Genomic DNA, 56,525 nt, shown 5'->3' with positions numbered 1-56,525 from the left:
TCTGCGTTCCGGCGCGCGCCAGCTTTGCCACCGGGCGCTATGTACACCAGACCCGGCTGTGGGATAACGCGATGCCCTATGACGGCGCGATCCCCGGCTGGGGCCACGCGCTGCAGGCACGCGACGTGCCGGTGGAAAGCATCGGCAAGCTGCACTACCGCGCCGAGGAGGACCCGGCCGGATTCGATACCGAGCATCTTCCGATGATGGTGGCCGGGGGCGTCGGCATGGTCTGGGCCTCGATCCGCAAGGAGGACGAGCGCGTCAGCGGAACCGGGCGCATGCTGGGCGACTACATCGGCCCCGGGACCAGCAAGTATACCGAGTACGACGCCGCAGTGACCGCCCGCACCCGCGACTGGCTGGCGGCGCGCGCCGCCTCGGACGACGACCGGCCCTGGTGCCTTTACGTCGGGCTGGTGGCGCCGCATTTCCCGCTGGTGGTGCCACAGCGGTATTACGACCTCTACCCGCTCGACGCGCTGCCCGAGCCCAAGCTGCACCCGCGCGACGGCCACCGCCGCCACCCCTGGGTGGAAAGGCAGAACGCCTTCATGGACAGCGAGGGCAAGTTCCACGACGACCATGAACGCCGGGTCGCGCAGGCCAGCTACCTCGGCCTGTGCTCCTGGCTCGACCACAACATCGGCCAGATCCTGGTCGCCCTGTCCGAGAGTGATCAGGCCGAGAACACCACGGTGGTCTATACCTCGGACCACGGCGACAACCTTGGCGCGCGCGGGCTTTGGGGCAAATCCACCCTCTATGAGGAAAGCACGGCGGTGCCTCTGGTCATGGCGGGGCCGGGCATCCCGCAAGGCGCCTGCGACACGCCGGTCAGCCTGCTGGATCTTTCCGCGACCATCGCGGAGCATTTCGGCGCCCGGATCGACGGCGCCCCGGGGATCCGCAACCTGTACGACATCGCCGCTGCGCCCGTCGATCCGGAGCGGGTGGTGTTCTCCGAATACCACGCCGCCGGGGCCGTCTCGGGCGCCTTCATGCTGCGCAAGGGGCGCTGGAAGTACCACCACTACATCGGCTTCCCGCCCGAGTTGTTCGACCTCGAAGACGACCCGGAGGAGACCACCGATCTCGCCGCCGACCCGGCCCATACCGCGACCCTGGCGATGATGGAGGCGGAGCTGCGCAAGATCTGCGACCCCGAGGCAACCGATGCCATGGCCTTTGCCGATCAGGCCGATCTGATCGCGCGCCACGGCGGCCGCGACGCCGCCCTTAAGCTCGGCGCGCCCGGCGCCACCCCGCCCCCCGACGTAAAGGACACCTGATGAAACTCACCCTTCTCGGCACCGGCTCGCCCGAGGCCTATGTGCGCCGCGCCTCCTCCGGCTACCTGCTGGAGGTCGGCGACGACAAGATCCTGTTCGACTGCGGCGGCGGGGTGTTCGACAACCTGCTGCGCGCCGGATACCGGCCCGGCGACATCACCCACCTGTTCTTTTCCCACCTGCATTCCGATCACATGATGGACTATGCCCGGCTGGCCCATGCCGCCTGGGACGAGGGTGCGCCGCCGCTAAAGGTCTGGGGGCCTGCCCCCATCGCCCGCATCACCGAGGGCTATTTCGGCAGGGGCGGCGTGCTCTCGGCCGATCTTTACGCCCGCACCGAACTGCCCCCCAGCCAGCAGGTCTGGGTCGCACGCGGCGGCACCCTGCCGCGCCCCTGGCCCGCGCCCGAGGTGACCGAGATCACCCCCGGATTCGCCTGTCAGGGCGACGGCTGGACGCTGCAAAGCTGCGAGGTGCCGCATGCCCAGCCCGCCTTCGACTGCATGGGATTCTCGGTCACGGCCGGTGGGCGCAAGTTCGTCTATTCCGGCGACGCGGGGATCTGCGACGCTCTGACCGACCTCAGCCGCGATGCCGACCTGCTGCTGCACTGGTGCTACCGCCTCTCGGGCGAGGAGATCCACCCGGCCATCGCCGCGTTTTCCCCCACCCCCGCCGACATCGCCAGGATGGCGCAATCGGCCGGCGTCAAACGGCTGCTGATCAGCCATTTCCGCATCCACATGGACAGCGAAGAAGGCCACGCAGGGGCCCGGGCCGACCTGGCCGCGCATTTCGACGGGCCGGCAGAAATCGCAGAGGATCTCCAGGTCCACGAGATCTGAGCGCCTAGCCGCGCAGCACAGCACCGGGGTTCATGATGCCCGCCGGGTCGAGTGCCGCCTTGATCGCGCGCATGGCGTCTAGTTTCACCGGGTCGCAATAGCGGGTCAGATCGTCGACCTTGAGCCGTCCGATGCCGTGTTCGGCGCTGACCGACCCCTCCATCGCATGCACCAGGTCGTGCACCGCGCGCTTGATCGCGTCGCGCTGGTTGGCGTGCGCCTCCTTGCTGCGGCCGGGGGCGGGAAAGACGTTGAAATGCAGGTTGCCGTCGCCCAGGTGGCCAAAGCAGTTGAGGCGAAACTCGCCCAGCGCGGCGATCACCTCTCCGCCCTTGTCGATGAACTCCGGGATCCGTCCGATCGGCACCGAGATGTCGTGGCTGGAGACCGCGCCGACGCGGCGGTTGGCGACGGGGATATGTTCGCGCACCGACCAGAACGCGGCCCGCTGCGCCTCCGATTGGGCGATCAGACCGTCAGAGGTGAACCCGCGCTCCAGCGCCGCCTCGAACAGTTCGGCCAGCGCCGCCTCGGGGTCGAGCCCACGGGCGAGGCCAACCTCGATCAGCACGCACCATTCGGGCGGGGTGGCGAAGGGCTGGCGGATGTCGGGCAGTTCCTCGGCGAGGAAATGCAGCCCCTGTCCCGAGATCAGCTCGAAGGCGCTGACCCCCTCGCCCATCTGGTCGCGCGCCAGTGCCAGCAGGTCGATCGCCGCCTGCGGGTCGGGCACCACGAAGAGCGCGGTGCCCTCGCCCGCCGGGCGCGGGTAGAGTTTGAGCGTGGCGGCGGTGATGATGCCCAGCGTGCCCTCAGCGCCGATCAGCAGGTTGCGCAGATCGTATCCGGTGTTGTCCTTGCGCAGCCGCGACAGCCCGTGCCAGATCCGCCCATCGGGCAGCACCGCCTCGAGCCCGAGACAAAGGTCGCGCGCATTTCCGTAGCGCAGAACCCCGGTGCCGCCGGCGTTGGTGGCAAGGTTGCCGCCGATCCGCGCGGTGCCCTCGGCGGCCAGCGACAGCGGAAACAGGCGGTCGGCCTGTTGTGCCGCCGCCTGCACATCGGCCAGCACCGCGCCGGCCTCCGCGATCAGCAGGTTTTCCTGCGGATAGACGCCCCGGATCGCCGCCATCCGTTCCAGCGAGACGATCAGCGGCGCCGGTCCCTCGGGCATGATCTGGCCGCCGACCAGACCGGTGCCACCACCATAGGGCACCACCGGCACGCGGGCTTCGGCGGCGGCTGTGACCAGCGTCGAGACTTCCTCGACCGTGCGCGGCAAGGCGAGCAGCCCGCATTGGCCGGACCAGCGGCCGCGCGGCTCCTCGAGGTAACGCGGCTCGGGGGGGCGGAACACCGCCTCAGGCAGGGTCCGGCGCAGGCGGGCGGCGAAATTCTCATCGGCGGGGGTCAGGGTCATGGCATAGTCCTGCCCAATGGCGCGGCGGGGTGCAAGCGCGTTCAGTCGGTCAGAAAGCGCGGCTCCAGCACCACGACGGTGGGGCGCGAGGGAAGATCGCGCAGCGACACGGTGATCGAGGAGGTGCCCGGACGCTCCACCGCGAAGCTGCCCGAGATATCCTCGAGAAAGCGGTTCAGGCTGTAGCCGCTGAACCAGTGCATCGGGATCACCACCGAGGAGCGCAGCCGTTCGATCACCTGCACCATCTCGGGCAGTGGCAGGGTGAGGCCGCCATCGACCGGCGCCATCACCACGTCGAGCCGGCCAAGCGCGGCAAATTGCGCGGCGTTGGGCACGTGGTGCAGGTGGCCCAGGTGGCCGATGCAGAGCCCCGCCACCTCGAACACGAAGATGGAATTGCCGCGCGCCTCGGCCCCGGTGAAGGCCGAGCGGATATCGGTCGAGACGTTGCGCACCAGCATTTCGCCGAGGTCGAGGTGATGCTCGATCCCCTCGCCATAATTGCCCCAGCCCTTGAGCACATGGGGGATCTCCGGATCGGGGGTGGCGGTCCAATGGGTGTCATGGGCGTGGTTCATCGTCACCACGTCGGGCACCAGCGCGGTGGTGCCGAGAAAGCCGGTGTAATCGGTGACCGCGCTCAGCCCGCCGGCGGTCTGGAGCAGGAAGCTGGCATGGGCGATGTAGTGCAGGCGTACCGAATGTTCCGGCAGCGGGTCGCGCCAGGACGCCCGGTGCAGGTATTCCAGCCCCGGCGCGGCATCGGCGATGGCGATGCAATGGCTCGGCCGGCGGTCCTGCGCGGAAGCGGCGCCGGCCAGGCAGGCAAGGAACAGTGTCAAGATGAGGCGTGCCACGGGCCCCTCCCTGTCGGTTTGTCCTGTTGGTCCGGATCAGGTTAGCACGTGACGGGAGCAAAACCAGAGCGGCGGCCCGGTTCTGTCCCGGTTCTGTCATCCCCCGACGCCGGTCTGTCATTCCGGGCTTGGCCCGGGATCTCGTCGCACTGGCGGTATCGGACCCCGGTCAGGTCTGCGGTGACAGGGGTGGGGTGGGGGATGACGCCTTGCCCCGGGGCTACGCCCGTTCGCGGCTGAAACGCTCCACTGGAGCGTTTCCGGGACGCCGCTCACCCCACGTCGGTCTTGCCGCGGCGGTCGCTGCGCAGGGCGGCGTAAAGCACATGGGTCCGCCAGCGGCCATTGATCTGGAGATAGCTTTGCGCCACGCCCTCGTATTTGAACCCGGCGCTTTCCAACAGCCCGCGCGAGGCGGCGTTTTCCGGCAGGCAGGCGGCCTCGATCCGGCTGAGGTCCAGCCGGGTGAAGGAGTGGTGGACAATGGCGTCGATCGCCTCGCGCATGAAGCCCTGGCGGGCATAGGCCTCGCCGGTCCAGTAGCCCAGCACGCCCGATTGCGCCGGGCCGCGCCGGATGTTGTCGAGGGTGATCGCGCCGAGCAGCGTCTCGTCGGAGCGGCGGAACAGGAACAAGGGCAGCGCCGAACCGCCCGAGACCGAGCGCTGCGCCCAGTAGACACGGTTGGTGAAGGCCTTGCGCGACAGGTGGTCGGGCGCCCAGGACGGCTCCCACGGGGTCAGGAAATCGCGGCTTTGCGCGCGCAGCGCGCACCATGGGCGGAAATCGGAATGCACCGGCGGACGCAGCGTGAGGCGCTCGGTCTCGATCCTCAGCTTGCGTTTGGCCAGAAGCATCGTCGCGGTCCCGGGCGCCTCAGGCGGCGCGCCGCTCCTGCAGTTGTTCCAGCGTCGGCGCCGCTTTGACCGGCCCGTAAAGCGCCATCGCCGCCGGCGCGGTGCTGGCGATGCGTTCGGCGAACCCGCGCACATCTGCGGTGGTCACCGCGTCGATCTTTGCCACCGTTTCCTCCAGCGTCGGCACCGTGTCCCAGATCTGCACCAGCCGGGCCAGACGTTCGGCCCGGTTCGAGGGGCTTTCCAGCCCCATCAGCATACCGGCCTTCATCTGGGCGCGGGCGCGGGCGATCTCGTCGTCGTTCATGTCCTCGGCGGCGCGCTTCATCTCGTCGATGGTGATACCGGCCAGTTCGGCCACCTGACCGGCGGAGGTGCCGGCGTAGATCGTGGTACAGCCGGTATCGGCATAGGCGCCGGCCTGGGCGAAGATGGTGTAGCACAGCCCGCGTTTCTCGCGGATTTCCTGGAACAGGCGCGAGGACATGCCGCCACCCAGCGCGCCGGCATAGATCTGCGCGGTATAGATCGCGTCGTCGCGGTAGCAGGGGCTTTCCAGCGCCAGGGCGAAATGGGCCTGCTCAAGTTTCTTGGTCTTGCGGAATTCGCCGCCGGTGAAGCAGGCCGGTTCGGCGGTGTTCGCCGGGCCGGGTTCCAGGTGGCCAAAAAGCGCCTCGACCATGCGCATCAACTCGTCATGATCGACCGCGCCGGCGGCCGACAGGATCATCTGACCGGGCCGGTAGTGTTCGGAGACGAACCCAGACAGATCGCCGCGCGAGAAGGTGCTGACCCGCTCGCTGGGCCCAAGGATGGTGCGGCCCAGCGGCTGATCGCGGTAGCTGGCCTCTTGCAGCCAGTCAAAGATCACGTCGTCGGGGGTATCGTTGGCCTGTCCGATCTCTTGCAGGATGACGCCGCGCTCGACCTCGATCTCGCGCGGGTCGAACACCGGGTTGAGCACGATGTCGGCGATCACGTCCATCGCCAGCGGCACGTCGGCCTTGAGCACACGGGCGTAATAGGCGGTGACCTCGCGGCTGGTATAGGCGTTGATGAAACCGCCCACGTCCTCGATCGCCTCGGCGATCTCCAGCGCGCTGCGGGTGGCGGTGCCCTTGAACGCCATGTGTTCGAGGAAATGCGCGATGCCGTTCTGCTCGATCCGTTCGTGGCGGCCGCCGGCGCTGACCCAGATTCCGATCGCGGCCGATTGCAGCCCCGGCATGTGTTCGGTCACGACACGGAATCCGTTCGACAGTTGAGCTTGTTGAAGAGTCACGCGGGTATATGCCCCTTGATGTGGGTTTCGATGGCGGCGAGATCGTTGTCGATCCGGCTCACCCGTTCCGACCTGTCATACAGGTCTGCCATGCGCGGGGGAAGGGGGGGGCGAATACCGCTGGCCCGCTCGACCGCATCGGGGAACTTGGCCGGATGCGCGGTGGCGAGCGTGATCATCGGGGTTTGCGGATCGCGCTGTTCCTCGGCCACCTTCACGCCGACGGCGGAATGCGGGCAGAGCAGCTCGGTGCTGGAGTTCAGCGTCGCGGCGATGGTGGCGAGCGTTTCCTCCTCGGAGGCGCGGCCGGAGGAGAAGCTTTCGCGCAGCGCCTCCATCGCACCCTGGCTGACGTTGAAGCCGCCGGACGACAGTTCGTCCATCAGCTGCGCCACCGCCTTGCCGTCCTGGCCGTAGGCATAGAACAGCGCGCGTTCGAAGTTGGAACTGACCTGGATGTCCATCGACGGGCTGATCGAGGGGATCGTCTCGCCCTTGAAATAGCCCTGCCCGGTCAGGCAGCGGTTCAGGATGTCGTTCTGGTTGGTCGCCACCACCAGCCGGTCGATCGGCAGCCCCATCTGCTTGGCGATGTAGCCGGCGAAGATGTCGCCGAAATTGCCGGTGGGGACGGTGAAGCTGACCTTGCGCCCTGGCGCGCCGAGGCTGACGGCGGAAGAGAAGTAATAGACCACCTGCGCCAGAACGCGCGCGAAGTTGATCGAGTTCACCCCGGCGAGGCGCACCCCGTCGCGGAAGGCAAAATCGTTGAACATGTCCTTGAGTCGCGCCTGGCAATCGTCGAAATCACCGTCGAGCGCCAGCGCGTGCACGTTGGCGTCGTCCGGCGTGGTCATCTGGCGGCGCTGGACCTCGCTGACCCTTCCATGCGGGAACAGGATGAAGACATCGACAGCATCAAGCCCGCGAAACGCCTCGATCGCCGCCGACCCGGTATCGCCAGAGGTGGCACCGACGATGGTCACCCGTTCGCCGCGCCGTTTCAGCGCCGCCTCGAACAGCTGGCCGATGAGCTGCATGGCGAAATCCTTGAACGCCAGCGTCGGGCCGTGGAACAGCTCCAGCAGGAAGTGATTGGGGGCAAGCTGGACCAGCGGCGCGCGGGCGGCATGGCCAAAGCCCGCGTAGGCGCGGGAAATGATATCGCGGAACTCCCCGTCGGTGAAGCTGTCGCCGATGAAGGGACGCATCACGCGATAGGCGGTTTCCTCGTAGCTGAGACCGGCCAGTGCTGCGATCTCATCGGCGGACATCTGCGGGATGGTCTCGGGCACGTAGAGCCCGCCGTCGCGCGCCAGCCCGGTCAGCATCGCCTCTTCAAAGGTGAGCGCGGGCGCCTGGCCACGGGTGGAGATGTATTTCATCGCTGTCAGCTCCGGGATCGGGCGCGGGTGCGCCACAGGAAATAGAGGGTCATCATCGCCCAGACCAGCCCCAGGCCGAACCAGGTTACCGCGTATTGCAGGTGATCGTTGGGAATGCCTACGGTTGTCACCGGCAGCGGCGTCACGCCAGGGTCGGTTTGCGACCGGGCGATCAGCAGCACTGGCTCGGTATCGAGGGTGGCGGCAAGAATGGGCACCTCGCGCGCGAACCAGATATTCTTGTCCGGCTCCGGGTCGGGGGTGAAACCGTCGATCTCCTGCGGCCAGTGCAGGTTGCCGGTGATCTCCATCGCGCCGGTTGAACGCTGTTCGTTTTTCGCCTCGGTGGGAATGTACCCCCGGTCGACCAGGATGCGGCGGCCGGCGACGGTGGTGAAGGGGGCGATGATGCGGTAGCCGGCGCCGAGGTCGCGGGTGGACACCAACACGTGCAGTTCCGCGTCGCCCAGCGTCCCGGCGACCCGCACGGAAAGGTAACGGTCCGCCTCCGGGTCAGGCGCGGCGGGCAGGGCCACGGGATCGGCGGCGATGCGCGCCTCGATCTCGGCCAGAACGCCCTGTTTCCACTCCAGCCGGCGCATCTGCCAGGTGCCGAGCGAAACGAGGACGCCCCCCCCGACAATGCCAAAGACCAGCAGGAACAGAAAACGGCGCATGCAACGCTCCGATGACCAATGAAAAAGCGCGCGGGAGACCCGCGCGCCTTGCTTTACTGGGGATGCGGTCGGGATTTCAACCGCAATCCACGCCGGTCAGAGGCCGGAGGTGCCCCAGATGTAGACCGCGAAGAACAGGAACAGCCAGACCACATCGACGAAGTGCCAGTACCAGGCCGCCGCCTCGAAGCCGATGTGCTTTTCCGGAGTGAAATCGCCCCGCATCGCGCGGATCAGGCAGACGGTCAGGAAGATCGTCCCGATGATCACGTGGAAGCCGTGGAAGCCGGTCGCCATGAAGAAGTTCGAGTAGAACTCATCGCCGCCGAACTGCCAGCCCTCGTGCAGCAGGTGGCCGTATTCATAGGCCTGCAGCGCGGTAAAGGCGACGCCGAGCACGATGGAGATCGCCAGCCCCTGCACCAGCGCCTTGCGGTCGTTGTTGTGCACCAGCGCGTGGTGCGCCCAGGTCACCGCGCAGCCCGACAGCAGCAGCACCAGCGTGTTGATCAACGGCAGGTGGAACGCATCGACCGGAAAGATCTCGGGCCTCGCGTACTCGGAACCGAAGTAGGTCTCCATCGGGTACATGGCGTGTTTGAAGAACGACCAGAACCAGGCGAAGAAGAACATCACCTCGGACATGATGAACAGGATGAAGCCATAACGCAGGCCGATCCGAACGACGGGCGTGTGATCGCCGATCCGGCTTTCCGCGACAACGTCCGACCACCAGGCGAACATGGTGTAGAGCACCATGGCCAGACCGATGAAGAACACGAAGGGGGTGACGGCGTGCATCCAGAGCACGGCGCCGAACAGCATGACAAAGCCCCCGAGCGCGCCCATCAGCGGCCAGATGGAGGGGTTGAGAATATGATAGTCGTGATTTTTTGCGTGTGCCATTAAGTGTCCCTCACCTCTCGGCCTAGTTCAGTTTGGTGTCTGCCTGTTGATCGAGGGCGGCATATCCCTCGGGCAGATCGATTTGATAGAATGTGTAAGACAGTGTGATCGTGTGCACGAATTTCGCCTCCGGGTCGTCGACGATCTCGGGATCGACGAAGAAGGTCACCGGCATCTCGACCCGCTCGCCCGGTTGCAGGATCTGCTCGGTAAAGCAGAAACAGGCGATCTTGGTGAAATAGGCGCCGGCGGAATAGGGCGCGACGTTGTAGCTGGCCTGCCCGGCGATCGGCCGGTCGGTCGGGTTGTAGGCCTCGTAAAAGGCCATCCCGGTTTCACCGATGCGCAGCTCGACCTCCTGCTGGAGCGGTTTGAACTCCCAGGGCATGTCGCGATCTTTCGAGCCGTCGAAGCGGATCTTGACCGTTTGATCCAGGATCACGTCCGAGCCGGCCTCGGCCACGTTGGTTTCACCGCCAAAACCGGTGACCTTGCAGAACCAGCTGTAGAACGGCACCGAGGCCCAGGCCAGACCGCCCATCAGCACCACCACGCCGACTAGTTGCAGCAGGGTTTTTTGGGGATTGGAGCGCGACATCAGTTCTGCCCCGCGCTGCTTGTGGCCGGTTTCATCTGGAAATCGCCGCTGGTGACCTTGGCGATGGTCAGGCCGAACACGATGGCGACAAATCCGGCAAGCAGCAGCCCGACGCCAAGGTTGCGGCCAAAGCGGCGTTTGTGCAGGTCATGTGTTACCTTGATTGCCATCTTACCAGCCTCCCAGTCCAAAGGGTTTCAGCACGGCTTCGGCCAGGATCGCGCCGAAGTGCAAAAACAGGTAGAGCAGGGAGAGCTTGAAGAAAGACCGCTCCGCCCGGAAGTTGTCGGCCTCGGAGGCGGTCTCGTCGCGGCGGCTGATGCGCCAGGCGCCGCGCAGGAACAGCGCGTTCATCACCAGAGCCACGGCCAGGTAAACCGGCCCGCCAAGGCCCGAGAACGCGGCGCCAACCGCCAGCAGGGCCAGAAGGGCGGTATAGACCAGGATATGGGTCCGGGTGGCCGGGCGTCCGTGGGTCACGGTCAGCATCGGCACGCCGGCATCGTCGTAGTCCGAGCGCATGAACAGCGCCAGCGCCCAGAAATGCGGCGGCGTCCACATGAAGGTCAGCGCGAACATCAGCCAGGGTTCGATCGCCATGTCGCCGGTCGCCGCGATCCAGCCGATCACTGGCGGAAAGGCCCCGGCGGCGCCACCGATCACAATGTTCTGCGGCGTCGCGCGCTTCAGCCACATGGTGTAGATCACTACGTAAAAGAAGATGGTGAAGGCCAGGAAGGCGCCGGCAAGGATGTTGGTGGCCAGCGCCAGCATGATCACCGCGAATCCCGACAGCGCAAGCCCCAGAACCATCGCCTCGCCCGCCTCGACCTTGCCAGCGGGGATCGGCCGGCCACGGGTGCGTTTCATCACCCGGTCGATGTCGGCGTCCCACCACATGTTCAGCGCGCCCGAGGCACCGCCACCGATGGCGATGAACAGGATGGCGCAGAACCCGACCATGGGGTGAACCGGAGTCGGTGCGGCCAGCAGGCCGACCAGCGCGGTGAACACCACCAGCGACATCACCCGCGGTTTCAGCAGGGCGAAGTAGTCGCCGAATCCCGCCTCGTCCTCGCGCAGGGTGCTGGCATTGATGCTTGCATCGCTCATTCGGGTTCTCCGGTGCGGGCGGGTACGCGGCCCGCCCTAGACCTTGTCACTTGGACGCGATCTGAAAGCTTTTCGGCGCGCCGGCGTCGGCGTATTCCTCGATCGCGCCTTCGAGCCATTTGTCATAGGCCTCCTGGCTGACCACCTTGACGGTGATCGGCATGAAGGCGTGGTCCTTGCCGCAGAGTTCCGAACACTGGCCGAAGTAGATGCCTTCGCGTTCGGGCTTGAACCAGAGCTGGGCCAGGCGGCCGGGCACGGCGTCCTGCTTGACGCCAAAGGCGGGCACGGTCCAGGAGTGGATCACGTCTGCGCCGGTGACATTCATCACGACGGTCTTGCCGATCGGGACCACCACGGCGGTATCGGTGGCGAGCAGGAATTCGTCGCGGCTGTAGCCGGCCTCGACCAGTTTTTCCTCGACCTCGGGGGTCAGCACGTAGTTGCCGCCGGTCGCCGGCTGGCCGATCATGTAGCTGTCGAAGGCGAAGCCGTGATCGACATATTCATAGCCCCAGAACCACTGGTATCCGGTGACCTTGATGGTGATGTCGGCCTCGGGGATTTCCTGCTGCTTGAACAGCACCGGCAGCGAGAAGGCACCGATGAACACCAGGATGATGATCGGCACCACGGTCCAGGCGATCTCGATCGGGGTATTGTGGGTAAAGCTGGACGGCGTCGGGTTGCTGCGACGGTTGAAGCGCACGACCACCCAGAGAATCAGGCCGATCACCAACAGGCAGATTGCCGTGATGATGATAAGAACCAGATAGTCCAGCGACTGAAGGTCGCGCGCCAGCTCGGTGGCAGCGGGCTGGAATCCCAGACCGCCTTGTGTCGGCCTCCCAACGATTTCAAGCGCGTCCTGCGCCTTGGCCGGAAGGCTGGTGAGGGCCGCAAAAAGCCCAGAAAGCATCAAAGCGTTCTTCATGTCTCGTCCCGATCGGTTGATCTCGTGTTTCTCCCCGGACACGGGGGGCGCCTGTATGCATCGGCGTACACCCGTTGTCTTTGAGGTCGTTAAAAACCATATTCCGCAGAGCAGTTAAAGCGAAATGCTTGCGTCAAAGGGACGCTTTTTTGATCTAAATCAAATAATGAGGCCGGTCCATGCCATCAGAAACCTACCACCCGTTCGACACGGCTCTGCCGGGGGACGAGGCGCTTTCGATCCTGAAAAGCGCCACGAACGGGGCGGATGACGGAGAAATCTACATCGAGCGGCGCAAGTCCGAGGCGCTGGTGTTCGACGACGGGCGGTTGCACACCGCCAGCTATGACGCCTCCGAGGGATTCGGGCTGCGCGCGGTGCGCGGCGAGGTGGCCGGTTACGCCCATTCCACCGAAGTCTCGATCCCCGCGCTGCGCCGCGCCGCCGAGACCGCGCGGCTGGCGGTCGGCGACGGCGGCGGCACGCTGGCCGATCCGCCGCAGCCCACCAACCGGCATCTGTATACGGATGCGGACCCGATCGGCGGCGTCGATTTCCCGGTCAAGATCGAGACCCTGCGCGAGATTGATGCCTTTTCGCGCGACCTGGACCCGCGCGTGGTGCAGGTCTCGGCCACGCTGGCGGCCTCGCTGCAGGAGGTTGCCATCCTGCGTCCCGACGGGGTGCAGGTGCGCGACACCCGGCCGATGACCCGGCTCAACGTCTCGGTCATCGTCGAACAGAACGGCCGACGCGAGACCGGCACCGCCGGTGGCGGCGGGCGCGTCGGCCTCGACGGGCTGATCGACCCGGCGGACTGGCAGGCCAAGGCGCGCGAGGCGCTTCGGATCGCGCTGGTGAACCTCGACGCGGTGCCGGCCCCGGCCGGTATCATGGAGGTGGCGCTGGGCCCGGGCTGGCCCGGCATCCTGCTGCACGAGGCGATCGGCCACGGGCTGGAGGGCGATTTCAACCGCAAGGGCAGCTCGGCCTTTGCCGGGTTGATGGGCCAGCGGGTGGCCGCCCCCGGCGTGACCGTGCTGGATGACGGCACCTTGCCCGACCGGCGCGGCTCGATCACCGTGGACGACGAGGGCACGCCCTCGCGGCGCAACGTGCTGATCGAGGACGGCATCCTGGTGGGCTACATGCAGGACCGGCAGAACGCCCGGCTAATGGGAGTGGAGCCCACCGGCAACGGGCGACGGCAAAGCTATGCCCACGCGCCGATGCCGCGGATGACCAACACCTACATGCTGGGCGGCGACGCCGATCCGGGCGCGTTGGTGGCCGACATCAAGAACGGCATCTGGGCGGTCGGCTTTGGCGGCGGCCAGGTGGACATCACCAACGGCAAGTTCGTGTTTTCCTGCACCGAGGCCTACCGGGTGCAGAACGGCAAGGTCGGCGCGCCGGTGAAGGGGGCGACATTGATCGGCGACGGGCCGACCTCGCTGCAGCACATCCGGGCGCTGGGCAACGACATGGCGCTGGACCCCGGCATGGGCAATTGCGGCAAGGCCGGGCAATGGGTGCCGGTGGGCGTGGGCCAGCCGACGGTGCTGATGGACCGGCTGACCGTGGGCGGATCGGCCGCCTGATCCGGGAAATCGTGCAGAATCGTGGCGGATTTGCCTTAATTCCGCCACGATTCACCGCCTGTTAACGTCCGGCGTTCTACAGCTGTTCCGCACGCAGGCGGAGCCACGGATGACCGAGACGCAGCAATCTTCCCCCCACCCACTCACTCCTCCCACCTCGGAAGATGACCGGTTTGCCTGGCTTCGCCTGCTGCGTTCCTACCGGGTAGGCAATTCCACCTTTTTCCGGCTGATGGCCGAACACGGCAGCGCCCAGCGCGCGCTGGCGGCGCTGCCTTCGGTGGCGCGCAACGCCGGGCTGGAGCGCTATGCCCCCTGCCCCGAGGGGCAGATCGAGGCCGAACTGGCGGCCGCGCGCGCTGCGGGTGCCGCGCTGATCTGCATCGGTGAGCCCCGCTATCCCGCCGATCTGGCGCGCATCTCCGACGCGCCGCCGATGCTCTGGGCGGTGGGCGACGCGGCGCTGCTCGCGCGGCGCGCGGTGGCGCTGGTGGGGGCGCGCAACGCCTCGTCGCTGGGCACCCGGATGGCACGGGCCCTGGCGCGCGAACTGGGCGCGGAGGGCATCGTGGTGACCTCGGGCCTGGCGCGCGGCGTGGATGCGGCGGCGCATCTGGCGGCGCTGGAGACCGGAACCGTCGCGGTTCTGGCGGGCGGCGTCGACGTGATCTACCCGCCGGAGAACGCGGGGCTGGCCGCCGACATCGCAAAGCGCGGGTTGCTGATTTCAGAGCAACCGATGGGCACGGCGCCGCAGGCGCGGCATTTCCCGCGCCGCAACCGCATCATCTCCGGGCTGGCGCAGGCGGTCGTGGTGGTCGAGGCCGCGGCGCGGTCGGGCAGCCTGATCACCGCGCGCGACGCGCTGGATCAGGGGCGCGAGGTGCTGGCGGTGCCGGGCCACCCGTTCGACGCCCGCGCGGCGGGCTGCAACATGCTGATCCGCGACGGCGCCACGCTGGTGCGCGGCGGCAGGGACGTGATCGCGGCGCTGCCGCAGCAGGAGACGACGGCGGAGCAACCCGAACTGCCGGCCGCCCCCCCGGCCCCGCCTGCCCCGCCGCCGGACAAGCGCAGCCTGCGCGAGACGGCGAGGCTGCACCAGCAGATCCTGTCGCGGCTGGGCCCCTCGCCGCTGGGCGAGGACCAGCTGATTCGCGACCTTTCGATACCGCCGGGACAGGTCGGCCCGGCGCTGGTGGATCTGGAACTGGAGGGCAAGATCACCCGCCAGGCCGGTGGGCTGCTGTCGCTGCCGCAATAGGCGTTTGTAACCAGTGCGATCTGGCTCGCCCGGTCACCCGGGGCGGATAAGGGATCGAATGGTAAACGGGTGAGACGCGGGGGACGGTGCCGCCCGGGCAACCGGCACGCCGGCCCCCGCGGAGCGGCGGCGCGCGCGGCGCTACATCCCCTGGCAGGCCTCGGGGATCACCGGGCGCCAGATCGCGCAGATCGGGCCATAGGCGTACCAGACGTCCGAGGCGCCCATCGCCCAATGCACCGCGACCCAGGTCCGCCCCGACCGGAGGTAGAGCGCTTGCATCGTCACGCCGCCCTCCATCTGCGGGTCGATCTCTCCACGGGCCACACCGGGGGTCTGCCAGAGCTGGATCGCACCGCCACCGGGACGCTGCGGCGAGACCGAGGCAAAACCCAGGTCGCCGCTGACGCGCAATTCGTGAACCATGAATTCCACCGGCGCGCCCAGCAGCCAGGCCGCATGCGGGCGCAGCGCGTCCATCAGCGCCGCGCGAAGCTCGGTCCCGCGCTGCGGCTCGTGCCAGCCCTGCGCCAGTGCCGGGATCGAACCGGTGAGCAGAAAAACAACCGTGATCACCGCGCGCAGCATGGCAGTTTCCTCCCTGCAATTTGGCGGAATCGCCAGTGCTCCGCCGGGAACATTCTGTGCCGAAACGGCGCGGATTGACAATCCGCTCTTGCGCCCCGCATGGTGGCCCGCCATAGAAAGCGCCGATTAAGTCGCGAGAGGTTTTCCGCTAAATGCCCGTAGTTGTTGTCGAATCCCCGGCCAAAGCAAAAACGATCAACAAATATCTCGGCCCCAACTACACCGTTCTGGCGTCTTACGGGCATGTGCGCGACCTGCCGCCCAAGGACGGATCGGTCGATCCCGAGCATGATTTCGACATGAAATGGGAGATCGCCGCCGACAGCCGCAAACATGTCAAGGCGATCGCCGATGCGCTGAAAGAGGACAACGCGCTGATCCTCGCCACCGACCCCGACCGCGAGGGCGAGGCGATCAGCTGGCACCTGCAGGAGGCGCTGACCAAGCGCAAGTCGATCAAGAAGGACACCGCGGTGTCGCGGGTGACCTTCAACGCCATCACCAAGGACGCGGTGACCGAGGCGATGAAACACCCCCGTGACGTAGATGCGCCGCTGGTCGAGGCCTATCTGGCGCGCCGCGCGCTGGATTACCTTGTGGGCTTCAACCTCTCGCCGGTGCTCTGGCGCAAGCTGCCCGGGGCTAAATCGGCGGGACGCGTGCAATCGGTCTGCCTGCGGCTGATCGTCGAACGCGAGATGGAGATCGAGGCGTTCAACCCGCGCGAATACTGGACGGTCAAGGCGGTGCTTTCCACCCCGCGCGGGCAGGAGTACGAGGCCCGGCTGACGATCCTGGCGGGCAAGAAGCTCGACAAATTCGACATCGAGAACGGCACCCAGGCCGAGCTGGCGGTGCAGGCGATCACCAGCCGCGATCTGAGCGTCGCCAGCGTCGAGGCCAAGCCGGCCAACCGCAACCCCTCGCCCCCCTTCATGACCTCGACCCTGCAGCAGGAGGCCAGCCGCAAGTTCGGCATGGGCGCGCGCCAGACCATGAGCACGGCACAGCGCCTCTACGAAGCGGGCTATATCACCTACATGCGGACCGACGGCATCGACATGGCACCCGAGGCGGTCACCGCCGCGCGCGACGCGATCAAGGAGCGCTACGGCGCCGAATACGTGCCCGGCAGCCCGCGCATCTACAAGAACAAGGCCAAGAACGCGCAGGAAGCGCACGAATGTATCCGCCCGACCGAGATGACCCGCGACGCCGAGGCGCTGAAGGGGGCGGATGCGGATCAGCGCAAGCTTTACGACCTGATCTGGAAACGCACGCTGGCCAGCCAGATGGAGGCGGCCCGGCTGGAACGCACCACGGTCGAGATCGCTAGCGCCGACGGCCAGGTCGGGCTGCGCGCGACCGGGCAGGTGGTGCTGTTCGACGGGTTCATGCGGGTCTACGAGGAGGGGCGCGACGACGTCACCGACGAGGACGACAAGCGCCTGCCGCAGATCATGCAGGGCGAGAAGGCGGAAAAGCGCGGCGTGACGCCCGAGCAGCATTTCACCCAGCCGCCGCCGCGCTATACCGAGGCGACGCTGGTCAAGAAGATGGAAGAACTGGGCATCGGGCGGCCCTCGACCTATGCCAGCATCGTCACCACGATCCAGGACCGGGGCTATGTCCGCAAGGAAAAGAACCGGCTGATCCCCGAGGACAAGGGCCGGTTGGTGATCGCCTTTCTGCAGAACTATTTCCGCAGATACGTGGGCTATGACTTTACCGCCGAGCTCGAGAACGAGCTGGACGAGGTCAGCGCCGGCGAGGCCGATTACAAGGACGTTCTGGCGCGGTTCTGGCGCGATTTCTCGGCCGCCATCGCCGAGACCTCTGAACTGCGCATCACCGAGGTGCTGGAAAAGATCAACGAGGTGCTGGAGCCGCACCTGTTCCCCCCGAAGGAGGACGGCAGCGATCCCCGGCTCTGCCCCAATTGCGGCGCGGGCCGGCTGAGCATGCGCACGGCGCGCTCGGGCGGGGCCTTCATCGGCTGTTCGAACTACCCCGAGTGCCGCTATACCCGCCCCTTCGGCCCGCCGGGCATGGAGAGCGACGAAATCGGCCCGGACGGCAAGATCCTGGGCTATGACAATGACGAGGTGATCAGCCTGCGCAAGGGGCGGTTCGGCCCCTATGTGCAGCGCGGCGAGGCCACCGAGGAGGTGCCGAAACCGCCGCGCGCCTCGATTCCCAAGGGCTGGGAACTGGACCAGATCGACCTGGACAAGGCGCTGATGCTGCTGAACCTGCCGCGCGAGATCGGGGCGCACCCCGAGGATGGCGAGATGATCGAGGCGGCGATCGGTCGCTACGGGCCTTACGTCAGGCACGGCAAGATCTATGCCAACCTCAAGGACGTCGAGGATGTCTTTACCATCGGCATCAACCGCGCCGTGGACGAGTTGGCCAAGAAGGCCGCGCGCGGTGGGCGCGGGGCAGCGGCCAAGCCGCTCAAGGAGCTGGGCGAACACCCCACCGAGGGCGGGCCGGTGAACGTGATGGATGGCCGCTACGGTCCTTATGTCAAATGGGGCAAGGTCAACGCCACCCTGCCGAAAGAGACCGAGCCGGCGGACCTGACCATGGAGCAGGCGGTTGCGCTGATCGCAGAGAAGGCGGCCAAGAAGAAGCCCGCGCGCAAGACCGCCGCCAAGAAGACCGCGGCGCCGAAGAAGGCCGCACCGAAAAAGAAACCAGCGGCCAAGAAAACGGCGGCGGGGGAGTAGGCCGCGCCGGGTCCGATGTGAAACGGCGCGTCGCCCGGGCGGCGCGCTTTTTCCTATCGTGTGGGGGGCAAGGGCCGGTTCGAACCCATTTTACCTGCCTCCTGCCAAGCTACGAACGTCATGGTCATTGCCTTTCCGTTTTCGCAACGCGCCCGGAACGCCAAGATCGACAGCTAAATCGATCCAGTTTGATCCACGCCTGACATGGCTTCTGGCTGGTCGAGCTCATCCGAAGTCGAAGATGTCCTCGGATAAGGCCTTCATTTTCAGACCAACCAGATCGAACGAACCTCCGTCGTAGTCCACTCTGACGCCGTCGGCGATCCTGGAGAAGATCAGATCGGAATAGTCGGCCTTCATGATTCTGATCGTGTCGCTTCTTGCATTGAAGTCCTCGATCGTGTCCCGGCCTTCGTTCATCTTCGCGTCGAAAACGAAAACGTCCCGCCCGGAACCGCCCTTCAGGGTATCCGGCCCCTTGCCTCCGGAAAGCGTGTCGTTCCCACGGCCGCCATTCAGCAGATCCGCGCCTTGTCCGCCCACAAGCGTGTCGTTCCCACGGCCACCATTCAGCAGATCCGCACCTCGCCCCCCGACAAGCCTGTCACCACCGTCGAATCCGTCCAGCCGATCATCGCCCTTGAGGCCGGAAATCCTGTCGCCATCTTGCGTGCCCAGCCGCCAATCGTCCCCCCGCGTCGAACTGAAATCGATTTCTACTTCGAGTGTCTCCAACCGGGTGAGCAAAGCGGTTCCTTCGGTCGCGTCGCCGTAAATTGACGAATACAACACCAGGTCCCCATTCGGCAGAGTCGCGGTATCGAGAATCGTATAGCTGAAAAACAGGTCCGAGCCGGGAACTTCGGAGGCGTTGCCCAATTGGCGACCGGCATTGTCGAAGAACGCGATGTTGGTGCTGTCGGACTGCCAGACCACCGAAAATGCGCCGTTGTCGAGAACGTCGAGGGAGAGCTGCGACGGCATGCTTGCATACCCCCCAGGAACCTTGTCCGCAGTATGCAGCGTGGTCGTGGACCCGACCTGTTCGCCGTGCTTGTCAAAAATATTGTATTTGAGCGATATATAGTTGACCCAGCCACTCTCGGGCGTTTCGAGCCAGAACACCGCGAAACCGCCGCCTTTCAACTGCACCAGTTCGTGGGTATGAACGCCCTTGTCTGCTTCGAAAGGGTCGGCCAGGGTCAGCGTCTCGGACTTCGCCACGCCGAATTTGTCAACGACGACACCCAGAACCTTCTTTTCACCATAGTCGTTTGCCTGCCAGGTGACGAGTCTGTCCTGCTTCTTCAATGTAAGGGGGCCGAAGGCATCTTCAGGAACAAAGCTGTGAAACGGATCGGGGCGATGGCTGGTCAGAAAATACTCATCCCCGACAGGGGTTCCATCGGTTGCGTACTTCTGGGCCACCATTTTCTGGCCCACCTGAATGACAGCGAGCACATCTCCGCCAGCCAGGGTTTGCAGCTTGGCATCGTATGAATAGCCATGATCGTCATAATCGGCCGGGATAGAACTCTTGACTGTTCCCAGGCCGGACCGGGTGGACGTCACGATAACCTGTTCCGTCTCTGACGGATAATCGGCACTGTCTGCGAACTGGCGAAAACTCAGGAACAGCGTGCCGGTGTCGGAGATGTCGGCGTCGGTCAGCAACGTTGGAGGCCATGCGCCCGTCTCAAGCGTTCTGCCCGATTGGTCGTAGATGGTATAGGTATCCTCAACGGCGAAGTCACTCAGCGATGCGACAATGACATTGGTGACCGGATAGCTGTCCTTGTCGGGGCCTTTGTCGATGGCATCCCCACCAAGCAGCGTGATCCTGCCATCATGGATACCGGCGATCCGCGCGACGTTCAGGTCGAACGGGCGTCCATAAGTCTGTGAAATCAGGTCGACGGCACCTGTGCCAGCAACATACTCAATCATTGTTTGCTACTCGAGTGGTTTTGGTTCTGAAAAAACCGGCCTTCCTCGATTGAAGGGCCTCATCCCCTTTTATTGACACCGTTTTTTGCCTACATCAATCCTGAAAATCTGTTGCACCAACTGTGCGATGATGCGGGCAAATGGCACGCAATATGATCGCAACTTCCGGTTGCGAAGGCGGAGTTGATCGGCGTTTGACCGGGGAGCGCTGTTTGCGGGCAAACGGTCTTGACCAAACGCCGCAGGCCGAGCTTGCACGCGTGCCCGCCTTGTCCGCAAGGCCGACGGTTCCGCATGCACGGGACTGGCCCGTTGGAGCGGGTCACGGAAAAGCCAACCAAGGGGTAAAGCCCCGGAAAGCCCCTGTTCACATCGCCGCTCAGGCGAGGATATCGTCGCTCAACGCGCCGATCGTGGTGTCCAGAACCCTGAGCGTGTCGCCCCCGCCGAAGTCGAACAGCACGTCCTCGCCTACCTGCGTGGCCTGGGTCAGGATCTCGGCGGCCCCGTCCAGTTTGCGGAACACCAGCCTATCCAGATCGTCGCGGAAATCGGTGATCGTGTCGTTGCCGCCGGACGAGCGGAAGATGAACCTGTCGGCCCCGCCGCCGCCGGTCAGCCTGTCGTCCCCGGCCTGCCCGTTCAGCCGGTCACGGTGGGCGCCGCCGATGAGCCTGTCGTCACCGGCGCCGCCATCCAGCCGGTCGCGCCCTGCCCCGCCCTTGAGCCTGTCGTCGCCGGCGTCGCCCCTGAGCCGGTCGCGCCCTGCCCCGCCCAGCAGCGTGTCGTCCCCCTCTCCGCCCTTGATCACATCCGCGCCGGTGAGCGCGGCGATCCGGTCATCACCCGCGCCGCCCGACAGGCGGTCATCGCCGGTCAGGGTGGCCGAGGCGACGAAGGGGATCTCGTAGCCGCCGAAGAACTCGAGGTAGTCGGTGATGGAGGTGCCATAGGCATCGCTGCGGTCGAGGCTGCCGTCGGAGCGCACCCAGTCGCGCAGCCCGCCCGCGCCCAGCAGATGCGCCCCGGCCAGCATGCCGCTGGCGGTCAGGTGGATGCCGCCGATCACATGGCCGAGCACCGCATCGACCTCCACCGCCCCGATATAGCGCCACAAAAGCTTCATCCACTCCTCCGCGGCGGTGTCCTGCGCCCCCGGCGCGGCAAGGAAATCGGCGGCGGAGGTAATCCCCAGCTTACCACTGAACCCGGCGTCGAAATGGTTATCGTAAGGGTTGGCGTCGCGGATGACGAAGCCGAGATCGACAAGCGCCGCTTCGCCGAACTGATAGGCGCCGAGATAGCCCAACGTGTTCACCGCGCTGTAGTCGCCGGAGGATTCGCGCATCCGCAGCGCGTCGAGGAACTCCGCATAGGTTCCGGTCATGGGGCCTCCGTCCTTGCAACCCTGGTCACTTGCCTCACCCGGGAATCGACTCGGGCGTGCCGGGGCGGGAGTGAACCGCGAGATTGTGGCACTTCGACGTCGGGAAAGCGGCGGCCAGCCCCCTTCCGGGGACCATCCCGCGTATTTCTACGGATTGGGGTATTTCTACGTATTGGCCGGGTGGGGTCAGTCAGGATACATGCAGCCGCAGCATAGGCGCAGCCGGGGCGGAACATTGACTCTTGCCGCCCTGCCCGGCAGTGATTGCCGCAACCTGGGTTTTAGGGAGTGATCCATGAATAAGATATACCCCACCGCCGCCGACGCGCTGGATGGCGTGCTGTTCGACGGCATGCTGATCGCGGCAGGCGGCTTCGGCCTCTGCGGCATCCCGGAACTGCTGATCGCAGCGATCCGCGACGCCGGCACCAAGGATCTGACCGTCGCCTCCAACAACGCCGGTGTCGACGATTTCGGGCTGGGTGTTCTGCTCCAGACCAAGCAGGTCAAGAAGATGATGTCCTCCTACGTGGGCGAGACCGCGGAATTCATGCGCCAGTACCTGTCGGGCGAGCTGGAGCTGGAGTTCAACCCGCAGGGCACCCTGGCCGAGCGCATGCGCGCCGGCGGCTGCGGCATCCCCGGGTTCTATACCAAGACCGGGGTCGGCACCGTCATCGCCGATGGCAAGGAGGTCAAGACCTTCAACGGCCAGGACTACATCCTGGAAGAGGGCATTTTCGCCGATCTGTCCATCGTCAAGGCGTGGAAGGCCGACACCACCGGCAACCTGGTGTTCCGCAAGACCGCCCGCAACTTCAACCCGCCAGCGGCGATGTGCGGCAAGATCTGCGTCGTCGAGGTCGAGGAAATCGTCGAACCCGGCACGCTGGACCCCGACAGCATCCACCTGCCCGGCGTCTACGTGCACCGCATCGTGCAGGGCACGCACGAAAAGCGCATCGAACAGCGCACCACCCGCAAGCGTGAGGAGGCCTGAACCATGGCATGGGACCGCAACCAAATGGCCGAGCGCGCCGCGCAAGAGCTGGAAGACGGCATGTATGTGAACCTCGGCATCGGGATTCCGACGCTGGTGGCGAACTATGTCGGCGACAAGGACATCACGCTGCAATCGGAAAACGGCATGCTGGGCATGGGCCCGTTTCCCTTTGAGGGGGACGAGGATCCCGACCTGATCAACGCCGGCAAGCAGACCATCACCGAGCTTCGCCGCACCGCCTATTTCGACAGCGCCACCTCGTTCGGGATGATCCGCGGCGGAAAGATCGCCGCCGCGATCCTGGGCGCGATGGAGGTCAGCGAGAACGGCGATCTGGCCAACTGGATGATCCCCGGCAAGCTGGTCAAGGGCATGGGCGGCGCGATGGACCTGGTCGCCGGCGTCGGCCGCGTGATCGTGGTGATGGACCACACCAACAAGGCCGGCGAAAGCAAGGTTCTCAAGGACTGCACGCTGCCGCTGACCGGCAAGGGCGTGGTCGACCGCATCATCACCAACCTCGGTGTGCTGGACGTGGATCACAAGGGGCTGCACATCGTCGAGCTTGCGCCCGGCGTGACCCACGAGGAAATGGTCGCCTCGACCGAGGCCACCATCGTCTGACCGGCCTTGCCCCGGCACCGGGCCGGGGCAAGGCTCAGTCCATTGCGTTGAAGACGCAGCCGTCCGAGATCAGCTCGGGCGGTGTCAGGCACAGCCCGCGCGCCACCTGGAACGCGGCCAGCACCTTTGGCACGTAATCGCGGGTCTCGGCGAATGGCGGCACGCCGCCGTGGTTGGCGACCGACCCCTCGCCCGCGTTGTAGCCGGCGAGCACCAGGATCGGGTCGTTGCCGAACCGTTCCATCAGCCAGTCGAGATATTTCACCCCGCCCGCGATGTTGTCGTCGGGCGCGAGGCTGTCGGTGACGCCGAACCGCGTGGCGGTATCGGGCATCAGCTGCATCAGCCCCTGCGCCCCGGCGCCACTGACTGCATCGGGCCGGCCGCCGGATTCCACTGCGATCACCGCCAGCACCAGCGCCGGGGAGACCCGCGTGCCCACGGTCGCCGTGAGGATCGGGATGCCGCGGGCGCGGGCGATCTCCTGCAGCGCCTGCAGACGCGGCGCGGCCACCTCCTGCGCGCCGCTGAGCAATTGCAGCGCGCCCTGCAGCCGCCCCGGGCTGGCCTCGGCCAGGTCCGGCGAGATGGTCTGCCAGAACCAGTCGTAGCGCCCGGGGGACGACGGCGCCCCGGCGCCCTTTGGGGCGGGATCGACCGGCGGCGGGGCGGCGGCCAGCCGCGCGGCCTGTTCCTCCGGGTCGATCTGAACGGTGATCCGGCGCGCGGTGCCGGGGGCCGGCGGCCTGACCCGCTTGGCCTGAAACTCCGGATAGGGTGCGGGCGCCTCGGCGCCGGCGGGCAAGACGGCGCATGCCAGCACGAGCGCTGCCGCGCCGATGTCTCTGAACTGCATCTGCTCGCCTCTTTGCTCTCGGCGTTTTTCGGGAGTCTGGGTCAAATCCGCCTTCGAGGCCAGATTTTCCGCCCTATTTTTGTCATTTTTGCCGGTTTTGACACCGTTTTGCATCGGACGCTTGGTAATTTCCGATCGATGCGGGGAATTATCCTTCAAATTTTTCAATATCATATGCCGAAACCCGCAGATCGGATCCGATTGCTCCGAAAAATCCGCCTTTTGGCCCAATTCCTGCCACGAGTGCTTGGCTATATGACGTCAGACCACGACGGACGGAGCCGATGAGAGAGCAGGTTCCATCGGACGACGGGGTTACCGAATACACTCTTGCGATCCTTTGGAGGGACCAACCATGATCAAGTTTATCAAGAATTTCCGCAAAGACGAAAACGGCGCCGTGACTGTCGACTGGGTCGTGCTGACCGCCGCCGTCGTCGCCCTGGCCGGCGCCGCCTATACCGCGATTTCGGACGGCACCACCAGCCTGACCGAGTCGACCGGCGAGTTCATCGAGGGCAAGGATCCCAGCTGATCCGTCGCATCGAAATGTGTCATCATCGGCCGCGTCCCGTCAGGGTCGCGGCCTTTGCTGCGTGCTGCACTGGCCTGATGCCCCACTGCGCAGCTGCGCCCGCACCCGACGAACGGGCCCCGAAATTTCTTTCCACCGCCAAATTGCTGCCCCAATCACCGCCTTTAATCGCCCTTGCCACGTCGAGCGGGTCCGGGTGAGAACGGACGACAGACCGGTCGGCGCGGTTCGAGCAAAAGCCATCAACCCCCCGGAGGGACCAACAATGATCAAGTTCATCAAGAATTTCCGCAAGGACGAAAACGGCGCCGTGACTGTCGACTGGGTCGTGCTGACCGCCGCCGTTGTCGCCCTGGCCGGCGCTGCCTATACCGCGATTTCGGACGGCACCACCAGCCTGACCGAGTCGACCGGCGAGTTCATCGAAGGCAAGGATCCCAGCTGATCCGTTGCCGAAATTCCAGCGCTTGTCTTGGGGCCGTGTTCCGTTTCCGGGACGCGGCCCCGAGCCTGAATGGGCCGGTCCGAACAGACAGGACGGCAAGGAGGTTGTGATGTTCAAGGTAATTAAGAGGCTGGCCCGCGACGAGAGGGGCGCAGTCACGGTGGACTGGGTCGTGCTCACCGCCGCGGTCGTCGCCCTTTGCGGCCTCGCCATCGCGGCGCTGCAGGAGGCCTCGGGCGGCCTGGGCGAAAACGTGGGCGAATACCTGGCAGACAAGGAATTCGAGTAACCGACAGCTCCGGCGCGGGGCATATGCCCCGCCGAAACCGGAAGGCCACCCCGAATTCGCCACAATTTCCGGGTAGGGTTTGATCAGTTTCACTCTCCAACCGCCTCGGCGGCAGAGAACAAACGGTGAGAGGTATCGCTATGCGTGCAGTCTTTGGCCTTGTTCTGGTCATCGGTGTCGCCCTCGCGGGTGGCGCAGTCTACATGGCCAAGAACTACATCAACAATTACCAGCAGGCGCTGGCAAAGGAAAGATCCACGCGCGAGGCCGTGGTGCCCACCCGCGAGGTCTATGTCGCCCGCCGCGCCCTGCGCTACGGCGAGGCGCTGACCGAGGACAGCCTGCGCAAGGTGCGCTGGCCGCAGAACGCGATCCCCGAGGGGGCCTTTACCAGCCTTGAGGACCTGATCTCGGAAGATCCCACCAAGACCCGCGTGGTGCTGCGCGCGATGGAAAAGGACGAGGCAATCCTCGCCGTCAAGGTGACCAAGCCGGGCCAGGACGCCGGGCTGACCTCGCAACTGGCGCGCGGCATGCGGGCCTTTGCGATCCGGGTCGATGTGTCCTCGGGGGTGTCGGGGTTCCTGCGGCCGGGCGACCGGGTGGACGTCTACTGGACCGGCTCGATCCGCGACACGGTCGAAGGCGCCCGCGGCGAGGTGACCCGCCTGATCGAATCCGGGGTACAGCTGATCGCCGTGGACCAGACCGCCGACGGGGACGTCGATGGCGCCACCATCGCCCGCACCGTCACCGTGTCGGTGCGCCCCGAACAGGTTGCCGCCCTGGCCCAGGCGCAGACCACCGGCCGGCTGTCGCTGGCGCTGGTGGGGGTCGAGGACGACACCATCGTCGAAGCGATCGAGGTCGATCAGCGCGCCTTGCTGGGGCTCGAGGACCTGGAGAAGGCCGAGGTGACCAAGACGCCCGAGGTCTGCACCATCCGCACCCGGCGCGGCTCGGAAGTGGTCGAAATTCCAATCCCCTGCACGAACTGAGTGACCACCGGGCAGAGCCGGAATTGGGCGGTCCTGGATGGGCCGCCCATCTGCTGTTGCCGGTTGTCCACATAAGCGTACGGGTGGAAATCATTGATTCTTGAAAAAAAATCCTTTATCCCCCAAAGTGAATATTACGGCCGGACAACAAGATCTGGCACTGAGGCGTGATCGGAGAGGCAGGTCACATGGCATTGAACCACTGGATGAAGGCCGCCCTGCTTGGGGTGGCGCTTGGCATGATGGCTCCTGTTGGAACGCCGGTTCACGCCGAGACGCTGCGCGTCGTCAAGAAGGGCACGGCCACGGTACTGGACGTCCCGATGAACCGGGCGGTGGTAGTCGAAAGCGACGAACCCTTTGCCGAGCTGAGCATTGCCAATCCCGGCATCGCCGATATCTCCTCGCTGTCGGATCGCACCATCTACGTGCTGGGCAAATCCCCCGGCCTGACCACGCTGACGTTGCTCGACGCCTCCGGGCGGCTGATCACCAACGTCGATGTCAAGGTCGCCGCCGATGTCACCGAGTTCAAGGAGCGGCTGCGCCAGATCCTGCCGGGCGAAAAGATCGAGGTGCGCACCGCCAACGATGGCATCGTGCTGTCGGGGACCGCGTCGAGCGCGCAAAAGCTGCAGCGGGCATTGGACCTTGCAGAACGCTATGCGCCCGAACGGGTGTCCAACCTGATGAGTGTCGGCGGCGTGCAGCAGGTGATGCTGAAGGTCCGCTTTGCCGAGATGCAACGCAACGTGTCGAAATCGCTCAGTTCCTCGCTCGGGGTCACCGGAGGCACCAATTTCGGCGCAACCGGCGGCACCGGCACGCTGAACAACCAGACTTCGCTGACCAATTCGCTGATCGGCAACATTCCCACCGCCAACGACAACGCCGGCGCCGTCGTCTTCGGCTTCAACGCCGGTGCCTTCCAGGTCAACCTGCTGCTCGAAGCGCTGGAACAGAAGGGCGTGGTGCGCACCCTGGCCGAGCCCAATCTCTCGGCGCTTTCGGGACAGGAGGCGACCTTTCTCGCCGGTGGCGAATACCCGATCCCGGTGGCGCAGGACAACGGGGTCTATACCATCGAATTCAAGCCCTTCGGCATCGAGCTGGCCTTTGTGCCGCGGGTGGTGGACGGCGATCTGATCAACCTGGAACTCAAGGCCGCAGTTTCTGCCATCGACAGCTCCAACACCATCAATGTCAACGGTTTCGAGGTCGGCTCGTTCTCGCGGCGGGAGACCTCGACCACGGTGGAGATGCGCGACGGCGAAAGTTTTGCCATCGCCGGTCTGATCCAGGACAATTTCCTCGACAATGCCTCCCAGATTCCCTGGCTCGGCGACGTGCCGGTTCTGGGCTCGCTGTTCCGCAGCGCCGACTACCAACGCAGCCAGACCGAGCTTGTGATCATCACCACCGCGCATCTGGTCACCCCGACGCGCGGCGAGGCACTCGCCCTGCCCACGGACCGGGTGAAACCGCCGACCGAAAGCGACCTGTTCCTGTTCGGGCGCACCGGCTCGACCGAACGGCTGCCGCGCGGCCCGGCCAGTGAAGTGGCCAAGCAGGATTTCAGCGGGTCCTACGGCTACGTGATGGACTGAGGGGGGAGGACCGGCATGCACAAGTTGATCGCAGGTCTCGGACTGACACTGGCGCTGGGGGCTTGTGCCCAGACATGGGGGCCGGTTCCCAACAGCTTCCTGCGGGAGGCCGGCGCTCAGGTCGATACCGGCATGTTCGGCAATGCCACCCTGAACAACACCATGATCATGAACGGCGAAAAGGACTATCTGGTCAGCCTTGCCAACCGGTTCGCCGAAGAGGTGCCGACCACCATTACCTTTGCCTTCGACAGCGCGCATCTCGACAGCGCCGCGCGCGCGGTCCTGTCCCGGCAGGCCGACTGGATCCGGCAGTTTCCCGAGGTTCGTTTCCGCGTCTACGGCCATACCGACGCGGTCGGTTCCGACGCCTACAACCGCCGCCTTGGCCAGCGCCGCGCCAATACGGCGGTCGCCTATCTGATGTCCCGCGGCATCAGCCGCGCCCGGCTCGAGGCCGTGGTCTCCTATGGCGAGCGGCAGCCGCTGATCGTGACCCAGGGCCGAGAGCGGCGCAACCGCCGCACCGTGACCGAGGTTTCGGGCTTCCTGAAACGGCATCCCACTGTTCTTGATGGGAAATACGCACAGGTCGTCTATCGCGAATACGTCGAGAGCGCGGTGCCGCCGACCGGGTTGAGCCAAAACCAGTCATCGCTCAACGAAGGACAATAGCCTTCGAGAGAGAGAACCGTCGCGGGTTTCCCCACAATTGGGGTTTTTCGGCCCAAATCTCGCCCAGATTGTCAACGATGTTATCGGTAATGGGAAACGTGCGACCGCAATGAGTCGTACGCCGGACCTCGGGCAGCCCCGACAGGGCGCGTCCGGCCTAAAGGCCCGGAGATGACCGAACAAAGGAACTTGGCAATGGGCAGCGCTGTGCAGCAAACGGAATTCGCACCGATCGTCGCCTGTACGATCAGTCGGGACGTCCAGAACTTCGACCTTCTGATCGAAGACATGGAAACCGCGCTTGGCGAGAATTGGGGCGACCTGGGATTTGCCGAGGCGCTGGCCTTTTTTGGGCAACCCGAGGCGGACGCCCTGGAATTCGTCGCCCTGGCCATCGACCGCGACGACGAAGACAACCTCGTCCTGCTGGACGAGATCATCGGCCAGGCCAAGGCGCGCGGGATCAACGTCATCCTGATCGCGGAGGATGTCACCCCGGCCTCGCTGCATCAGTTGCTGCGCAAGGGGGCCGAGGAATTCGTGCCCTACCCACTGCCCGAGGGCGAATTGCAGGAAGCCATCGACCGGATCAGGACGCAGCCCGTTGCCGCGGTTCCGGTTCCGGCCGCCGCGCAGCTGTCCAGCGGCGCCGAGAAAGAGGGGGCTGTGATCGTCGTGCACGGGTTGGCCGGCGGCACCGGCGCCACCACCCTGGCGGTGAACCTGGCCTGGGAACTGGCCAATTCGGACGACAAGGACGCCCCGGGCGTCTGCCTGATCGACCTGGATCTTCAATACGGCTCGGTCGCCACCTATCTCGACCTGCCGCGCCGCGAGATCGTGTTTGACATGCTGTCGGATACCGAGAGCATGGACGACGACATCTTCGCTCAGGCCCTGCAGACCTTCGACGACAAGCTGCACGTGTTGACCGCGCCCACCGACATGGTTCCGCTCGACCTGGTGTCGCCGGACGACGTGCAGCGCCTGATCGACATGGCCCGCAAGCATTTCGACTATGTCGTGATCGACATGCCCAAGACCATCGTGCAATGGGCGGAAACCACGCTGCAGGCGGCGCATGTCTATTTCGCCATGGTGGAGCTTGACATGCGCTCGGCCCAGAACACGCTGCGGCTGAAGCGCGCGCTGCAATCCGAGGACCTGCCGTTCAACAAGATGCGCTTCGCGCTGAACCGGGCCCCGAAATTCACCGATCTGTCGGGCAAGAGCCGGGTTCGTCGCATGGGCGAGTCGCTGGGTATTTCGATCGACCTGCAGCTGCCCGATGGCGGCCGGCAGATCACCCAGGCCTGCGATCATGGTCAACCGCTGGCCTCGTCCTGCGGCAAGAATCCACTGCGACGCGAGATCGCCAAACTGGCCCAGTCAATCCACGACCTGGGCCAGGAAGAGGCCGAAGCGGCCTGACACCGACAAAGGGGCAATAACGATGTTTTCCAAGTTCAAGAAAGAAGCCGCGGCGGCCGGAACCTCGCGCGCGAACGTGACCCGGCTGAAACCGCAAGCCCCCAAGGTCGAAGAGGCGCCGAAACAGTCGATACGGCTGCGCAAGCCGATGCCGGCGGCCAACGCCAAAGCCCCCCCGGAGGACCGTGAACGCAAGCGCAAGGAACGCATGAGCGAGATCAAGCTCGAACTGCACCGTGCGCTGCTCGACAACCTCAACCTTTCGGCGCTGGAACATGCCACCGAGGCCGACCTGCGCGCCGAGATCGGCACGATCGCCAGCGAGATCCTCGAGGAAAAAAGCATCGTGCTCAACCGCGAGGACCGGCAGACCCTGATCAAGGAACTCTACGATGAGGTCACCGGCCTGGGGCCGCTTGAGACACTGCTGCGGGACGAAACGGTCAGCGACATCCTCGTCAACGGCCCGCACCAGATCTTTGTCGAACGCGACGGCAAGCTGCAAATCAGCGATGTCACCTTCAAGGACGAACGCCACCTGCTGCGGATCATCGACAAGATCGTCTCGGCGGTGGGTCGGCGGGTGGATGAATCCAACCCCTATGTCGACGCGCGCCTGGCCGACGGGTCGCGCTTCAACGCGATGGTGCCGCCGGTCGCGGTGGATGGATCGCTGGTCTCGATCCGGAAATTCAAGAAGGACAAGCTGAGCATCGACGAACTGGTGAATTTCGGCGCCTTCACCGAGGAAATGGCGGCCTATCTCCAGGCCGCGGTCGCCACGCGGCTGAACGTCATCGTCTCGGGCGGTACCGGCTCGGGCAAGACGACGACGCTGAACGCGCTGTCCAGCTTCATCGACAACTCCGAGCGCATCCTGACCATCGAGGATACGGCGGAACTCCAGCTTCAGCAGGTCCACGTTGGCCGGATGGAAAGCCGCCCGGCCAACGTCGAGGGCAAGGGCGAGGTCACCGCGCGCGACTGTCTCAAGAACGCGCTCCGGATGCGCCCCGACCGCATCATCGTCGGCGAGACCCGCGGCGAGGAAGTGATCGACATGCTGCAGGCGATGAACACCGGCCACGACGGATCGATGACCACGATCCACGCCAACTCGGCCCGCGACGCGGTCAGCCGGCTGGAGAACATGGTCGCCATGGCCGGGATCGAGATGCCGATCAAGGCGCTGCGCAGCCAGATCGCAAGCGCCGCCAACCTGATCGTGCAGGCCAGCCGGTTGCAGGACGGCTCGCGCCGCATGGTCTCGATCACCGAGGTGACCGGCATGGAGGGCGACGTGATCTCGATGCAGGAGATTTTTCGCTATCAGCGCGTCGGGCTGACACCGGAGAACAAGATCATCGGCCATTTCACCGCCACCGGCGTGCGCAGCCATTTCTCGGAACGGTTCCGGATGTGGGGCTACGACCTGCCGGCCTCGATCTATGAACCCACCACGATGGAGATGTCGTGATGCAATTCGGCGTGGAAGCGATCATTTACGGCCTGATTTTTATCGGCGTGCTGGTGCTGGTCGAGGGCATCTACCTGGTGTCCTTCGGCAAGTCGATCAGCCTGAACAACAAGGTCAACCGCCGGCTGGAGATGCTCAACAACGGCGCCGGGCGCGAACAGGTGCTGGAGCAGCTGCGCAAGGAAATGCGCCAGCACATGAAGACGCAGTCGATCCCGCTCTATTCGCTGATCTCGGACAAGGCGCAGAAGGCGGCCATCGCCTTTACCCCGCGCCAGTTGATCATGATCATGGGCGGGCTGGCCATGCTGGCCTTTGCCGTGCTGACCATCGGCACCGAGACCAGCCCGCTGGTCTGCGCGATCGCCTCGCTGGGGATCGGCATCGGCGCGGTCTATTTCTGGATCAACCACAAGGCCAAGAAGCGTATGGCGCTGATCGAGGAGCAGCTTCCCGACGCGATCGAACTGATGGTCCGCAGCCTGCGCGTCGGGCACCCGTTCACCTCGGCGATCCAGATCGTGGCGCAAGAGGTCGAGGACCCGCTGGCGACCGAGTTCGGCATCATCGCCGACGAGGCCGCCTATGGCCGCGACGTGGCCGAGGCATTGAAGGAAATGTCGGAGCGTCTGGACATGCAGGACATGCGGTTCCTGGCCGTGGCAGTGACCATTCAACAGCAGTCCGGCGGCAACCTCGCCGAGGTTCTGGCCGGGCTGGCAAAGGTGATCCGGGCCCGTTTCCGCCTGTTCCGCCGGGTCAAGGCGATCACCGCCGAGGCACAATGGTCGGGCAAGTTCCTGTCGGCCTTCCCCCTGCTGTGCCTGGTCGGTCTGCTGGTCAAGGATCCCGGCTACTATGACGAGGTGATGACCCATCCGTGGTTCGTTCCCGCCTGCTTCGTCGTCGGCATCTTTCTGAGCGCGAATCTTTTCGTGATGCGCATGCTGACCAACATCAAAGTGTGAGGACCCGACATGGATCTGCTGAACCGCATCAATGACTTCCTGACCGGCCAACTGGGAGAGTTCGGCCCGCTGATCGTGGTCGGCGTGCTGGGGATGTTCATGATCCTTCTGACCGTCCCCCTGCTGCTGAACCAGCCAGAGGACCCGCTGAAGAAACTCAAACGCGACAGTGAAACCGCGAACAAGCCGAAGTCCAAAAAGGAACAGCTACGACAGCGCGGCGGCAACAAGAAGCTGGAACGTTTCGCCACCTTCCTCGAACCGCAGGACGCCGAAGAATTGTCGGCGATGCAGCTGAAGCTGCGCCAGGCGGGGTATCAATCGAAGGACGCGGTGCGGTTCTTTCACTTTGCCCAGTTCGCGCTGGGCATTCTGGGGCTTTTTGCCGGATTCCTGTACGTCATGAACCTCGGCGGAAACAGCGCGCTGAGCAGCCAGCAATTGGTGATGTACGTGATCGGACCGGGCGCGGTGGGATACCTGTTGCCGAAATACTGGGTCACCCGCCGTGTCGAGGAGCGCAAGGAGGCGATCGCCGGCGGTTTTCCCGACGCGCTGGACATGATGCTCGTCTGCGTCGAGGCCGGCCAGTCGCTGGACCAGTCGATCGTGCGCGTCGCCAAGGAGCTGCACGGCTCCTGCGCGGCACTGGCCGACGAGTTCGAGATCGTCGCCTACGAGATGAAAGCCGGCAAGGACAAGGACAGGGTGCTGCGCGACATGGCCACGCGCTGCGGCGTGCAGGACGTGGCGTCCTTCGTCACGGTGATGATCCAGTCGGCCACCTTCGGCACCTCGATCGCCGAGGCGCTGCGCGTCTATGCCGGCGAGATGCGTGACAAGCGCGTGATGCGCGCCGAAGAGGCGGCAAACAAGTTGCCAACCAAAATGACCCTTGCCACAATGATGCTGACGGTTCCGCCGCTGCTGATCATCCTGGTCGGCCCTTCGGTCAACGGCATCCTGAACCTGGGCAACATGAGCAACTGACAAACATGGCACCACCGGGTGTGACGCAGGCCGCACCGCTTTTCAGACTGACCACGGCCATTGCCGCCTTTGCGGCTGTGGCCGCTTGCGCGCCGGAACAGATCAATGGCCCCCAGGGCGGCCCCTATGCGCCGGGCGTCAACCTGCGCGCCCCGGCCGAGGACAGCATCGATGTGGCCCACAGGCTCATGGCGGCGGGAGAGTTCGAGCTGGCGCTCGATGCCTTTACCCGCGCGGCGCTTGTGGATGGCATGAGCCCGGAGATCATGACCGGGTTGGGCAGTGCCAATCTCGGCCTTGGCCGTCTGGGCCAATCCGAAGACATGCTGCGCCGCGCCGTCGAGGCCGCCCCCGACTGGCCCGAAGCCTGGAACAACCTCGGCGTGGTGCTGATGGAACGCGGCAAACTGACCGAGGCCGGCGCAATCTTTCGCAAGGCCTATGCGCTGGACGATGGCGAAAGTGACGCAATCCGCGACAATCTGCGCTTAGCCCTCGCAAAATCGGAAAATCCTGCTAATAATGGCGAACAAAACCAAGAATACAAATTGGTGCGGCGGGGCAGCAGCGACTTTCTGATCCGCAAGACACCATGATCGAGGCGAGAGCAGTAAAGGACGCAAACCATGCGCCACCTGATCCTGATTCCGGGCTGCCTGGCGGCGGCGCTGACCCTGTCGGCCTGCGCCGAGAAGGGAAGCGAGACCGTCGAACGGGCGTTCCAGGACGTCAATGTCGTCGATGACAACAACCTCAACGACGTGATGCTGACCGTGGCCGACCCCAACGAGGCGGTCGATTACTTTGCCCGCGCTCTCAAGTCCAAGCCCGAGAAGGTCGAACTTCAGCGCGGTCTGGCCAAATCTCTGGTCCGGGCCAGGCGCAACACCGAAGCGGTTGCGGCCTGGGCCCGGGTGATCGAGATGGAGGGCACCACCGACGACGACAAGGTGGATTTCGCCGATGCGCTGATCCGCAACGGCGAGTGGAAACGCGCCAAGCAGGTGCTGGACGGCGTCCCGCCCACCCATGAGACCTTCAAACGCTACCGGCTGGAGGCGATGGTGGCGGATTCGAACCGCGAATGGTCCCGCGCCGACAGCTTTTACGAAACCGCCGTCGGGCTGACCACGCGGCCCTCGGGCGTGCTGAACAACTGGGGCTATTCCAAGCTGACCCGTGGCGATTTCAGCGATGCCGAGCGGCTGTTCGGCGATGCCATCCGGCAGGATCCGACGCTTTTCACCGCCAAGAACAACCTGGTGCTGGCCCGGGGCGCGCAGCGCAACTACAGCCTGCCGGTCATCCCGATGGACCAGACCGAGCGGGCGCAGCTTTTGCATACAATGGCGCTGTCGGCGGTCAAGCAGGGTGACGTCGCCACCGGCAAGGGGCTGCTGCGCGAGGCAATCAGCACCCATCCGCAGCACTTCGAAGAGGCGGTCCGCTCGCTCCGCGCGCTCGAGACCGGCTGAGCCCATGGCCCTCGCCAGCACGGCGGCGCTGTGGTTCCTGCCCTTTGTCCTGCCGATCTGCCTTTATGTCTGTTTCACCGATCTCAGCCAGATGCGCATCACCAACCAGGCGGTGTTGGCGCTGGCGACGGTCTTTCTGATCGTCGGGCTGATCGCCCTGCCCCTGCCCGCTTACGGGATGCGGCTGGTGCAGATGCTGGCGGTTCTCGTGGCGGGCTTCGCGCTGGCCTCGGCCGGCGCGGTGGGGGCCGGCGACGCGAAATTCGCCGCTGCCGCCGCCCCGTTTGTCGCCCCGGGCGACCTGCGCATGTTGCTGGCGCTGTTCGCCGCCAACCTGCTGGCGGCCTTCGCCACCCACCGGCTGGCGAAATTCACCCCGTTGCGCCGGATCGCGCCCGGTTGGAAAAGCTGGGAGGCCGGCTGGAAATTTCCGATGGGGCTGTCGCTGGGCGGCACGCTGGCGCTCTACCTTGTCCTGGGGGCGGCCTACGGTCGCTGAGCGCACTGCGCCAAGCTGCCCCGTCCTTGCCCATCTGATGCCACAATGAGCGGGCAAACTGTCGCCTGACGATCGACCGGACCGGAACGACGAGTGCCACGACCATGAATATGCAGACCAGCCCGGCGTTCGCGCCGCAGATGCCGCACAGCCTCGACGAGATGCATCTGCCTCTCGTGATGATGCGGGATATCCTGCTCAAGACCATGTTCCGCAAGAATGCCGAAACGGTCAGCGAGACCGCGCAGGCGCTGTGCCTGCCGATCCCGATCACCCAGGAACTGGTGGACATGGCACGCACCCAGAAACTGTTGGAGGCGACCGGCACGCTGAGCGCCACCGCCAGCAAAGAGATGGGCTACCAGCTGACCGATGCGGGCCGGGCGCGGGCGCTGGATGCGCTGGCGCAGTCGGAGTATTTCGGCGCCATGCCGGTGCCGCTCCGGGTCTACGCCGAGCAGGTCAAGCGGCAGTCGATCCGCAACATCCAGGTCACCCGCGATCAGTTGACCCGGGCGATGGGGCACCTGGTGCTGCCCAGCGATCTGCTGGACCACCTCGGCCCGGCGGTGAGCGCGGGACGCTCGATCCTGATGTACGGCCCGCCGGGCAACGGCAAATCCTCGATCTCCAACGGCATCCGCGCCGCCCTGGGTGATCTTATCTACGTGCCGCGCGCGATCGAGTACTCGGGGCAGGTGATCACCGTCTACGATCCGGTGGTGCACACCGCCATCCCCGAGGTCGAGGACGACCCGCACAGCCTGCGGCGTGCGCGCCGGAGCGATGCCCGCTATATCTGCTGCGAACGGCCGACCGTGGTGACGGGGGGGGAGCTGTCGCTCGACATGCTGGACCTGGTCTACAACCCCACCGCGCGGACCTATCAGGCGCCGTTGCAGCTGAAGTCCACCGGCGGCATCTTCATCGTCGATGACCTGGGCCGGCAGGCGGAACCGCCACAGGCGCTGATCAACCGCTGGATCGTGCCGCTGGAGGAGGACAAGGACATCCTCGGGCTGCAATCGGGCGAGAAGTTCGAGGTGCCCTTCGACACGCTGGTGATCTTCTCGACCAATTTCCATCCCAACGAGATCTTCGACCAGGCCGCGCTGCGCCGGATCTTCTTCAAGATCCTGATCGACGGACCCAGCCAGGAGGATTTCCTGAAGATCTTCGCGATGGTCGCGCGCAAGAAGAAGATGCCGCTGAACGAGCCCGCGCTGCGCTATCTGCTGATGGAAAAATACCCCCAGATCAACGACGTCTATGCCAACTATCAGCCGGTGTTCCTGATCGACCAGATGATCTCGATCTGTGAGTTCGAGGGGATCCCCTATCAGATGACGCCCGAATTGGTCGACCGGGCCTGGGACAACATGTTCGTGCGCGAGTCCAAGATCACCAAGTGATCACTCGGCCGGCGCGGGCCGGTTTGGCGCCAGGGTATCCTCCAGCGGCCGCTCGCGCATCAGCAGGGCCACGGCGCTGGCCAGCAGGCCCAGCACGGCGGCGCACCAGAACACCGGATGCAGCGCCTCGGCGATGGCGGCGGTCACCTGGTCGCGCTGGTCCGGGCCGAGTGCCGCCAGCGCGGCCCCGGTCAGCCGCCCGCCGTCACCGATCCCCTCAAGACCCAACGCCGACAGCCGCGCTGCCAGCCCGGTGGCGAACATGGCGCCGAACGCCGAGGTTCCGACCGCACCGCCGATCAGCCGGAACATGTTTGCGCTGGCGGTGCCGACGCCGACGGTTTCGCGCGGCACCGCGTTCTGGATCGCTGTGACGTTCACGCTCATGACCGGGCCGATACCGACGCCGGCGATGAAGACGAAAAGCACGATCAGCGCGTTGGGCGTCTCGGGCCCGACGGTGGCCATTCCGGACATGCCAAGGGCAAGGATCAGCGTCGAGAACACCGGCAGTAACCGATAGCGCCCTGTGCGCGCCATGAACCGCCCGGCTAGCGCCGAGGTGCCGACCAGCCCGAGCATCATCGGCGTGAGAAACATCCCCGAGGGCGAGGGCGCCACGCCTTTGACCACCTGCATGAACATCGGGATGAAAGTGATGGTGCCGAACATCGCGCCGCCCACCATCACCCCGGTGAGATTGGCCACGACGAAATTGTTGAGTCGAAACAGCGTGAGCGGCAGAATCGGCTCCTTCGCCGCGCGTTCGGTCAGGATGAACCCGGCAAGGGCCAGCACCAGCCCCGCGCCCAGCGCCGCCATGCCCGGACTGCCCCAGCCGAGGCTGACGCCCCCGGCCGAAAAGATCAGAACCGTGCAGGACAGCGTCACCGCCAGCAGCACCGCACCGAGATAGTCGATCGAGGGGCGCGCGCGGGGCGGGCGCGCCGCCAGCGAGAGGCTGAGCACCACAAGGGCCAGCAGACCGATCGGCATGTTGACCCAGAAGATCCACCGCCAGCCCAGATGCTGGGCAAGAAAGCCCCCGGCCAGCGGCCCCACCACGGTCGACAGCCCGAACACGCCGCCCAGCGCGCCCTGCGTGGGGCCGCGCTGGCGCGGTGGCAGCACATCGGCGACCGAGGCCATCGCGACCACGATCAGCCCGCCGCCGCCCAGCCCCTGCACGAAACGGCCGATGACCAGAACCTCCATGCTGGGCGCCAGAGCACAGATCAGGGCGCCACTGAGAAACACGCCGATCCCGGCCTGAAGCACGGCGCGGCGCCCGAACAGATCGCCCATCTTGCCCAGCACCGGCGCGCCGACGGTGGCCGCCAGCAGATAGGCGGTGACCACCCAGGTGATACGGTCCAGCCCGCCCAGCTGGCCGACGATGATCGGCAGCGCCGGCGTGACGCTGGTCTGGCCCAGCGAGGTCACGAACAGCACCGACGCTGCGGCCAGGATCGCGAGGCGAACACGCATCTTGTCGGCGCGGTTGTCCTCGGCCTGCAAATCGTCTGTCGGTGCGGGATAGGTCGTCACGTTGAATCAGCCCTGGAAACATCGGTGCGAAAAACAGCGACCCGTGGAAAACCATCGAAACCGCGGGCCGCCAAGTTAGGGAGTTCACTTGTTATCGGCACTTATGTGCAGGACTCAATTGCATGTCAATAGCATGTAATTTACAAATGGCGCATCCCGGGGCACAGAGGATCACGGCAAGGGGACGGCGGCATGGCTTCGCGCGACGATCAGATGCGGGATTTTCTTTTCCGGGCGGGCGTGGAGCCGCGCGCGGTGGACTCGGCGCTGGAAATCGACGCCGTGATGCAGCAATGGCGGCGGCGCTGGCACAAGCGCGAGCTGGGCGCCAGCGCGCTGCGCCATCTGCAACTGGCCGACCGGCTGGACCTGGCACAGCTTGACGTGCTGATGGCGATCTGGGCCCCGTCCCGGGAATTCCGCTGCAAGGAAGGTCAGGAAACCATGGTCTCGACCGTGGCCGAGCGGCTGGGTATCGACCCGTCGCGCGCCTCGCGGCTGGTCAGCGACCTGATCGCCAAGGGGCTGGCGCGGCGCGCGGTCAGCCAGCAGGACGCGCGACGCACCATCGTCGAGCTGACCGAGGACGGCAAGATGATCGTCCGCGCGGTGCGGCGGTACAAGTTCCTGCTGATGGGCGATTTCCTGTCGGGCTGGAGCCAGGAGGAGCGCGACACCTTCCTGCCGCTGCTCGACCGGTTCTCGAAATGGACCGAGGAGGCCCCAGGCATGGGCTCGGAGCATTTCGCCGAAGAGATCGCCGCGCTGGTCGCCAGCCTGCCGTCCGCAACGGACAAGGGCTGAGATGGCCAGATCGGACCGGGTAACACCGGCGGAGCGGGATGGCATCGGCGTGGCCGGCTGCGATCGCATGGGCGCGCCGATGCTGGCTGCCCTGCGCGCCTTGGATCTTGACGCGTGGGGGTTCGACATCCGTCCGCCAGCCGACTTCGGCCCGCTGGCCCCGGCGATGACCGACGATCCGGCGGATTTCGCGCAGGACTTGCGCACGCTGATCACCGTGGTCGCGACATCGACCAGACCGAGGCGGTGCTGTTCGGCCGGCAGAACCTTCTGACCGCCCCCGGGCTGACGCGCGTCATCCTCTGCTCGACCCTGTCGCCACGCTACGTGCGCGACCTGCGCGACCGGGTGCCCGGGCATGTCGCGCTGATCGACGCGCCGATGTCGGGCGCCCGGATCGCGGCGCAAGAGGCGCGGCTGAGCTTCATGCCGGGCGGCGACGCGACCGACCTCGACGCCGCGCAACCGCTGTTCGATGCGATGGGCGCGCATTTCCACCGCATGGGCGGATACGGCGCCGGGATGCAGGCCAAGGTTCTGAACAACCTGCTGGCGGCGTCCAACACCGCGATGACGCGGCTGGTGCTCGACTGGGCCGATGCCTCCGGGCTGGAGGAGGACAAGCTGCTGGCGCTGATCCACACCTCATCCGGGCAGAACTGGCTGGCGTCGGGCTTTGAGGCGATCGAGTTCGCCCGCGACGGCTGGGCAGAGGACAATACCATCGGCATCCTGGTCAAGGACGTGGACAGCGCGCTTGACGCCGCGCCCGAAGGGGCCGACACCGCCCTGCCCGAAACCGTCCGGGCCGCAATCCGCGCGCTGACCCGGCGGGGCTGAAGCAAAGGGCATTGGCGGGCCTTGCGCCGCGCCCTACAGTCGCCCCCATGCCCGACCTGCCCCCGAAACTTCGTAACTGGTTCGCCGCCAAGGGCTGGTCGCTGCACCCGCATCAGCGGGCGATGCTGGAGCGCGCGGGCGATCCGGCGACGCTGCTGATCGCGCCCACCGGCGGCGGCAAGACCATGGCCGGTTTCCTGCCCACCCTAGCCGAGCTGGGCGAAACCCCGCCCGAGGGGCTGCACACGCTTTATGTCAGCCCGCTCAAGGCGCTGGCCGCCGACATCAAGCGCAACCTGCGCAGCCCGGTCGAAGAGATCGGGCTGCCGATCCGCATCGACGACCGCACCGGCGATACCTCGCAAACGCGCAAGAAACGCCAGCGCGCCGACCCGCCGCATATCCTGCTGACCACCCCGGAGAGTCTGGCGCTGCTGACCTCCTACGAGGACGCGGAACGTACATTTTCCGGGCTGAAACGGGTGGTCGTGGACGAGATCCACGCGCTGGCCGAATCCAAGCGCGGCGATCAGCTGATGCTGGCATTGGCGCGGCTCGAAACGCTCTGCCCCGGGCTGCGCCGCGTCGGCCTCTCGGCAACGGTGGAGGACCCGGGCGCGATGGCGCGTCTGCTGGCGCGGCACCCCGATCCCTGCGACATCGTGCTGGCCGATCCCGGCCCCGATCCGGATATCGCCATGCTGGAAACCGACGAGTTGCCGCCATGGGCCGGCGGCGGGGCGGCCCATGCGATCCCGGCGGTGATGGAACAGATCCGCAGGCACCGCACCACGCTGATCTTTCACAACACCCGCGCCCAGGCCGAGATCTTTTTCCACAACCTCTGGCTGGCCAATGACGAGGGGTTGCCGATCGGCATCCATCACGGGTCGCTCGACCGGGGGCAGCGCGAGCGGGTGGAGGCGGCGATGGTGCGCGGCGAGCTGCGCGCCATCGTCTGCACCGGCAGCCTCGACCTCGGCATCGACTGGGGCGACGTGGACCTGGTGGTGCAGGTCGGTGCGCCGAAGAACGTCAAACGCCTGGTGCAGCGGATCGGGCGGGCCAATCACCGCTACAACGCGCCGTCCAAGGCGTTGCTGGTGCCCGCCAACCGCTTCGAGGTGGTGGAATGCATGGCCGCGCTGGAGGCGGTGCGCGATCATGCGCTGGACGGCGATCCGCGCGGGCCGGGCCCGCTCGACGTGCTGTGCCAGCAGATCCTGATCGCCGCCTGTTCCGGGCCGTTCGATGCCGATGCGCTCTATGACGAGGTGCGCAGCGCCGGGCCCTATGCCTGGCTGAGCCGCGCCGACTTCGACGATTGCCTGCAGTTCTGCGCCACCGGCGGTTATGCCCTGCGCGCCTATGACAAGTGGCAGAGATTGCAGCAGCGGCCCGACGGGCTGTGGCAGTTGCGCGACCCGCGCAGTGCCCAGCGGATCCGGATGAACATCGGCACGATCCAGGACAGCGATACACTCAAGGTGCGGATGCGCGGGCGCGGTGGCAAACCGCTGGGCGAGGTGGAGGAGGGGTTCGCCGCCTCGCTCACCGCCGGCGATACCTTCCTGATCGGCGGCAGGATCGTGCGCTACGAAGGGCTGCGCGAAATGACCGTCGAAGTCAGCCGGGACAAGGGCCGCAAGCCGAAAATCGCCACCTTCATGGGTACAAAATTCGCCACCTCGACCCAGCTCAGCGCGCGCATCCTGGATCTTTTCGCACAAGGCGACTGGCCGCAACTGCCCCGCCACACCGCCGACTGGCTGGCGTTGCAGGCGCGCATGTCGCAGCTTCCGCAGGCCGGGCGATTGCTGGTCGAGAGCTTTGCCCACGACGGGCGCGAACATGCCTGCGTCTACGGATTTGCCGGGCGCAACGCGCAGCAGACGCTGGGGCTCTTGCTGACCAAGCGGATGGAGGAGCTGGGGCTGGCGCCGCTGGGCTTCGTGGCCAGCGATTACGCGACGCTGATCTGGGGGCTGGAGCCGCTGGCAGACCCTGCGCCGCTGTTCGACCCGGAGGCCCTGCGCGACGGGCTGGAGGGCTGGCTGGCAGGCAACGCGGTGATGAAGCGCACCTTTCGCGCCTCCGCCACCATCGCCGGGCTGATCGAGCGCAACATCCCCGCCGCCCAGCGCAAGACCGGGCGACAGGCGGTGTTTTCCTCGGATATCCTCTATGACACGCTGGCGAAATACGATCCCGACCACCTGTTGCTGCGCATCACCCGCACCGAGGCCGAGCGCGGGCTGGTCGATTTCGGCCGGATCGAGGAGATGCTGGAGCGGATCGGTGGCCGCATCGACCATATGCGGCTGACGCGGATCACGCCGCTGGCCGCGCCGCTGCTGCTTGAGGTGGGAAAGGTGCCGGTCGCCGGACAGGCCGAAAACCGGCTGATGGCGGAAGAGGCGGCGCGGCTGATGCAGGCCTCGGGGCTGGCGGCGTTGCATCAGGCCGAGGCGGAGAGGTCCGCGCCGTCGCGGGGATGACGGGCCCGTGATCCCCCTTGCCTTTTCCGGCCCTGCCCGGCATGGAACGGAGCATGAACGGGTATGACTTCTCCCTTGCCGGCGTGTCGTTGGTGGCGCTGGGGACCGGCGCGCTGTGGTGGCCGGACCGCGCGCTCTTGTGCGTTTCGGATCTGCATCTGGGCAAGTCCGAGCGGATCGCCCGGCGCGGCGGCGGCACCCTGCCGCCCTATGACACCCGCGACACGCTGAACCGGCTGGCCGCCGACCTGGCCCGAAGCCAGGCCCGGACTGTGGTTTGCCTGGGTGACAGTTTCGACGATCTCGACGCGGCCCGGGCCCTGCCGGAGGAGGAGCGGCTGTGGCTCGCCAAGTTGCAGGCGGGCCGGCGCTGGGTCTGGATCGCGGGCAACCACGATCCCGGCCCGGTAGGTCTGGCCGGAACGCTGTTGACCGAACTGCCGGTGGCGCCGCTGAGTTTTCGCCATATCGCGCGCCCCGGCGCCAGCGGCGAGGTTTCGGGACATTACCACCCCAAGGCGTCGATCCGCAGCCGGGGCCAGACGGTGACGCGGGCGGCCTTCCTGCTCGACCGCGACCGGGTGATCCTGCCCGCCTATGGCACCTATACCGGCGGGCTGCGCAGCAACAACTCGGCGCTTGCCACGCTTATGCGGCGCGAGGCGCTGGCGCTGCTGACCGGGGCGGAGGTGCATGCCATCCCGATGCCGCGCTGAGTGGTCAGAGCAGGCCGGCGACCTCGACCTGCGGGCGATAGGTGCGGCTGACCGGCACCTGGTCCCCGTTGGTCAGGACCAGAAAGATCCGCCCGCCGTCGCGGTCCACCCGCTCGACCGCCGCGCACGCCACCCAATGCGACCGATGGGTGCAGAATCCCGTGATCGGGTCCATCTCGTCGATGGCGTCGGAAAAGCGCATGCGCAGCCGATGGGTTTGCTCGGGACCGACCACATCGACGAAGTGATCCTCGACTGTCAACCGCAGGATCGGCCCCCGGAAGCTCTCCGGCAGACGGCGCATCAGCCGGGGTTCGGGCACCGGTTCCGGTGACAGCGTGTCCGCCGACTCGCCCTCACCGGCGTCCGGGTCGGAGGATGCCCCCCGCAGCCGACCTGCGATGATGCGGCGGCTTGTCGTGATGCAGAGCGAGATGATCGCGACGAATTGCGCAAAAGGCAGCGCATCGGCAAGCGAGGCGAACCTGACGGCCAGGAACCCGGCGCTGTACCCGATCAGGACCGGGGAGAAACAGGCGGTCATCAGGCCGACAACGAAGAGATCCTGGAGCCACGGCCTTTTGCGGCTGACCAGCCGATGCGCCAGGCGCGTGAACCACCCGGCCATCAGAACCGAGGTGAAGATGACAAGTGTCCAGAACGCCAGCCGGTAGGGGAAGCTGTTGTTGTAAGTCCCAAAGGGTCCTGCATAGGCCGCGAGAAAGCACAGAACCGGCAGGATCACGGTTTCGCCCGACGAGATCGACGGGAACAGGCGTGCTTTGAAGGGTCGCTTCGTGTGGAACGTCAATCGAATGCCAATCAAATATCTCTAATGTATTGACCATAAGGTGAAAATTATGATGAATGCATCGTGTATTGGCACAACTTTCCGTGAGGTCAACCGGACAGAACGTTCCGGTCACACCGCTGCGGCGTGCTGGTCGGGACGGGAGGCCACCGATATGGAACAGCAAGATCGGATCGAACAGAGCTTTGCCCGGCAGAGCATGATGGACACTCTGGGCGCACGACTGGACAGCGTGGAGCCGGGCCGGGTGGTGATCTCGGCGCCGATCCTGCCGGGCAGCCGCCAGCAGCACGGGGTGGCGCATGCCGGGCTGACATTCGCGCTGGGCGACACCGCCGCCGGGTACAGCGCGCTGAGCGTGATGCCCCTGGACAGCGAGGTGATGACGGCGGAGATCAAGATCAATCTGCTCGCCCCGGGCCGGGGCGAGAGGCTGCGCGCCACGGGAAAGGTGATCAAGCCCGGGCGGCGGCTGCTGGTGGTCTCGGCCGAGGTGCACGCGCTGGACGGCGACGAGGAGACCCTGATCGCGGTGCTGACCGGCACCATGGTGCCGGTCACAGCGGGCTAGGTCAGGCGGTCAGCCCCTCGGGCTCTTTCAGCCCGTTGGCGCGGCAGCAGGCGGTCAGCGTGTTGGCCAGCAGGCAGGCGATGGTCATCGGCCCCACACCGCCGGGCACCGGGGTGATCGCGCCTGCCACCTCGGCGCAGCTGTCGAACTGGCAATCGCCGACCAGCCGGGTCTTGCCCTCACCCTTTTCCGGGGCGTCGATGCGGTTGATGCCCACGTCGATCACCGTCGCGCCGGGCCGGATCCAGTCGCCGGTGATCATCTCGGGGCGGCCGACGGCGGCGATGACGATATCGGCGCGGCGGGTGACCTCCTGAATATCCCTGGTGCGGGAATGCGCGATGGTCACGGTGCAGCTGTCGCGCAGCAGAAGCTGCGCCATCGGCTTGCCGACGATGTTGGAGCGCCCGACGACGACCGCGTCAAGGCCCGACAGGCTGCCCAAATGATCGCGCAGCATCATCAGGCAGCCCAGCGGGGTGCAGGGCACCATGGCTTTCTGCCCGGTCGCCAGCAGCCCGACGTTGGAGATGTGGAAGCCGTCCACATCCTTGGCCGGGTCGATGGCGTTGATCACCAGCGCCTCGTCCAGGTGGCCCGGCAGCGGCAGTTGCACCAATATGCCATGCACCGCCGGATCAGCGTTGAGCCGGTCGATCAGCGCCAGAAGATCGGCCTCGGAGGTGTCGGCGTCGAGCTTGTGCTCGTAGGAGTTCATGCCGACCTCGACGGTCATCTTGCCCTTGGAGCGGACATAGACCTGGCTGGCCGGATCCTCGCCCACCAGCACCACCGCCAGGCCCGGGGTGATGCCGTGATCGGATTTCAGGCGCGCCACTTGGTCGGCCACCTGGCGGCGTACGGTGGCAGCAAAGGCTTTGCCGTCGATGATCTGTGCTGTCATGTCCTGTCCCTGTCTATTCCTGCCGCACCACCACGCGCGCCTCGACCGCGTTCATCGCCGCCGTCACCCCGCGCAAGGGAAAGCCGGCCCGCCCGTCGCCCTCGCCCATGGGCGCATAGGTGACAATGACCCTGTTTCCCGCCTTCATACGCGCGACAAGCTCATACGCAAGGTCGGGATCGCGGATCGTTACCGTGTCGACAGCATTGGATGAGTGCATGTCGCCCGCGGTCCAGGCCGAGCGTGGTACCGCGACCTCGTCGCCGTCGAAGCTGAAGCGCAATTCCGTGAGCGCGCTGGCGGGCATACCGCGGTCCATCACCTCGATCGCCCAGTCCGGCGAATCGTCGATCCGGTGCGCAGCAAGCCGCAGGTCGAAAAAGGCGTTCGACCCGGGATCCACCCCGGTCTGCACCACCCGGCAGGGTCCCGCGCCCGCACCGTCGCAGACCGCGAGCCAGTCGCCGTGAAAGGCCCGCAACTCGCCGTAGTCATGCAGAAACCAGTCCTGCGCGCTGGCGGGTGCGGCCAGAAGCAGCCCGGCCAGAACATATCGCAGCATCAGAACAGCCCCTCGATCTGGCCCATGTCATTGAGCATGATCGCCTCGGCCGACGGCACCCGCGGCAGGCCCGGCATGGTCATGATCTCGCCGCAGATCACCACGATGAAGCCGGCCCCGGCGCTGAGGCGCACCTCGCGCACCGGCACCGAATGCCCGGTCGGCGCGCCGCGCCGGTTCGGGTCGGTGGTAAAGCTGTACTGGGTCTTGGCCATGCAGACCGGCAGGTTGCCGTAGCCCGCCGCCTCCCATTCCTTCAACTGGGTGCGGATCTTCTGGTCGGCCAGCACCTCATCGGCGCGATAGATGCGCTTGGCGATGGTCTCGACCTTTTCGAACAGGCTCATCTCGTCGGGATAGAGCGGCGCGAAGTTGGCCATGTCGGCATCGGCGATCTCGGCCACGCGGGTGGCCAGTTCGAGCGTACCTTCCGAGCCCGATGCCCAGTGCTTGCACAGGATCGCCTCGGAGCCCATCGAGGCGACGTATGCCTTGACCGCCTCGATCTCGGCGTCGGTGTCCGAGACGAAGTGGTTGATCGCGACCACGACCGGCACGCCGAAGGATTTGACGTTCTCGATATGGCGGCCCAGGTTCGGGCAGCCGGCCTCGACCGCCGCGACGTTCTCTTCGCCCAGGTCGCCCTTGGCGACGCCGCCGTTCATCTTCATCGCGCGCACGGTGGCGACCACGACCACCGCCGAGGGTGCCAGCCCGGCCTTGCGGCATTTGATGTTCATGAATTTCTCGGCGCCCAGGTCGGCGCCGAAGCCGGCCTCGGTGACCACGTAATCGGCCAGTTTCAGCGCCGTGGTGGTGGCAATGACGCTGTTGCAGCCATGGGCGATGTTGGCAAACGGGCCGCCGTGGACAAAGGCCGGGTTGTTCTCCAGCGTCTGCACCAGGTTGGGCTGCATCGCGTCCTTGAGCAGAACGGTCATCGCGCCGTCGGCCTTGATGTCGCGGCAGTAGATCGGGCTGCGGTCGCGGCGATAGGCGACGATGATATCGCCCAGACGTTTCTGCAGATCCTCGAGCGAGGTTGCCAGGCACAGGATCGCCATCACCTCGGAGGCGACGGTGATGTCGAAACCGGTCTGGCGTGGAAAACCGTTGGTGACGCCGCCCAGGCTGGTCACGATTTCGCGCAGGGCGCGATCGTTCATGTCCATCACCCGGCGCCAGACCACCCGGCGCTCGTCGATCTCCAGATCGTTGCCCCAGTAGATGTGGTTGTCGATCATCGCCGACAGCAGGTTGTGGGCGCTGGTGATGGCGTGGAAATCGCCGGTGAAATGCAGGTTCATCTCTTCCATCGGGACGACCTGGGCATAGCCGCCGCCGGCCGCGCCGCCCTTCATCCCGAAGCAGGGGCCGAGGCTGGCCTCGCGGATGCAGATCGCAGCCTTTTTGCCGATCGCGTTCAGCCCGTCGCCGAGGCCCACGGTGGTGGTGGTCTTGCCCTCGCCCGCCGGGGTCGGGTTGATCGCGGTGACCAGGATCAGCTTGCCGTTTTTCTTGCCCTGCACGCTGTCGATGAAGTTCTGGCTGACCTTGGCCTTGTCATGGCCATAAGGCAGCAGGTCGTCGGCAGTCATGCCCAGTTTGGCACCGATTGCCTGAATGGGTTTCTTGTTCGCCTCGCGGGCGATCTCGATGTCGGATTTGAAGCTCATCTTACGCGGTTCCCCTGAATGTCCCTGCCGCCCGGCGCATGGAGCCGGTTCTGTTCAACCCTTAGCGCCCGGCGGTCGGCGGGCCGATGAAATTTCCGACACTTTCGCAGCGTGAAACGGCGAATGGCCGCGCGGGGGGGGCAAATCGGAAACGGTGGGGCGAATCGGATCAGGGGGTCCAGGGGCGCTGCGCCGGGACGAACAGCCGCAACCGGTCCCCGAGCGCGAGGGGACCGGGCCGTTCGACCCAGGCGGTGACACCGCGCCGCCCCTCGGCCGCCGGTTTGAAGGCCGCGCCCTTGCCCGGCTGCTCGGCCTCGATCTCGCGTCCCGGAAGAACGCAGGGCAGGTTCTCCATGTCCACGGTCAGGGTGGTTCCGGTGGCCGATTGCAGCCGCGACGACGGCGGCACATGGGTGAAATCGGGGATGCCACGCAGCACGATGGAGGCCCCCAGAAAGGCGGGATCGAGACTGTCCTCGCCCATGGCCGCGGCGATGCGGGCCAGTTCCTTTTCCGACAGGATGGTCAGCTGGCGGACGTTGCCGATCTCGGTGTCGCGCGGATAGAGGTTCAGCACCCGCGAACAGGAGGGGCGGGTTTCCCCCGCGTGCCGCCCGCCCGCGATTCCGTCGAAGCCAAGCTCCAGCCGTTCGACCGGCTGTGCGCGCAGCGACCCGCCGGCAGGCACATGGCCCAGCCAGACCACCTCGCCCTCATGTTCCGTCTGTTCCAAAGTCGCCATGTCACGTCCCCCACCTAACTTGCGGACCTGACGGCCCGGTTTACCGCCGAGACTGCACCAGCGCAGTCCGCGACCGAAAGCAAAAACGCCAACCGGCGAGGAAATCGAAACGGCCGGGGCACTGCCCCGGCCGCCTGTTGCGATCCGCGTTCCGCGCCCTCAGGCGCTGGGTTCCGGTTCCATCCCGCCCTCGGGTGGGGTTTTCTTGGGCTTGGTCTTGGGGATCATGGTGACGCTGGGCGCGCTGCCTTGGTCGGCGCTGTCGGCATCGTCATCGTCCAGATGCGGCGGCTCGCCGCGCATCACGCGCTTGATCTCCTCGCCGGTCAGCGTCTCGTACTCCAGCAGCCCCTGCGCCAGCCGTTCCCATTGCTCCTGCTGGTCGGTGAGGATCTGCGCCGCGCGCTCATAGCCCGCCTGGATGAATTCGCGCACCTCCTCCTCGATCGTCTCCTTGGTATGGGCGGAGACCGAGAAACCGGCGGTATTGCCGCTGTAGCCTTCGTGCGCCTCGGCATAGTCGATATTGCCGACCTTGTCGGACATGCCCCAGCGCATCACCATGGCGCGGGCCAGCTGGCTGGCCTGCATGATGTCGCCGGCGGGGCCGTTCGATACGTGGCCTTCACCATATTTCAGGATCTCGGCCGCCTTGCCCGCCATGGTCATCGCCAGCTTCTGCTCGCACTCGTCCTTGTGCCAGTTCAGCCGGTCCATTTCCGGCAGGCTCACCACCATGCCCAGCGCGCCACCGCGCGGGATGATCGTCGCCTTGTAGACCGGATCGCACATCGGCAGGGCAAGGCCGACGACCGCATGGCCGGCCTCGTGATAGGCAGTCTTTTCCTTCTGGTCGGCGGTCAGCACCATACTGCGCCGCTCGGCCCCCATCATGACCTTGTCCTTGGCGTTCTCGAAATCCTCCATGGTGACGAAACGCCGGCCCACCCGGGCGGCCATCAGCGCGGCCTCGTTCACCAGGTTGGCCAGGTCGGCGCCGGAGAAACCGGGGGTGCCGCGGGCGATGATGCGCAGGTCGACGTCCGGACCCAGCGGGGTCTTGCGGGCGTGCACGCCAAGGATCTTCTCGCGGCCCTTGATGTCGGGGTTGGCCACCGTCACCTGACGGTCGAACCGGCCCGGGCGCAGCAGCGCGGGGTCCAGCACGTCCTTGCGGTTCGTCGCGGCGATGATGATCACGCCCTCGTTGGATTCGAACCCGTCCATCTCGACCAGAAGCTGGTTCAGCGTCTGTTCGCGTTCGTCATTGCCGCCACCGTAGCCGGCGCCGCGATGGCGGCCGACCGCGTCGATCTCGTCGATGAAGACGATGCAGGGCGCGTTCTTTTTCGCCTGTTCGAACATGTCGCGCACGCGGCTTGCGCCGACGCCGACGAACATCTCGACGAAATCGGAGCCCGAGATGGTGAAGAACGGCACGCCGGCCTCGCCCGCGATGGCGCGCGCCAGCAGCGTCTTGCCGGTGCCCGGAGGGCCGACCAGCAGCGCGCCCTTGGGGATCTTGCCGCCCAAGCGGCTGAATTTCTGCGGGTTGCGCAGGAATTCGACGATCTCTTCCAACTCTTCCTTGGCCTCGTCGATGCCGGCGACGTCGTCAAAGGTGACGCGGCCCTGTTTCTCGGTCAGCATCTTGGCCTTGGATTTGCCGAACCCCATGGCGCCGCCTTTGCCGCCGCCCTGCATTCGGTTCATGAAATAGATCCAGACGCCGATCAGCAGCACGAAGGGCAGCAGCGTGATCAGGAACGACTGGAACCCCGATTGCTCCTGTTTTTCGGCGCGAACCGGGATGTTGTTGTCGATCAGCAGATCGGTGATCTGCGCGTCTTCCGGCTTGATCGTCACATAGTCCTGACCGTCGGTGCCGCGGAAGCGGACCTGTTCGCCGTCCAGGGTGACCTGGCCGACCTCTTCGTTCTGGACGGCGCTCACGAAATCGGAAAAGGTGATCTCGCGGCTTTGCAGGGTACTCCCGCTGCCGCTGAACAGGTTGAACAGCGCCAGGATCAACAGGAACAGTACGACCCAGAAGGCGATATTTCGTGCGTTGCCCAAGAAAGCTCTCCTAAATGCGCGGCCGCGCGGGCGACCGTGTGTCATAGGGTAAAATAGAGATCATTGGGGCAGGTTCAATGCGATAAAAGGGTCGCGGCAAAGCCCGGGCCATCCTCCGCCGGTTCCGCGCGCCATCCCAAACCCATTCCGGCAAGCGGCGCGGCACGCAAATCATTGCCCAGCCAGACCGCCGGGCTGGGTTCCAGCGCGGCGCGCGGCAGACCGGTTTCGGTCCATCCGGGACAGCGCGACAGCCCCTTGGCGCCCAGCGCGCGCACCTCTGCCCCCGCCGTCATCGGCCCGGTCAGCCGCCAGCGCCTGTCCCAGACCTCATCGGGGGCCGCGCGGATGTCTTTCAGCGCGTTGACCTCGCGGCAGACCCAGATTTCGCCGCGCGCGTGGACGATGCGGCAGCCGCCGAGCGTGCCCCCCTGCCCCCGGTGCAGATCGCGCAGCAGCGCCGCGACCGGGCGCCGGCGCGGCGGGTAGTCACCCCGGCCGACCCAAGAGACCGCGCCGGTCAGCAGGCGGCGGGCGATCTCCTCGGGCATCAGGCGCAGCGCATGCGGGTCCAGAACGACGCAGCCGGCCACGACGCGCGCCGAGGCGCGCGCCGCCTCGAACGCGGCCCAGCCAAGTGTCTGTTCTGCGCCGGCCATGTTGCGCGCCACCCCGGCCAGCGCATCCGGGGTCACGCCCAGGGGCGCCAGCGCAGCCAGCGCGGCGCGCGCGCGCACCCGGGCGAAGCGGTCGTCGGTGTTCGACGGATCCTCGGCCCAGGACAGCCCGTTGTGCCGCAGGTAGGCGCGCAGGTCGGCGCGGGCAATCTCCAGCAGCGGGCGCAGGATCATCACCCCCCCCCGCAGCCGCCGCGGCGGGATGCCCGCCAGCCCCGCGGGTCCGGCCGTTCGGGCAAGCCGCATCAGCAGGGTTTCGGCCTGGTCGTCGAGGGTGTGCCCCAGCGCCAGCGCGGCGGCCCCGGCCCCGCGCGCCCAGTCGCACAGCAGATCATAGCGCGCCGCGCGGGCCGCATCCTGGAGGTTGCCGCTGCCGTCCCAGCCGCGCCAGCGCAGGACGCTATGCGGCACGCCAAGCGACTCGGCCTGCCGCCCGGCCTGGTCCGCCTCGCGCGCTGAGCCGTCGCGCAGCCCGTGATCGACGGTGGCCGCGACCAGCCGGACCTGCCCGGGATCGAAGCAGCGGGTCAGGATGTGCAGAAGCGCCACGGAATCGCCGCCGCCCGACAGGGCAATGGCAAGCGTCGGCGGCGGCACACGGCCGAACCACGCGCGCACCTTTGCCGGAATATCAGTGTCGGATGCGCTCAACGGCATCCCAGCTTGGACATCTCCGCGCGGGCCAGCGCCTCCGCCTCGGCGCCGGGAAAGCGAACCCCGACCTCACCCAGGGTCACGCAAGCCTGGTCGACCTGGCCGAGACGGCCCAGTGCGGCGCCCAGTTCGTAAAGCGCGGTGGGGGCCGTGGGACCGGAGTCATCGCCGGTAAAGGCGGTGAGATAGGCGCGCGCCGCCTCGCGGGTGTCGCCAAGCCCGTCGAGCGCGCGCCCGCGGGACAGGTGTGCGCGCGGCGCCATCGGGCTGCCCGGGTAGGCCTCGTTGAACGCGGCGAAGAGCGTCGCGGCACGCTGGTAGTCGCGCGCCTCCAGCGCCGCATTGGCGGCGTCGAAGTCGGCCTGCTCGCCCATCGCCAGCTCGCCGCCGCTGTCGGCTGGCTGGGCCGGGGCCGCCGGCGTCGCAGCGCCGGTTCCGCCGCCCGTGTCGCCGCCGAGCGTCGTGGTCTGGCCCAGCTTGCTCAGGTCGCCGCCTTCGAGTTCGACCAGGCGAAATTCGAGATCGCCGATCCGGTTGGTGCCGTCCTCGACCACGCGGCCGATGCGGTATTCGAGCTCCTCTGTCTTGGCGGTCAGCCGCTGCAGCTCGCTCTCGATGGCGCCGACGCGGTCCAGCACGCTGTCGCCGCCAGTGGCGATCTGCGGCGCGCCGGTGGTCGACAGCTCGCGCTTGAGCTTCTGGACCTCGACATAGAGCACGGTCAGCTCCTGCCGGATGTCGGCCAGCGTCTGGTCCTGCTGCGCGGCCAGAGGCAGGGCGCGAAACGCAACCAGAAATCCAAGGCCCAGCGCCGCCAGTGCGCGCATCATCACCTTGCCCCCCTACCCGGTCAGCCCGCCGGCCAGAACGGTGACGGCGCGGCGGTTCTTGGCATAGCAGCTTTCGGCGCTGCAGATCTCGAGCGGGCGTTCCTTGCCGTAGCTGACCGTCTTCAGCCGGCTGCCCGCAACCCCGCGCGACACCAGGTATTCGCGCACCGAGTTGGCGCGCCGCGCGCCCAGCGCGAGGTTATATTCGCGGGTACCCTGTTCGTCGGCGTGGCCCTCGATCACGGCGGTATAGTCGGGGTTGGCAGCCAGCCATTCGGCCTGGGCCGCCAGCACGGCACGGGCACTGTCATCCAGCGTCGACTGATCCACCGGGAACAGAATGCGGTCGCCGATCGCCGCCATGAAGTAGGCGGCCGAGGTCGGATCCGACGGCAGGCCCGAGGCACCTGCGGCACCGCCGAGATCGACGGTGTTGGTATCGTCAAGATAGGAATTCGAACAGCCCGCGACCGCCGCGACGGTACAGGCCAGAATCAGGGTCCGAAGGGATTTCATGCCAATTGCCTCTCAATATGCTTTTCTGGCTTCCGTTCTACCATATCTGCCATGGGTTGTGAACGCGCGGCCTCAGTTCTGCAAGGGCGACCATGATGGGTCCGAAGCGCCGCCGGGGGTGCGCACCGGGCGCAGGTTCCGCCCGGTTATATCGACGGAATAGAGCGTCGCCTGCCCCTGCGCACCCTTGGTTTCACGAGTAAACATGATGACCCGCCCGTTCGGTGCCCAGGTCGGCCCCTCGTCAAGGAACGATGCGGTCAGCAGTCGTTCCTCGCTGCCGTCGGTGCGCATCACGCCAATGTGAAACCGGCCCTTGTTTTGCTTGGTAAAGGCGATCAGGTCGCCCCGCGGCGACCAGACCGGGGTCCCGTAGCGCCCCTGACCGAAGCTGATCCGCGTCGCGCTGCCGCCGCCGGCGGGCATCACGTAAAGCTGCTGGGTGCCCGAGCGGTCGCTTTCGAACACCATCTGGCGGCCGTCGGGCGACAGGCTCGGCCCGGTCTCGATCGAGGGGGCCGAGGTCAGCCGGGTGGTGCCACCGCTGGCGATGTCCATGGCATAGATGTCGGTGTTGCCGCCCTGTTCGATCGAGAAGACCACCGTCTGCCCGTCGGGGGCGAACCGGGGCGCGAAACTCATCGTGCCCTCGCGGGTCTCCAGGATACGGCGGCGGACGCTACCGACATCGAGCACGTAGATGCGCGGAAAGCCGGTTTCGAAACTGGTATAGAGCACCCGGTCGCCGGTGGGCGAGAACCGCGGCGCCAGCACGATGGCAGAGCTGTCGGTCAGGTACTGCACGTTGGCGCCGTCGTAATCCATGATCGCCAGCCGCTTCTTGCGGTCGTTCTTGGGTCCGCTCTCGGAGACGAAGACAACCCGGCTGTCGAAATAGCCGCCCTCGCCGGTGATCCGACTGTAAACCGCATCGGCCACCTTGTGCGCCATTCGCCGCCAGCCGTCGCGGTCGCCGGCGAATTGCAGCCCGTTGCCCAGCTCGGCGCCCGAGAACACGTCCCAGACCCGGAACCGCACCGTCACCCGGTTGCCCGAGGTCGAAACCGCCCCGGTAATCAGCGCCTGGGCATTGATCGCCTTCCAGTCGGCGAACCGGACCGGGGCGGAAAAATCACTGACCCGCCCGATATGGGCTTGGGCCGGGATTTCCCGGAACAAGCCGGTGCCGGAGAGGTCGGCGGCGATTACCCGGGCGATCTGCCCGGCCACATCGCCCGCGTTGGGGCGGTCGGGAACGAAATCGGGCACCGCGAAGGGCATCGGTTCGATCACCCCCTCGGTGATCTCGATCCGCAACGGGCCGCCGTCCTGCGCCATCGCCGAATGGGCCACAATTGCCCATCCCAGAAGAAAGCTCAGCAGAAATCTCTTCATTTGATCCGCATCCTCTCCGGATTGAATGTCATCTCGATATCACGCCAGCGGTCGAATTTCTCCGCCGGCAGTGCAAACCCCCTGGCGCCGCAGCGGATGATCGCCCGGCGGGCCGCCTCGAACGCCTGTTTCGCAGACGCCTCGCTGCCCCCGGAACTCGACACCATGCGGATCGTCTCCATCTGCGGTTTGCCATCCTGGGTCAACGATACGGCGACAACCACGGTCGTGGCCAGTGCCGCCGACGAGAGCGATCCGACGTTCCAGCACGACGAAACCGCGACGCGCAGCGCCTCCTTCTCGCCGGCGCTGAGCGGCGGGCCCGAGGGGGCGGCGGTGGCGGGCCGGGCCTGCGCCCCGGCCAGCGCCTCGCTCAGCGCGGCGGCGACGGCATCCTCGGTCCGGGCCGGATCGGGCGCGCGGGGCGCGGGGGCGGCCGGTCGCGCCGGGCGGGGGGCCGGGCGTGGCGAGCGGGTCGGCGCCAGCACCGCGCGCTCCTCGGCCTCGGTCACGATCTCGGTCGCGGCTTCTTCCGGCGCGGTGGCCTCCTGCGCCTCGCGGGTGCTGTCGGCCTGCTGCTCGGGCGCGACCTCTTCCCGTTCGACCGGGTCGGGGCGCGCCTCGGGCGGCGGCGGCGCCACCGGCTCGGGCGCGATCCGCTCGGACGGGCGCTGCGGCGGCGCCGGGGCCTCGGGCACCAGGGCGGCGGTCTCGGTCTCCGGCGGCACCGGTGCGGGCTGCGGATCCGGCTGCGCCTCGGGCGCGGGCGGCGCCGGCTCGGGCAGGGTTTCCGGCAGCGGCTCGGGGACAGGCTCGGGCGCGGCCTCCGGCCGGCTGCGCACCGGCGGGCTGTCGGGTTCCGCCGTCACCTCGGGTGTTGCGTTTGAGAGCGGCGGCTCCGGTTCGGAGGGGGCCGCATCGATCTCGGGCGTCCGGCTGCGCCCGGTCATCAGGGCAAAGTCCTCGGCGCTGATCACGCTCACGTCCTGCACCTCGAAGGGCAGCGGGTCAGTTTCGAAGACACCGCCCAGAAAGGCCCAGCCGAGCAGAAGCCCGTGCGCCAGGGCCGAGATTTTGGTTCCGGTCTGCACGCCGCCTCACCCGGCATCGTCCAGGGTGGGCCCGCCGCTGTCGGTCACGAGCCCCACGTTCGAGAAGCCGCCAGCATTCAGCGCGCCCATCACCTGCATCACCAGTTCATAGGGGATCGCCCCGTCGGCGCGCAGGAACACCCGGTCGCTGTCGCGCTCGGCGGCAATGGCGCGCAGCTTGCTCACCAGTTCGCCGCGCGGCACCTCGCTGGTCTGGATCTCGATCCGGCCCTCGGCGGTGATGGTCACGGTCAGCGGTTCTTCCTCATCGCCGGGCAGCGCACCTGCGGCGGTCTTGGGCAGCTCCACCGGCACGCCCACCGTCATCAGCGGCGCGGCCACCATGAAGATGATCAGCAGCACCAGCATCACGTCGACGAAAGGGGTGACGTTGATCTCGGCCATCGGCCGGGCACGGCGACGACCCCGGCCGCGCCGCCGCGGACCGCCCTGATCCTGGTTCTGAACCGCCGCACCCATGGCCTCAGGAATCCAGCTGGCGGCTGAGGATGGTGGCGAATTCGTCGGCAAAGGCCTCGTAGCCCGCAAGGATGCGGTCGCTGTCCGCGCTCAGCTTGTTATAGAAGATCACCGCCGGGATCGCCGCCAGCAGGCCGAGGCCGGTGGCAAGCAGCG

56 protein-coding genes (2 of these 56 only partly in view) are annotated in these 56,525 nt (G+C 66.3%); 27 read left to right on the top strand and 29 right to left on the bottom strand.

Annotation, left to right across the window (positions count from 1 at the left end):
• Both P1U75_RS11830 and P1U75_RS11825 read left to right on the top strand, forming a co-directional pair.
• On the top strand, nt 1–1,292 hold the 3' portion of the coding sequence (locus P1U75_RS11830) for a sulfatase-like hydrolase/transferase (RefSeq protein WP_300243520.1). 148 nt of this gene lie to the left of the window's left edge; the window shows 1,292 of its 1,440 coding nt (coding positions 149–1,440); the start codon falls outside the window, past its left edge; the stop codon is at nt 1,290–1,292.
• Nucleotides 1,292–2,140, top strand: a complete 849-nt coding sequence (locus P1U75_RS11825) for an MBL fold metallo-hydrolase (RefSeq protein WP_300243517.1) — start codon at nt 1,292–1,294, stop codon at nt 2,138–2,140. Before P1U75_RS11830 ends, P1U75_RS11825 begins: the two co-directional genes overlap by 1 nt.
• A gap of 4 nt (nt 2,141–2,144) precedes the next feature.
• Here the strand turns inward: P1U75_RS11825 and P1U75_RS11820 are convergent, their stop codons facing one another.
• From P1U75_RS11820 to coxB, 11 genes are all read right to left on the bottom strand, one after another.
• A complete protein-coding gene (locus tag P1U75_RS11820) occupies nt 2,145–3,560 on the bottom strand; it encodes an FAD-binding oxidoreductase (protein ID WP_300243515.1) in 1,416 nt (471 codons plus the stop codon).
• Nucleotides 3,561–3,601: 41 nt separating this feature from the next.
• Nucleotides 3,602–4,420 carry an MBL fold metallo-hydrolase gene (locus P1U75_RS11815; RefSeq protein ID WP_300243513.1) on the bottom strand — a complete coding sequence of 273 codons (819 nt, stop codon included), beginning with the start codon at nt 4,418–4,420 and terminating at the stop codon, nt 3,602–3,604.
• Nucleotides 4,421–4,692: 272 nt separating this feature from the next.
• Nucleotides 4,693–5,277 (bottom strand): GNAT family protein, encoded by a 585-nt coding sequence (locus P1U75_RS11810; RefSeq protein WP_300243510.1) that lies wholly within the window; start codon nt 5,275–5,277, stop codon nt 4,693–4,695.
• 19 nt (nt 5,278–5,296) lie between these two features.
• Nucleotides 5,297–6,559: a pitrilysin family protein gene (locus tag P1U75_RS11805; protein WP_300243507.1), complete on the bottom strand. Its 1,263-nt coding sequence runs from the start codon at nt 6,557–6,559 to the stop codon at nt 5,297–5,299.
• On the bottom strand, nt 6,556–7,944 hold the full coding sequence (thrC, locus tag P1U75_RS11800) for a threonine synthase (protein WP_300243505.1): 1,389 nt from the start codon (nt 7,942–7,944) through the stop codon (nt 6,556–6,558). Before thrC ends, P1U75_RS11805 begins: the two co-directional genes overlap by 4 nt.
• 5 nt (nt 7,945–7,949) lie before the next feature.
• A complete protein-coding gene (locus tag P1U75_RS11795) occupies nt 7,950–8,621 on the bottom strand; it encodes an SURF1 family protein (protein ID WP_300243502.1) in 672 nt (223 codons plus the stop codon).
• A gap of 96 nt (nt 8,622–8,717) precedes the next feature.
• Nucleotides 8,718–9,527: a cytochrome c oxidase subunit 3 gene (locus P1U75_RS11790; protein WP_300243499.1), complete on the bottom strand. Its 810-nt coding sequence runs from the start codon at nt 9,525–9,527 to the stop codon at nt 8,718–8,720.
• A 22-nt stretch (nt 9,528–9,549) separates the two neighbouring features.
• Entirely contained in the window at nt 9,550–10,125 is a 576-nt protein-coding gene (locus P1U75_RS11785) for a cytochrome c oxidase assembly protein (protein ID WP_300243497.1), read from the bottom strand.
• Nucleotides 10,125–10,295 (bottom strand): hypothetical protein, encoded by a 171-nt coding sequence (locus tag P1U75_RS11780; protein ID WP_300243495.1) that lies wholly within the window; start codon nt 10,293–10,295, stop codon nt 10,125–10,127. Before P1U75_RS11780 ends, P1U75_RS11785 begins: the two co-directional genes overlap by 1 nt.
• Before the next feature lies 1 nt (nt 10,296).
• Nucleotides 10,297–11,238: a heme o synthase gene (gene cyoE, locus P1U75_RS11775; RefSeq protein WP_300243493.1), complete on the bottom strand. Its 942-nt coding sequence runs from the start codon at nt 11,236–11,238 to the stop codon at nt 10,297–10,299.
• Nucleotides 11,239–11,284: 46 nt separating this feature from the next.
• On the bottom strand, nt 11,285–12,172 hold the full coding sequence (coxB, locus tag P1U75_RS11770) for a cytochrome c oxidase subunit II (RefSeq protein WP_300243491.1): 888 nt from the start codon (nt 12,170–12,172) through the stop codon (nt 11,285–11,287).
• Nucleotides 12,173–12,351: 179 nt separating this feature from the next.
• Between coxB and tldD the strand changes: the two genes are divergently transcribed.
• Both tldD and dprA read left to right on the top strand, forming a co-directional pair.
• Complete coding sequence (tldD, locus tag P1U75_RS11765) at nt 12,352–13,773, top strand: metalloprotease TldD (RefSeq protein ID WP_300243489.1); 1,422 nt, start codon at nt 12,352–12,354, stop codon at nt 13,771–13,773.
• A 109-nt stretch (nt 13,774–13,882) separates the two neighbouring features.
• On the top strand, nt 13,883–15,037 hold the full coding sequence (gene dprA / locus P1U75_RS11760; protein ID WP_300243487.1) for a DNA-processing protein DprA: 1,155 nt from the start codon (nt 13,883–13,885) through the stop codon (nt 15,035–15,037).
• 141 nt (nt 15,038–15,178) lie between these two features.
• Here dprA and P1U75_RS11755 read toward each other — a convergent pair whose 3' ends face one another.
• The gene (locus tag P1U75_RS11755) at nt 15,179–15,625 is read right to left on the bottom strand and encodes a hypothetical protein (RefSeq protein WP_300243485.1); all 447 of its coding nucleotides are present in this window, start codon (nt 15,623–15,625) and stop codon (nt 15,179–15,181) included.
• A 152-nt stretch (nt 15,626–15,777) separates the two neighbouring features.
• Here P1U75_RS11755 and topA point away from each other — a divergent pair, with 152 nt between their 5' ends.
• Nucleotides 15,778–18,357 (top strand): type I DNA topoisomerase, encoded by a 2,580-nt coding sequence (gene topA, locus P1U75_RS11750; RefSeq protein WP_300243483.1) that lies wholly within the window; start codon nt 15,778–15,780, stop codon nt 18,355–18,357.
• A gap of 225 nt (nt 18,358–18,582) precedes the next feature.
• Here topA and P1U75_RS11745 read toward each other — a convergent pair whose 3' ends face one another.
• Both P1U75_RS11745 and P1U75_RS11740 read right to left on the bottom strand, forming a co-directional pair.
• Nucleotides 18,583–20,304, bottom strand: a complete 1,722-nt coding sequence (locus P1U75_RS11745; protein ID WP_300243481.1) for a hypothetical protein — start codon at nt 20,302–20,304, stop codon at nt 18,583–18,585.
• Between the two features lie 379 nt (nt 20,305–20,683).
• Complete coding sequence (locus tag P1U75_RS11740) at nt 20,684–21,691, bottom strand: hypothetical protein (RefSeq protein ID WP_300243479.1); 1,008 nt, start codon at nt 21,689–21,691, stop codon at nt 20,684–20,686.
• A 295-nt stretch (nt 21,692–21,986) separates the two neighbouring features.
• Between P1U75_RS11740 and P1U75_RS11735 the strand changes: the two genes are divergently transcribed.
• The gene (locus tag P1U75_RS11735; RefSeq protein WP_300243477.1) at nt 21,987–22,691 is read left to right on the top strand and encodes a CoA transferase subunit A; all 705 of its coding nucleotides are present in this window, start codon (nt 21,987–21,989) and stop codon (nt 22,689–22,691) included.
• 3 nt (nt 22,692–22,694) lie between these two features.
• Nucleotides 22,695–23,318, top strand: coding sequence for a 3-oxoacid CoA-transferase subunit B (locus P1U75_RS11730; protein WP_300243475.1), 624 nt, complete (start codon nt 22,695–22,697; stop codon nt 23,316–23,318).
• A gap of 34 nt (nt 23,319–23,352) precedes the next feature.
• On the opposite strand, the gene P1U75_RS11725 is transcribed toward P1U75_RS11730, so the two are convergent.
• The gene (locus P1U75_RS11725) at nt 23,353–24,174 is read right to left on the bottom strand and encodes a lytic transglycosylase domain-containing protein (protein WP_300243474.1); all 822 of its coding nucleotides are present in this window, start codon (nt 24,172–24,174) and stop codon (nt 23,353–23,355) included.
• 355 nt (nt 24,175–24,529) lie between these two features.
• Between P1U75_RS11725 and P1U75_RS11720 the strand changes: the two genes are divergently transcribed.
• The 14 genes from P1U75_RS11720 (at nt 24,530) to P1U75_RS11655 (ending at nt 36,975) form a co-directional block, all read left to right on the top strand.
• A complete protein-coding gene (locus tag P1U75_RS11720; protein WP_300243472.1) occupies nt 24,530–24,709 on the top strand; it encodes a hypothetical protein in 180 nt (59 codons plus the stop codon).
• A gap of 265 nt (nt 24,710–24,974) precedes the next feature.
• Entirely contained in the window at nt 24,975–25,154 is a 180-nt protein-coding gene (locus P1U75_RS11715) for a hypothetical protein (protein WP_300243472.1), read from the top strand.
• 109 nt (nt 25,155–25,263) lie between these two features.
• A complete protein-coding gene (locus P1U75_RS11710) occupies nt 25,264–25,443 on the top strand; it encodes a hypothetical protein (protein WP_300243470.1) in 180 nt (59 codons plus the stop codon).
• 140 nt (nt 25,444–25,583) lie between these two features.
• On the top strand, nt 25,584–26,441 hold the full coding sequence (gene cpaB, locus P1U75_RS11705; protein WP_300243468.1) for a Flp pilus assembly protein CpaB: 858 nt from the start codon (nt 25,584–25,586) through the stop codon (nt 26,439–26,441).
• A 188-nt stretch (nt 26,442–26,629) separates the two neighbouring features.
• On the top strand, nt 26,630–28,048 hold the full coding sequence (locus tag P1U75_RS11700; RefSeq protein ID WP_300243466.1) for a type II and III secretion system protein family protein: 1,419 nt from the start codon (nt 26,630–26,632) through the stop codon (nt 28,046–28,048).
• A gap of 15 nt (nt 28,049–28,063) precedes the next feature.
• Nucleotides 28,064–28,723 (top strand): OmpA family protein, encoded by a 660-nt coding sequence (locus P1U75_RS11695; RefSeq protein WP_300243464.1) that lies wholly within the window; start codon nt 28,064–28,066, stop codon nt 28,721–28,723.
• Between the two features lie 195 nt (nt 28,724–28,918).
• Nucleotides 28,919–30,154, top strand: coding sequence for an AAA family ATPase (locus P1U75_RS11690; RefSeq protein WP_300243462.1), 1,236 nt, complete (start codon nt 28,919–28,921; stop codon nt 30,152–30,154).
• A gap of 22 nt (nt 30,155–30,176) precedes the next feature.
• Nucleotides 30,177–31,631, top strand: a complete 1,455-nt coding sequence (locus tag P1U75_RS11685; protein WP_300243460.1) for a CpaF family protein — start codon at nt 30,177–30,179, stop codon at nt 31,629–31,631.
• On the top strand, nt 31,631–32,599 hold the full coding sequence (locus P1U75_RS11680; RefSeq protein ID WP_300243458.1) for a type II secretion system F family protein: 969 nt from the start codon (nt 31,631–31,633) through the stop codon (nt 32,597–32,599). The genes P1U75_RS11685 and P1U75_RS11680 overlap by 1 nt, the downstream gene beginning before the upstream one ends.
• Before the next feature lie 9 nt (nt 32,600–32,608).
• Nucleotides 32,609–33,589 carry a type II secretion system F family protein gene (locus P1U75_RS11675; RefSeq protein WP_300243456.1) on the top strand — a complete coding sequence of 327 codons (981 nt, stop codon included), beginning with the start codon at nt 32,609–32,611 and terminating at the stop codon, nt 33,587–33,589.
• A gap of 5 nt (nt 33,590–33,594) precedes the next feature.
• Nucleotides 33,595–34,185 (top strand): tetratricopeptide repeat protein, encoded by a 591-nt coding sequence (locus P1U75_RS11670; protein WP_300243454.1) that lies wholly within the window; start codon nt 33,595–33,597, stop codon nt 34,183–34,185.
• Between the two features lie 30 nt (nt 34,186–34,215).
• Entirely contained in the window at nt 34,216–35,064 is an 849-nt protein-coding gene (locus tag P1U75_RS11665) for a tetratricopeptide repeat protein (RefSeq protein WP_300243451.1), read from the top strand.
• Between the two features lie 4 nt (nt 35,065–35,068).
• Entirely contained in the window at nt 35,069–35,563 is a 495-nt protein-coding gene (locus P1U75_RS11660; protein WP_300243449.1) for a prepilin peptidase, read from the top strand.
• A gap of 104 nt (nt 35,564–35,667) precedes the next feature.
• The gene (locus P1U75_RS11655; protein WP_300243447.1) at nt 35,668–36,975 is read left to right on the top strand and encodes an ATPase; all 1,308 of its coding nucleotides are present in this window, start codon (nt 35,668–35,670) and stop codon (nt 36,973–36,975) included.
• On the opposite strand, the gene P1U75_RS11650 is transcribed toward P1U75_RS11655, so the two are convergent.
• Nucleotides 36,976–38,523, bottom strand: coding sequence for an MDR family MFS transporter (locus P1U75_RS11650; RefSeq protein ID WP_300243445.1), 1,548 nt, complete (start codon nt 38,521–38,523; stop codon nt 36,976–36,978). It lies immediately after the preceding gene.
• A 192-nt stretch (nt 38,524–38,715) separates the two neighbouring features.
• Here P1U75_RS11650 and P1U75_RS11645 point away from each other — a divergent pair, with 192 nt between their 5' ends.
• From P1U75_RS11645 to pdeM, 5 genes are read left to right on the top strand one after another with little or no spacing between them, the layout of a single operon-like run.
• Nucleotides 38,716–39,327, top strand: a complete 612-nt coding sequence (locus P1U75_RS11645; protein ID WP_300243443.1) for a MarR family winged helix-turn-helix transcriptional regulator — start codon at nt 38,716–38,718, stop codon at nt 39,325–39,327.
• Nucleotide 39,328: 1 nt separating this feature from the next.
• The gene (locus P1U75_RS11640) at nt 39,329–39,601 is read left to right on the top strand and encodes a hypothetical protein (protein ID WP_300243441.1); all 273 of its coding nucleotides are present in this window, start codon (nt 39,329–39,331) and stop codon (nt 39,599–39,601) included.
• The gene (locus P1U75_RS11635) at nt 39,574–40,167 is read left to right on the top strand and encodes an NAD-binding protein (RefSeq protein WP_300243439.1); all 594 of its coding nucleotides are present in this window, start codon (nt 39,574–39,576) and stop codon (nt 40,165–40,167) included. Before P1U75_RS11640 ends, P1U75_RS11635 begins: the two co-directional genes overlap by 28 nt.
• Before the next feature lie 47 nt (nt 40,168–40,214).
• Entirely contained in the window at nt 40,215–42,665 is a 2,451-nt protein-coding gene (locus tag P1U75_RS11630; RefSeq protein WP_300243437.1) for a ligase-associated DNA damage response DEXH box helicase, read from the top strand.
• A 53-nt stretch (nt 42,666–42,718) separates the two neighbouring features.
• Nucleotides 42,719–43,381: a ligase-associated DNA damage response endonuclease PdeM gene (pdeM, locus tag P1U75_RS11625; RefSeq protein WP_300243435.1), complete on the top strand. Its 663-nt coding sequence runs from the start codon at nt 42,719–42,721 to the stop codon at nt 43,379–43,381.
• 4 nt (nt 43,382–43,385) lie between these two features.
• Here the strand turns inward: pdeM and P1U75_RS11620 are convergent, their stop codons facing one another.
• Complete coding sequence (locus P1U75_RS11620; protein WP_300243433.1) at nt 43,386–44,192, bottom strand: LytTR family DNA-binding domain-containing protein; 807 nt, start codon at nt 44,190–44,192, stop codon at nt 43,386–43,388.
• 154 nt (nt 44,193–44,346) lie between these two features.
• On the opposite strand from P1U75_RS11620, the gene P1U75_RS11615 reads away from it, so the two are divergent.
• Nucleotides 44,347–44,763, top strand: coding sequence for a PaaI family thioesterase (locus P1U75_RS11615; protein ID WP_300243431.1), 417 nt, complete (start codon nt 44,347–44,349; stop codon nt 44,761–44,763).
• A 1-nt stretch (nt 44,764) separates the two neighbouring features.
• Here the strand turns inward: P1U75_RS11615 and folD are convergent, their stop codons facing one another.
• The 12 genes from folD to tolQ all read right to left on the bottom strand — a co-directional run.
• Entirely contained in the window at nt 44,765–45,667 is a 903-nt protein-coding gene (gene folD, locus P1U75_RS11610) for a bifunctional methylenetetrahydrofolate dehydrogenase/methenyltetrahydrofolate cyclohydrolase FolD (protein WP_300243429.1), read from the bottom strand.
• Nucleotides 45,668–45,680: 13 nt separating this feature from the next.
• Nucleotides 45,681–46,229, bottom strand: coding sequence for a hypothetical protein (locus P1U75_RS11605; RefSeq protein ID WP_300243427.1), 549 nt, complete (start codon nt 46,227–46,229; stop codon nt 45,681–45,683).
• Nucleotides 46,229–47,905 carry a formate--tetrahydrofolate ligase gene (locus tag P1U75_RS11600; RefSeq protein WP_300243425.1) on the bottom strand — a complete coding sequence of 559 codons (1,677 nt, stop codon included), beginning with the start codon at nt 47,903–47,905 and terminating at the stop codon, nt 46,229–46,231. The genes P1U75_RS11605 and P1U75_RS11600 overlap by 1 nt, the downstream gene beginning before the upstream one ends.
• A 169-nt stretch (nt 47,906–48,074) precedes the next feature.
• Nucleotides 48,075–48,650: a sulfurase gene (locus P1U75_RS11595; RefSeq protein WP_300243423.1), complete on the bottom strand. Its 576-nt coding sequence runs from the start codon at nt 48,648–48,650 to the stop codon at nt 48,075–48,077.
• A 159-nt stretch (nt 48,651–48,809) separates the two neighbouring features.
• Entirely contained in the window at nt 48,810–50,726 is a 1,917-nt protein-coding gene (gene ftsH, locus P1U75_RS11590) for an ATP-dependent zinc metalloprotease FtsH (protein ID WP_300243421.1), read from the bottom strand.
• Between the two features lie 74 nt (nt 50,727–50,800).
• On the bottom strand, nt 50,801–52,060 hold the full coding sequence (gene tilS / locus P1U75_RS11585) for a tRNA lysidine(34) synthetase TilS (RefSeq protein ID WP_300243418.1): 1,260 nt from the start codon (nt 52,058–52,060) through the stop codon (nt 50,801–50,803).
• Entirely contained in the window at nt 52,051–52,884 is an 834-nt protein-coding gene (ybgF, locus tag P1U75_RS11580) for a tol-pal system protein YbgF (protein WP_300243706.1), read from the bottom strand. The genes tilS and ybgF overlap by 10 nt, the downstream gene beginning before the upstream one ends.
• Nucleotides 52,885–52,899: 15 nt before the next feature.
• The gene (gene pal, locus P1U75_RS11575) at nt 52,900–53,403 is read right to left on the bottom strand and encodes a peptidoglycan-associated lipoprotein Pal (RefSeq protein WP_300243416.1); all 504 of its coding nucleotides are present in this window, start codon (nt 53,401–53,403) and stop codon (nt 52,900–52,902) included.
• A 72-nt stretch (nt 53,404–53,475) separates the two neighbouring features.
• Nucleotides 53,476–54,798, bottom strand: a complete 1,323-nt coding sequence (tolB, locus tag P1U75_RS11570) for a Tol-Pal system beta propeller repeat protein TolB (protein WP_300243414.1) — start codon at nt 54,796–54,798, stop codon at nt 53,476–53,478.
• Nucleotides 54,795–55,889: an energy transducer TonB gene (locus P1U75_RS11565; RefSeq protein ID WP_300243411.1), complete on the bottom strand. Its 1,095-nt coding sequence runs from the start codon at nt 55,887–55,889 to the stop codon at nt 54,795–54,797. The genes tolB and P1U75_RS11565 overlap by 4 nt, the downstream gene beginning before the upstream one ends.
• Before the next feature lie 6 nt (nt 55,890–55,895).
• A complete protein-coding gene (gene tolR / locus P1U75_RS11560; RefSeq protein WP_300243409.1) occupies nt 55,896–56,369 on the bottom strand; it encodes a protein TolR in 474 nt (157 codons plus the stop codon).
• Between the two features lie 4 nt (nt 56,370–56,373).
• Nucleotides 56,374–56,525, bottom strand: partial view of a protein TolQ gene (gene tolQ / locus P1U75_RS11555; protein WP_300243407.1) — the final stretch only. 544 nt of this gene lie beyond the right edge of the window; only the last 152 of its 696 coding nucleotides appear in the window; the start codon falls outside the window, past its right edge — the gene reads right to left on this strand; it ends in the stop codon at nt 56,374–56,376.

The sequence above is a fragment of the Antarcticimicrobium sp. genome (assembly GCF_029212575.1).
Lineage (GTDB): Bacteria > Pseudomonadota > Alphaproteobacteria > Rhodobacterales > Rhodobacteraceae > Antarcticimicrobium.
Note: the sequence above shows the minus strand (reverse complement) of the source record. Positions and strands in the feature narration are given on the sequence as shown.

Coding starts and splice junctions, on each gene's coding strand:
- P1U75_RS11825 (WP_300243517.1), top strand. CDS start 1,292: ATGAAACTCACCCTTCTCGGCACCGGCTCGCCCGAGGCCTATGTGCGC.
- P1U75_RS11820 (WP_300243515.1), bottom strand. CDS start 3,560: ATGACCCTGACCCCCGCCGATGAGAATTTCGCCGCCCGCCTGCGCCGG.
- P1U75_RS11810 (WP_300243510.1), bottom strand. CDS start 5,277: ATGCTTCTGGCCAAACGCAAGCTGAGGATCGAGACCGAGCGCCTCACG.
- thrC (WP_300243505.1), bottom strand. CDS start 7,944: ATGAAATACATCTCCACCCGTGGCCAGGCGCCCGCGCTCACCTTTGAA.
- P1U75_RS11795 (WP_300243502.1), bottom strand. CDS start 8,621: ATGCGCCGTTTTCTGTTCCTGCTGGTCTTTGGCATTGTCGGGGGGGGC.
- P1U75_RS11790 (WP_300243499.1), bottom strand. CDS start 9,527: ATGGCACACGCAAAAAATCACGACTATCATATTCTCAACCCCTCCATC.
- P1U75_RS11785 (WP_300243497.1), bottom strand. CDS start 10,125: ATGTCGCGCTCCAATCCCCAAAAAACCCTGCTGCAACTAGTCGGCGTG.
- P1U75_RS11780 (WP_300243495.1), bottom strand. CDS start 10,295: ATGGCAATCAAGGTAACACATGACCTGCACAAACGCCGCTTTGGCCGC.
- cyoE (WP_300243493.1), bottom strand. CDS start 11,238: ATGAGCGATGCAAGCATCAATGCCAGCACCCTGCGCGAGGACGAGGCG.
- coxB (WP_300243491.1), bottom strand. CDS start 12,172: ATGAAGAACGCTTTGATGCTTTCTGGGCTTTTTGCGGCCCTCACCAGC.
- tldD (WP_300243489.1), top strand. CDS start 12,352: ATGCCATCAGAAACCTACCACCCGTTCGACACGGCTCTGCCGGGGGAC.
- dprA (WP_300243487.1), top strand. CDS start 13,883: ATGACCGAGACGCAGCAATCTTCCCCCCACCCACTCACTCCTCCCACC.
- P1U75_RS11755 (WP_300243485.1), bottom strand. CDS start 15,625: ATGCTGCGCGCGGTGATCACGGTTGTTTTTCTGCTCACCGGTTCGATC.
- topA (WP_300243483.1), top strand. CDS start 15,778: ATGCCCGTAGTTGTTGTCGAATCCCCGGCCAAAGCAAAAACGATCAAC.
- P1U75_RS11745 (WP_300243481.1), bottom strand. CDS start 20,304: ATGATTGAGTATGTTGCTGGCACAGGTGCCGTCGACCTGATTTCACAG.
- P1U75_RS11740 (WP_300243479.1), bottom strand. CDS start 21,691: ATGACCGGAACCTATGCGGAGTTCCTCGACGCGCTGCGGATGCGCGAA.
- P1U75_RS11735 (WP_300243477.1), top strand. CDS start 21,987: ATGAATAAGATATACCCCACCGCCGCCGACGCGCTGGATGGCGTGCTG.
- P1U75_RS11730 (WP_300243475.1), top strand. CDS start 22,695: ATGGCATGGGACCGCAACCAAATGGCCGAGCGCGCCGCGCAAGAGCTG.
- P1U75_RS11725 (WP_300243474.1), bottom strand. CDS start 24,174: ATGCAGTTCAGAGACATCGGCGCGGCAGCGCTCGTGCTGGCATGCGCC.
- P1U75_RS11720 (WP_300243472.1), top strand. CDS start 24,530: ATGATCAAGTTTATCAAGAATTTCCGCAAAGACGAAAACGGCGCCGTG.
- P1U75_RS11715 (WP_300243472.1), top strand. CDS start 24,975: ATGATCAAGTTCATCAAGAATTTCCGCAAGGACGAAAACGGCGCCGTG.
- P1U75_RS11710 (WP_300243470.1), top strand. CDS start 25,264: ATGTTCAAGGTAATTAAGAGGCTGGCCCGCGACGAGAGGGGCGCAGTC.
- cpaB (WP_300243468.1), top strand. CDS start 25,584: ATGCGTGCAGTCTTTGGCCTTGTTCTGGTCATCGGTGTCGCCCTCGCG.
- P1U75_RS11700 (WP_300243466.1), top strand. CDS start 26,630: ATGGCATTGAACCACTGGATGAAGGCCGCCCTGCTTGGGGTGGCGCTT.
- P1U75_RS11695 (WP_300243464.1), top strand. CDS start 28,064: ATGCACAAGTTGATCGCAGGTCTCGGACTGACACTGGCGCTGGGGGCT.
- P1U75_RS11690 (WP_300243462.1), top strand. CDS start 28,919: ATGGGCAGCGCTGTGCAGCAAACGGAATTCGCACCGATCGTCGCCTGT.
- P1U75_RS11685 (WP_300243460.1), top strand. CDS start 30,177: ATGTTTTCCAAGTTCAAGAAAGAAGCCGCGGCGGCCGGAACCTCGCGC.
- P1U75_RS11680 (WP_300243458.1), top strand. CDS start 31,631: ATGCAATTCGGCGTGGAAGCGATCATTTACGGCCTGATTTTTATCGGC.
- P1U75_RS11675 (WP_300243456.1), top strand. CDS start 32,609: ATGGATCTGCTGAACCGCATCAATGACTTCCTGACCGGCCAACTGGGA.
- P1U75_RS11670 (WP_300243454.1), top strand. CDS start 33,595: ATGGCACCACCGGGTGTGACGCAGGCCGCACCGCTTTTCAGACTGACC.
- P1U75_RS11665 (WP_300243451.1), top strand. CDS start 34,216: ATGCGCCACCTGATCCTGATTCCGGGCTGCCTGGCGGCGGCGCTGACC.
- P1U75_RS11660 (WP_300243449.1), top strand. CDS start 35,069: ATGGCCCTCGCCAGCACGGCGGCGCTGTGGTTCCTGCCCTTTGTCCTG.
- P1U75_RS11655 (WP_300243447.1), top strand. CDS start 35,668: ATGAATATGCAGACCAGCCCGGCGTTCGCGCCGCAGATGCCGCACAGC.
- P1U75_RS11645 (WP_300243443.1), top strand. CDS start 38,716: ATGGCTTCGCGCGACGATCAGATGCGGGATTTTCTTTTCCGGGCGGGC.
- P1U75_RS11640 (WP_300243441.1), top strand. CDS start 39,329: ATGGCCAGATCGGACCGGGTAACACCGGCGGAGCGGGATGGCATCGGC.
- P1U75_RS11630 (WP_300243437.1), top strand. CDS start 40,215: ATGCCCGACCTGCCCCCGAAACTTCGTAACTGGTTCGCCGCCAAGGGC.
- pdeM (WP_300243435.1), top strand. CDS start 42,719: ATGAACGGGTATGACTTCTCCCTTGCCGGCGTGTCGTTGGTGGCGCTG.
- P1U75_RS11615 (WP_300243431.1), top strand. CDS start 44,347: ATGGAACAGCAAGATCGGATCGAACAGAGCTTTGCCCGGCAGAGCATG.
- folD (WP_300243429.1), bottom strand. CDS start 45,667: ATGACAGCACAGATCATCGACGGCAAAGCCTTTGCTGCCACCGTACGC.
- P1U75_RS11605 (WP_300243427.1), bottom strand. CDS start 46,229: ATGCTGCGATATGTTCTGGCCGGGCTGCTTCTGGCCGCACCCGCCAGC.
- P1U75_RS11600 (WP_300243425.1), bottom strand. CDS start 47,905: ATGAGCTTCAAATCCGACATCGAGATCGCCCGCGAGGCGAACAAGAAA.
- P1U75_RS11595 (WP_300243423.1), bottom strand. CDS start 48,650: ATGGCGACTTTGGAACAGACGGAACATGAGGGCGAGGTGGTCTGGCTG.
- tilS (WP_300243418.1), bottom strand. CDS start 52,060: ATGCCGTTGAGCGCATCCGACACTGATATTCCGGCAAAGGTGCGCGCG.
- ybgF (WP_300243706.1), bottom strand. CDS start 52,884: ATGCGCGCACTGGCGGCGCTGGGCCTTGGATTTCTGGTTGCGTTTCGC.
- pal (WP_300243416.1), bottom strand. CDS start 53,403: ATGAAATCCCTTCGGACCCTGATTCTGGCCTGTACCGTCGCGGCGGTC.
- tolB (WP_300243414.1), bottom strand. CDS start 54,798: ATGAAGAGATTTCTGCTGAGCTTTCTTCTGGGATGGGCAATTGTGGCC.
- tolR (WP_300243409.1), bottom strand. CDS start 56,369: ATGGGTGCGGCGGTTCAGAACCAGGATCAGGGCGGTCCGCGGCGGCGC.